This is a genomic window from Oerskovia enterophila (assembly GCF_044748475.1).
GTDB classification, from domain to species: Bacteria; Actinomycetota; Actinomycetes; order Actinomycetales; family Cellulomonadaceae; genus Oerskovia; species Oerskovia enterophila.
This window is the reverse complement of sequence record NZ_JBIVFZ010000004.1, coordinates 636,790-692,838: the sequence shown is the minus strand read 5'-3', so window position 1 is coordinate 692,838 and position 56,049 is coordinate 636,790. Positions and strand designations below refer to the sequence as shown.

Sequence of the window (56,049 nt, the reverse complement as noted above, 5' to 3'; positions counted from 1 at the left end):
AGACAACTGTTCAGTTCTTGCATCAACTCAGCAAGAACGCTACTGAGGGGTGGGTGAAACGTCAACAAGTGTCGGAAAACTGGCGCAGAGGGGGTTCATGTCCCAACATGTCCCCGCGCGCCAGGGCGGGCGGCCGCGCGGCCGCGCCCGCACTGGCCGAGAAGGGGGAAGTCGGTGCGCTCAGGCGAGGGGGGCGAGGGCCTCGCGGACCGCGGCCTCGGCGTGCAGGCGCGTGGTCGGGAAGGTCGGGAGCGCGCTGTCCGCGGGCCCGACGAGCAGCTCGATCTCGGTGCACCCGAGGATCACACCCTCGGCCCCGCGCGAGGCGAGCTCGTCGATGATGCGACGGAAGGCGTCGCGCGACGCGTCGCGCACCTCGCCGAGCACGAGCTCCTGGTAGATCACGCGGTCGACCGTCGACCGGTCGTCGGCGCCGGGGACCAGGACCTGGAGGCCGTGGCCCGCGAGCCGGTCGCGGTAGAAGGCCTCCTCCATGGTGAAGCGCGTCCCGAGGAGGGCGACCGTCCTGAGCCCCGCAGCGAGCACGGCCTGAGCCGTCACGTCGGCGAGGTGGAGCAGCGGGATGCCGACCGCGCGCTCGATCGCGTCGGCGACCTTGTGCATGGTGTTGGTGCACAGGACGAGGAGCTCGGCACCTGCGCGCTCCAGCGCCACGGCCTCGGTGGCGAGCAGCGTGCCCGCGGCCTCCCAGTCGCCCGTCGACTGCATCTTCTCGACCTCGGCGAAGTCGACCGACCCCAGCACGCAGCGCGCCGAGTGCAGCCCGCCGAGGCGACCCTTCACGCCCTCGTTGATGACGGCGTAGTAGAGGGCAGAGCTCTCCCAGCTCATGCCACCCAGCAGCCCGATCTTGCGCACCGACCGATGCTAGCGCGGCGCTCGCGGCCGGACGAGGCCCCGCGCTCCGCCACCCGGCCGCCCCGGCGGATGGGCGTTCGCCCCGCCCGGGCCATACCCTGGCGGACATGGACACCGAAGAACGTCTGGCCGTCTTCCTCGACTACGACAACCTCGCGCTGGGTGCGCGCGACCATCTGGGCGGGATGACCTTCGACTTCAAGCCGATCGCCGACGCGCTCGCCGCGCGCGGTCGGGTCGTGGTCCGCCGCGCCTATGCCGACTGGTCCTACTTCGACGAGGACCGACGCTCCCTGACCCGCCACCAGGTCGAGCTCATCGAGATGCCCCAGCGCATGGGGGCCTCGCGCAAGAACGCCGCCGACATCAAGATGGTCGTCGACGCGATCGAGATGGCGTTCGAGCGCGAGTACATCTCGACGTTCGTCATGTGCACAGGGGACAGCGACTTCTCGCCCCTCGTGCACAAGCTGCGCGAGCTCAACAAGCGCGTGATCGGGATCGGCGTCGAGAACTCGACGTCCAAGCTGCTGCCGCCCGCGTGCGACGAGTTCCTCTTCTACGACCGCCTCGAGGGCGTCGAGATCCCCGACGAGCCCGTCGAGCGCAAGCGGTCCTCGGGCAGCTCGAACCGCAGCACGGCGCGCAAGTCCTCGGGAAGGTCGTCGGGTTCGTCGAGCTCCTCGAGCAAGGCCTCGGCCGCTCCCTCGGGCGGGTCCGCGACGCCGCCCGCATCGGCCACGGAGACGGCCACCGAGCCTGTACCTTCGCTGCCCGAGCCCACGCCCGCCCCGCTGGACGTCGAGGCCGAGCTCGAGTCCGCCGTCGGGCACGGCGCGTCCTCCGCCTCGGAGGACGAGGACCTCGCGGTCCTCGTCGCGCAGACCCTCGCGGACCTGTCGAGCTCGTCGAGCGGGGCCGTCGTGGCCTCGACGCTCAAGCGCACCCTGCTGCGCAAGGACCCCACGTTCAGCGAGGCCGACTACGGCTTCCGCAACTTCGGGGAGTTCCTGCGCTACCTCGAGGAGCGCGGAGTGGTGCAGCTCAGCGCGGGCCCCGCGACGGGAGACCCCGAGGTCTCGCTGCCCGAGCGCGGGCACGCGGGCGACGACTTCGCGCTGCTGCGCACGGTCGTGGGGGAGCAGGGCGACTCGGCGCCGCTGTCGGGCCTCAAGAACCAGCTCCGCAAGAAGCGTCCGGACTTCAGCGAGAAGGCGCTCGGCTACCGCAGCTTCCTCCAGTTCTGCAAGGCCGCGCAGACCGCGGGCGCGATCGAGCTGCGCTGGGACGACGACGCCGACGACTACCTGGTGACCGTCGCGTCGCGCTGAGCGGACCCGTCACGAGGGCACGCCCGGGAGCTAGGCTCCGGGCGTGCCCTTTCGACGCCGAGAGCAACCTCGCCCGATCACCTTCGAGGTGGTCGACGACCTGGACGACGGTGACGACCTCTTCGCGCCGCAGCCCGGGGGGTGGGGCGCGCCCGGTGGCGTGCCAGGTGTCCACGGCACGCCCCTGCCCGACGGCGCCGCGCGCCCGGGCGCGGACGTCGCCGCGGGTTCGCCGGGCGAGGGAGGTGAGACCGGCGCCGTGTCGGACCCGTCGGGGTCCGACGGGTCCGCCCATGAGGACGCGCCGGCCGACCTGCGGGCCAGGAAGCGCCGACGCGTGCTGCTCGCTGGGGTCGCGGCCGCGCTCGTCCTGGTGCTCGGCGGCCTGACCTTCGTGGACGTGGTGCGTGCCCGGCAGGCCGAGGCGCTGCTGCGGGCGGTGCCCGGTGGCGTCGTCGGGCTCGAGCGACCACCGCGCGAGCTGTGGACCGTCGACGTCGGTGAGGCCTGGCCGCTCGCGGCGGGCGAGCTCTTCGTCGTCGCCGCCGAGGGCGCGCTCGTCGCGTACGACCGCGCGACGGGCGCAGAGGCGTGGCGGCGCGACGGCCTGGGGTCCGTGCAGTGCGGCGCCTCCGGTGGTCCGTCGGCCGACGCCCTCGACGCGCGGTCGGTCACGTGCCTGGGCTGGGCCGAGGCAGAGGAGGCCGCCCCGGCCTTCACGCTCCCCCCGAGCACGGTCACGGTCCTCGGGCTGGACGGGAGGACCATGGCCGAGCGTGCTCTGGACCCCGCCCGAGGAAACGCCACGGTGCTCTCGACCGGTGACCTGGCGCGGGTGGTACGGGACGGACGTGACGTCGTCGTGCTCGTCGAGGACGCCCGCACGGGCGAGGTGCGCTGGACGCAGACCGTGCCCACGCGCACGTCCGACAGCTCGTGCATGGCCTACCAGGAGGACGGCGCGACGGTCGGCGGCTGGGACGAGGTGCAGCTCTACGGCATGGACGGAGTCCTCATGCTCCTCGGGTGCGACGTGAACGCCAGCCTCTCGAGCGACGGGACGGTCCTCTCCACGGCTCTGACCCGCCTGGAGCAGCTCCGCGACGGGCGGCTCGTCCGGGGCGGGCTCACCGAGTCCGAGCTCCTGGACACCGACGGGACGGTGCTCTGGAGCGCCCAGGGGGAGCTCATGGAGCCCCTCGCGACGGATGGCACGGGGCCGCCCCTGCTGTTCTCGAGGAGAGGGCCCGGGTTCGTGGCTCTCGACGAGGCGGGTGGCGAGCGGTGGACCTTCTCCGGCTACGCCACCCAGGTGCTCCTCGTCACCCGCGACGTGACCGTCATCTCGTCCTACCCGGGCGCGGTGGCCGTGGACTCGGCCACGGGCGAGGAGGTGTGGGCGTGGAAGGACCCCGCGGTCGGAAGGACGAACGGCCAGGTCGCGGCGGCCTTCGCGAGCCGCGGCGGGCTGACGATCGCCTACAGCGAGGACAACGGCGCGCAGTCCCGCTGGGTGTCGATCGACGTGGCCGACGGGAGCACGCGATGGGAGGAGCAGGTGGCCGTCGACGCGTGGAGCCTCTTCGCGGTCGGTGGCGGCGTGTTCGGCACGAGGAACGGGACGGTCGTCGCGTTCGGTTGACGAGACCCTGAGCAGTCGCGGGGTGCGCGCCGAACCAGGCGCCGTGAACATCTGTGCAATCCCGGGCGTTCTCCCCGGTGGTCCGCCGCGCGACCACCGCGCACCACGCCCGGGTGGGCGGTCGTCGTCGGGCAGCCCTGCACGTCGGTGCACAATGTACGGATGACTTACCGGGTGCTGAAGCTGATCCTGTCGCTCCTGGCCTACGCGTTCCTGAGGCCACGCGTGACCGGTCTGAACAACATCCCCCGGCGCGGACCCGTGATCCTCGCGAGCAACCACCTCTCGTTCGTGGACTCGCTGCTCATCCCGATCGTCGCCCCGCGCCACGTCACGTTCCTCGCCAAGGCCGAGTACTTCACGGGCACCGGGCTCAAGGGGCGCGTCTCGCGCTGGTTCTTCACGACCCTCGGCCACATCCCCGTGCAGCGCGACGACCCGCGTGCCGGGCAGCGCTCGCTCGAGGACGCGCTCGAGGTGCTCAACAACGGGGGTGCCTTCGGGATCTACCCCGAGGGCACGCGCTCGCGCGACGGCAAGCTCCACAAGGGGCACACCGGTGTCGCCTGGCTCGCGCTCGCGGGCCACGCGCCGATCGTCCCCGTCGCGATCAAGGGCACCGACAAGGTCCAGCCCGTCGGCGCGCGCCTCCCGCGCATCCACCGCGTGACGGTCGAGTTCGGCAAGCCCATCGAGCCCGCGCGCCAGATCACCTCGGGCAAGCCCGCGCAGGCGCGGCGCGAGCTCACCGACCAGGTCATGGAGTCGATCCACGCGATGAGCGGCCAGCAGCGCGCGAGCTGAGTCTCGCCCCCTGACGTACCGCGGTCTGCCACCGGGACACGCCCGTTCCTGAGAAGGACGTGCAGGTCGCGCCCGGTCATGATGTGCTCGGGGCAGGGCCACGTGCCCCAGGGATCGTGCCGAGCGGGTCCGTCCGCCGCGGCCGCGACCCGGGGCGTCCGACTTGACCTCAACCCAGGTTGAGGTCCTAGCGTGGCCGACACCGAACGAGAGGACTCACCATGGCTGTCTACACCCTTCCCGAGCTGTCGTACGACTACGGCGCACTCGAGCCCCACATCTCCGGCCGCATCATGGAGCTGCACCACTCCAAGCACCACCAGGCCTACGTGACCGGCGCCAACACCGCCCTCGACAAGCTCGCCGAGGCCCGCGACTCGGGCGACCTGGCCGCGGTCAACCTCCACGAGAAGAACCTCGCGTTCAACCTCGGCGGCCACGTCAACCACTCCGCGTTCTGGACCAACCTCTCCCCCGAGGGCGGCGGCGAGCCCACGGGCGACATCGCCGCAGCCATCGACGAGGACTTCGGCTCGTTCGAGAAGTTCAAGAAGCACTTCGCCGCGGTCGCCGCAGGCGTCCAGGGCTCGGGCTGGGCCATCCTCGCCTGGGACACCCTCGGCAAGAAGCTCATCATCGTCCAGCTCTACGACCAGCAGGGCAACATCGCCCTGGGCCTGGTCCCCATCGTCCTGCTCGACGTCTGGGAGCACGCCTACTACCTCGACTACCAGAACGTGCGCGCCGACTACGTCACCGCCTGGTGGAACCTCGTCAACTGGGCCGACGCCGACGCACGCCTCGCACGCGCCCGCACCCAGGGCGAAGGCCTCATCATCCCCGCCTGATCTCCCTCACCGTGGCGGCCCACAGGGGCCGCCGCGACGAGACCCGCGTGAACGGGAATGGCCCCGGCACCGCGGCGCGCACCACGCGCGACGCTGCCGGGGCCTTCCTGCGGGCAGCCAGAACCCTCCAGAAAGGTGGTCCGCCGTGACCTACGTGATTGCTCAGCCTTGTGTGGACGTGAAGGACAAGGCGTGCATCGAGGAGTGTCCGGTGGACTGCATCTACGAGGGCAAGCGGTCGTTGTACATCCATCCTGACGAGTGCGTGGACTGTGGTGCGTGCGAGCCGGTGTGTCCGGTGGAGGCGATCTACTACGAGGACGACGTACCTTCGGAGTGGAGCGACTACTACCGGGCGAACGTGGAGTTCTTCGACGACCTGGGGTCGCCGGGTGGTGCGGCGAAGATGGGCATGATCGAGAAGGACGACCCGATGATCGCTGCCCTGGCCCCCCAGGCCTGAGCGCAGCCTCTCCCGAACGCCGAGGGGCCCGTCATCCTGTGGATGACGGGCCCCTCGGCGTTCTCGATGCTCAGCCCTGCGGTTCGACCGGGCCCCCGGGGTCGGCGCCGCCCGCGACGAGGTCGCCGCAGCTCGTCTCCTGTGCCGTCACGACGACCGGGTCGCTCGCCGGGACCCCCTCGGCGACGGTCTCCGTCTGACCGTTCGTGGCTCGGCGAGCGGACTCGTCGAGGTCGACGAACGTCCGCGCGACGGTGTAGGTCGAGCCGTCGTTCGACATCGCGTTGAGCCCGGCCAGGTGCAGCACGCCGTCCACGGCCGTGCACCCGACTCCTGTACCGAACCCGCTGAAGCCCTTGTCGAACGTGTACGGCTCGTCCTGCGCGTTCTGCGTGACGTTCACGGCGCAGTTCGCGACCGAGTACAGGAGGACCTCGCGGCCGACGTCGACCAGCGCGATCGGCGCTTCGCCGTCGCCCGCCGCGACGAGGTTGACGACCGCGCTCGCCGGGACGGGGCTCGCGGTCGTCACGGGAGCGGAGAACGTCGCCCCGGAGGCGGTCGTGATCCCGAAGCGCCGGTCCGCACCCGTGGTCAGCCAGGCGGTGTCGGGGCGCCCGTCGAAGTCGACGTCGATGATCTCGTGCGTGCTCGCGCCGGCGGGCGTGCCGCCCTCGGTGGGCGTGCAGCCCGTGGCGGGGGGAGTGGTCACCTCGGTCGTGGGCTCGGGGCTGGGCTCCTCCGAGGGTGCCTCGGAGGTCACGGTGCCCGACGGCGTCGCGCCGGGGGAGGCGCCGTCGTCGCCCCCCGCGTCGCCCCGGGTCGCGAGCCAGACAGTGACGGCGACGATCGCGAGGAGGACCAGCCCTCCGAGCGCCCACCACCATGCACGGTTCCCCGAGGGGGTCTCGCCCGGGCCTCCGGGCGGCGGCTCACCCGGACCGCCGGGGGGCGGAGTGGTCGGTGCGCCGGTCGGGGAGAACGGGTCGGGTGCGTTCGGGATGGGCTCGGCCGGCGGGACGCTGCCCCCGGTGAGACCGCCCGGCGCCGGGAAGCCGGGTCTGATCGGTTCGGTGGGGTCCTGGCTACCTGCGGGGCCTCGTCGCTCCTGGTCGTCCGTCATGTGTCCAGGGAATCATCCCGTGACGAACGGGGCCAACCGGTCAGGTGCCCGGCATCCTGTGCGCCGCGCGGCCGAACCCGTGGCCCGGCCGCTCGGCGCGGTCCGCAGGAGGCGGTGCGGCACGCGTCGAGCGCGGGCCGACCTCAGCGCAGGGCGCGCCCGAGCGCCCGGGCGAGCGCTGCGCCGTCGGGCCCTCCTGCCGTGGGGACGCCGTGCGCGGGGCGCCGGGTGCGGCGCGAGCCGGGCGTGCCCGTCCCGCCACGGCTCGCCGCACCGTTCCTGCCCGACGGCGCGGGCGGCTCGTGCGCGAGCAGCCTCTGGGTGGGGCTGAGCTGCCGGATGCCGATCGCTGCCACGTGCTCAGGGTGCCGGCGCGCCGCGGCAGCGTAGATCTCGGGGTCGTGCTGGCCGTCGTCGCCGAGGAGGAGCCAGCCGACGTCGGGCAGCTCGCGCACGAGCCGGTCGATCGCGTTGCCCTTGTGCTCCTGGCCGCTGCGGAACCAGCCCGTGGCCGTAGGGCCCCAGTCGGTGAGGAGCAGGGTCCCGGGCGGGAAGCCGTTGCGGTCGAGGAAGCGTTCGAGGTTTCCCGCGGTGTTCCACGCCCCGTTCGACAAGTACACGAAGGGAGCCTCCGGATGTACAGAGGCGATGCCGTGGTACAGGTCGGCCATGCCGGGCACGGGGCGCCGCTCGCTCGCATGCAGCCCGAACGTGTTCCATACCGCGCGCAACAGGCTCGGGACCATGGTGATCATGACCGTGTCGTCGATGTCGCTGATGACCCCCAGGCGCCGGCCGGGGCCGACCACGAAGACCCGCGACGTCGCGACGGCCCCGCTCGCGGTCGCGAGCTGCACGTCGTGCCAGCCGGGCTCGAGCGCGACGTCGAGCATCCCGTCGACGTAGCCGTCCCGGTCGGCCACGAGGTCCACGACGAGACGCTCGTCGACCCCCGAGGCCCCCGTGCGCGTCACGGACGCACGCACCACCTCTCCGGGAGCCGAGACCGTGAGGTAGTTGCGCCACCCGCGCCGGTTCCAGACCAGGTCCGCGCGGCGGTGCGGACGACTCAGCAGCACGCGCGCCAGCACGCGCACCGAGCCCTCGGTGCCGTAGCCGACGTACGGCTCGATCCGCGGGGTCCACCCCCGCGACCGGAGGAATCGCACAGCAGCCGCACGGATCCGGTCCTCGAGACGCGCCGAGAGGTGCAGGTGCTGGACCGGAGGGGTCGGGGACGGCAGGTGCTCCTGGTGCATGAGGTCCGATCGTCGAAGGTGCTGGTCTCCCACCTTGGCACACGGGGGCCCGGTTCATCGGGCGACGCGGGGCGTGATCGTCGAGGGCGAACGACCGCACAGCCGGCAGGTGCCACGGCGTCGGGTCGCGTACGCGGCCGTCGCGACACCGAGCGCGACGCTCCACAGAGGCCAGAGCACGCCAGGACCGAACGCCGCCCAGTTGGCCAGGAGCTCGGGCGTCGACATCTCCAGCAGACCCTTGATCATCGAGAGCCCGGCCGGGAGGATCGCGACCGCGACCACCGAGGCGGGGACGACCGCGAGCGCGACGGGGACCCGTCGCCCGGCCAGGCCCGGGATCCAGCGAGGGAAGACCTCTCCCCACCGTTGCACGAGGCCGAGGGTCAGCACGGCACCGACCACGGCGAACAGCCCGAGACCCACCGCGGGGGCGACCAGCCTGCCGGCGTCCTGCTCGTACATCTCGGGGTCGAGCCCGAGCGGGTACCCCAGGACCCAGATCAGCCGCGTGAGGGCGTACAGGCACGGGATGGTCGCCGCGACGATCGCGGCGGGCAGTCCCCAGGCCACGATGCCCGACGGTGTCGCGGAGGTCTTCCCGGCGGGTGCCGGTGCGTGGTGGTCGGCCGGGGCGTCCAGTCGGCCGCAGACCGCGCACGCCCCGCTGCTGCGCCGGACGAACAGGACGGTCGTGACCGCGAGGAGGACCAGGGCGGCCAGCACGCCGAGCTGGAGCAGGAACGCGGGCGCGACGTACTGGTCGAAGGCACCCGCGAGCTCCGGGTCGAACGGGGCCCGGACGAGCACGACCGGGAGATACCCCATGCGGGCGAGAAGGCTGGTGTCGGCGAACACGACGCCGAGGGCCACGACGAGCCCGGAGACCGTGACCGCCGCGGCGCGCACCCGGCGCGTCGCCGGGCGTCCGGCACGCGACGTCATCCAGGCGGCGTGCGCCGCCCCGACCAGTCCCAGGGTGGCGAGAACCGCGGTCAGGCCGTCGCTCGGGACGGAGTCGACGATCGTCCCTGCTGCGTCGGGCGTCGAGGCCCCGACGGGCAGGTGACGGCCGGTGAGAACGGCAGCGAGGGCCGTGATCGCTCCTGCGAGCCACCACGCGACCGTGAGCCCCGGGACCCACCGCGGCCAGCGCGGGGCGCCCCGCGATGGGGGTGGTGTGCGGTTCGGCTGTGAGCCGGTGTGACCGGGGGCGTTGCGCCCGGGTGGTGCTGACGTCGTGGTCGTGCCGGTCGTGCCGGTCGTGCCGGTCGTGAGGTCGGTGTCGTCCATGGTGTCTCCCGAGGTGACGGCCGCCGGACGGTCCGGCGCGCTGTCTCTCCAGGCTCCCGGCGCGCGGCCAGGAGGAGATCACCCGCACCGGTGAGCGGGATCCCCCGTACGGGTGAACGATCGGGACGTCGTCGAGGAGTCGTCGGGCGGACGACCCCTCAGCTGGCGGGGTCGTAGTGGAAGGCGCGCACCTCCTGCGCGCACCGGCAGGCGACCGCGAACTTCGCGGCCCACTCCAGCGCTGCCTCGCGCGAGGGCACCTCCAGGAGGGTGAAGCCACCGTCGAGCTGCTTCGTCTGCGGGTACGTGCCCTCGGTCACCGTGCCGTCCCCGGCGACCAGGACGGGGGGAACGCCCTCGTCGATCGCGGCGCCGAACACCCAGACCCCCGCTTGCTTCGCCTCCTCGACCACCGCGCGTGACGCGTCGGAGACAGCCGGTAGCTCGTCGTCGGGAACGACCATCGCAGCGCTCGGGAAGGTGATCAGGTACTTCGTCATGGTGTCGCCTCCTGGAATCGTGTCGTGGGGCTCTGAACCATCCTCGCCGACGTACGGGTGCTCTGCACAGGGATCTGCGGGCCGCCCTAACCCGTCCTAGGGGCTCGGTCGCACGAAGCCCGACTCGAAGGCCGCGACGACGGCCTGCGTGCGGTCGCGGACGCCGAGCTTGGCGAGCAGGTTGCCCACGTGGGTGCGCACGGTCTCGACCCCGAGGAACAGCTCGCCGGCGATCTCCTGGTTGGACCTCCCAGTCGCCATGAGGCGCAGCACGTCGCCCTCGCGCTCGGTGAGCCGGGCCGAGCGCAGGGCATCGCCCCGCGCCGGGTGAGCGGTCGCGATCCGTCGCACCGCGTCGGGGAAGAGGAGCGACTCCCCGTGGGCCACGACCCGCACGGCCTGGGCCAGGTCCTCGGGGCGGGTCCGCTTGAGGAGAAAGCCGTGCGCTCCCGCGCGCAGCGCGTCGAGCACGTGGTCGTCGTTCTCGAACGTCGTCATGACGAGGACCCGGGGCGCGGGGGCACGGGCCACGATCGCGCGGGTCGCGGCGATCCCGTCGACCCGCGGCATGCGGACGTCGAGCAGCACGACGTCGGGCCGGGTCGCCTCGACGGCACCTGGCACGTCCGCGCCGTCCGCAGCCTCCCCGACGACCTCGATGTCGGGCTCGGCGTCGAGGATCACGCGGAGGCCCACCCGGACGAGCGGCTCGTCGTCGACGACGAGGACGCGCAGGACCCTCGCGGGTCCGGCCGGCACGTCACCGGCCCCTGCCCGCCCGGGCACGTCGGGGTCCGCCGGCCTCACGGGGTCACCTCGTCCGACGCGGCCTCGGGAAGAGGCAGCGATGCGCGCACGACCCACGCTCCGCCGTCGGGCCCCGCGAAGAGCGTGCCGCCGAGGGCGGTCACGCGCTCCTGCATGCCCGGCAGCCCGCGGCCCCGTCGCACCGATGCCCCGCCCGGCGGGGGCGACCACGGGTGCCGGACCTCGATCCGGAGGTCGTCCGCGCGGACCACCCGGACGTGGATCGGCGCGCCCGGCGCGTGCCGCAGGGCGTTGGTGAGCGACTCCTGGGCGATCCGGTAGATCTCGCGGGTCACGGTGAGCGGCGCCCGGCCCACCTCGCCCACGAGACGCAGCGTGACGTGGGCTCCCGCGGCGCGCGCGTGGCGGACGAGCATCGCGACGTCGTCGTGCTCGGCGGACGCCTCGCTCGCTGGGTCGCGCAGGCGGCGCAGCAGGTCGTCGAGCTCGGCCAGGGCGTGGCGGCCCGTCTCCTCGATGGCCTCGAGCGCGCGACGTGAGGCCCGCGGGTCGGTCTCCAGGGTGCGGGTCGCCGCCGCGGCCTGGAGCACGGTGATCGTCAGGGCGTGACCGACGCCGTCGTGCACGTCGCGAGCGAGGCGGTTGCGCGCGGTCAGGCGCGCGGCCTGCGCCTCGAGCTCGGCGATCCGCTCGCTCTGGTCGGGGCCCAGCAGCAGGGGTGCCGCGGACCGCAGCACCGCGCGCGCCCCGACGACCGCGTACGGCAGGGCGAGGATCACGAGCAGCGCGAGCGCGATGCGCGCCGCCTCACCCTCCAGCACACTCGGTAGCCACCCGGGGTCGACGAACGGCGCGCCGAGCACCGAGAGCACGAGGTCGAGCACGAGCGGGACCACGGCCAGCAGCACGACGACCGCGACGAGACCGAGCAGCAGGTGGAGCGCGAACCAGGCCGCACCGCGCCACCTGGCTGCCGGGCCGGGCCGGCCCGACGGGACCGGGACGTCGACGTCGAGCAGGGTGCGTACCGCGAGGACCTCGACCGCACGGACCGGGGCGAGGAAAGGGGGCACGGCGGCAAGGGTGGTCGCGACGATCGCGAGCACGACGGTCGTGGGGGTCGCGGTGCGTGGCTCGGCGAACATCTGCACGAACCCCGCGCCGAGCAGCCCGTACGCTCCGGCGACCACGCCGCCCACGACCAGGAAGACCCCCGCCCGGACCGTCGCGCCGGAGGTCAGGGGCGCGACCAGAGCGCGCGGCGAGAAGCGCGGCCGCGGCGCGGGGCGCGCTCGATCGGGGGACGAGCCGGACATCTCGCCATCATGTCAGGCGGGCGTGCTCGGCGCGCTGGGACGCCGGCGCGGGTGCTGCGGGGCCGGCGGCCGGACCGCTCTCTGCGCTCGATGAACCGGACCGCTCTCAGCACTCGATCACACGGACCGCTTTCAGCACTCGATGACGTTGACCGCGAGGCCACCCGTCGACGTCTCCTTGTACTTGGTCGACATGTCGAGCCCCGTCTGGCGCATGGTCTCGATGACCGTGTCGAGCGAGACGACGTGCGCGCCGTCTCCCTGGAGGGCCAGCTTGGCGGCCGAGACCGCGGTGCAGGCCGCGATCGCGTTGCGCTCGATGCACGGGACCTGGACGAGTCCGCCGACCGGGTCGCACGTGAGACCGAGGTTGTGCTCCATCGCGATCTCCGCGGCGTTCTCCACCTGCGCCGGGGTGCCACCGAGCACCGCACAGAAGGCGCCCGCTGCCATGGAGCAGGCCGAGCCGACCTCGCCCTGGCAGCCGGCCTCCGCCCCCGAGATCGAGGCGTTGCGCTTGTAGAGCGCGCCGATCGCGCCTGCCGTGAGCAGGAACGTGCGCATGGCCTGGCGCGTGGCGTCCTCGTCGGCGGCGAGGTCCGGGTGGATCCGCAGGAAGTGGCGGCCGACGGCGGGCAGGATGCCCGCGGCCCCGTTGGTGGGGGCCGTGACGACGCGGCGGGCGTCTGCGTTCTCCTCGTTGACGGCCATCGCGTAGGCCTGGAGCCACTCGATCGAGTGGTCGTTGTGTGCGGCCGCCCCGCTCGCGGCTTCAGCAGCCTCCAGCTTCTCGCGCTGCGCCCGGGCCCGACGGCGGACCTTGAGTCTCCCCGGAAGCATCCCTCGGCGGTCCAGGCCCGCGTCGACGCACTCGCTCATGGTCCGCCAGATCCGGTCGAGTCCTGCCCCGACCTCCGACGCGGGACGCAGGGAGACCTCGTTCTCCCACGCGGTCTCGGCGATCGACCGGCCCTCGAGCGTGCAGGACGCCAGGAGCTCGGCGGCGTTGGCGAACGGGTGCGGGACGTCCGAGGGCTCGGTGGCCGGGTCGATCGGGGCGCCCGCGAGCTCGGCTGCGTGCTGGGCCTCCTCGTTCGCGGCGGCGGCCTCGAGCTCCTGCTCGGTGAGCACGAACCCGCCCCCGACCGAGTAGTACACCTGCTCGGCCACGACGTCGCCGGCCGCGTCCAGTGCCGTGAACCGCATCCCGTTGGGGTGGCCGGGCAGGCGGGTGAGCGGGGCCAGCCGGACGTCGGTGCTCGACATGGTCACGGCCCGGCGACCGAGGATGCGGACCTCGTGGCCGTCGCCCAGGCGCTCCCAGCTCCCGGGCACCTCGTCGGGGTCGCACGTCTCCGGGTCGAGCCCGCGCAGGCCGGCGACCACGGCGTCCGGTGTTCCGTGGCCGATCCCCGTCGCGCCGAGCGACCCGCACAGCACGACCTTGACCGCGGCGACATGGTCCAGCACGGCGCGTTGCTCGAGCTCGCGCGCGAACGTGGTGCCCGCCCGCATGGGGCCGACGGTGTGCGAGCTCGAGGGTCCGATGCCGACCGAGAAGAGGTCGAGGACGCTGACGTACGAGGACATGGTCCTCATGATCGCACCTCATCTCACGGAGTGGAACTCTTCTGCTATAGCAAGCGGTCCCGGACCGTGTCTCGGCGCGAGGTGACGACCGGGCACGTGGCCAGGTGGTCGTCGACGAGCCCGCACGCCTGCATGGCTGCGTAGGCGGTCGTGGGGCCGATGAACTTGAAGCCCTCCTTCTTGAGAGCCTTGGCCAGGGCGACCGACTCGGGGGTGCTGGCCGCGAGGTCCGCGAACGTCGCGGGGCGAGGGCGGTCGAGGGGGGTGCCGCCCTCGGGTGCGCGCGAACCGCCCGGGGCGAACGACCAGACGAGCTCGTCGAGCGTCCGGCCCTGGTCGTGCAGCGCGAGCAGGGCGCGCGCGTTGGAGATGGTCGCCTCGATCTTCATCCGGTTGCGGATGATCGACGCGTCCTGGAGCAGCCGCTCGACGTCCGCGTCGGTGAAGCGCGCGACGACCTCGGGGTCGAAGCCCGCGAACGCCGCGCGGAATGCCGGGCGCTTGCGCAGGACCGTGATCCAGGCGAGCCCCGACTGGAAGGCTTCGAGGGCCAGCCGCTCGAACAGGGCCTCGTCCCCGTGGACCGGGGCGCCCCACTCGGTGTCGTGGTACTCCTCGTAGAGCGGGTCGCCGTCCCCGAAGCAGCGGGCGCCCTGCGCGGGGCCGGGCGCGTCGGCGGGCGCCGCGAGCGGAGCGGGCGAGGGGGCTTCGGGGGACGTGGCCTCGGTCGTGGTCATGGCCCCACTCTTGCGCACGGCACCCACGCGCGGCGCGTGAGGGGCGTGGTCCTGTGGAGCGCGCTCCGGTCGAGGGGCCTGTGCACGGCTCCTGTCCACAGGTCCTGTGGATCAGGCGTCGGCGACCGGAGGGAGCTGCTGCTCGGCGATCGCGCGCAGCGCCTGGAGGTGGCTGGTCAACGCGGCCCGGCCCGCAGCGGTGAGGGCCGCCCAGGTCCGCGGTCGACGGCCGACGCGGTCCTTGCTGATCTCGACGTAGCCGGCCTCCTCGAGCACCGTGAGCTGCTTGGAGAGAGCCGAGTCGGACACCTCGATCGCGTCGCGCAGGGACTTGAAGTCGGCCTTCTCGACCCCGGCGAGCGCCGCGACGACCGAGAGGCGGACGGGCGAGTGGATGACGTCGTCGAGCCGGTGGCGGGGGTGAGCCTCGGTCATGCTGCCTGCTCCTCGCGGCGCGGCCAGAGGGCGACGACGACCATCGGTACGGCGGAGACCAGTGCCGCGGGCAGCCAGTAGGCGAGGTTGCCCGCCTGGCCGGGGAGGCCGATGACGAGCGTCGCGCCGTAGACGACGGCCCATGCCGCCGGGGCCACGGCGAGGCGCCGGCGCGACCCCCGTGCCAGGAAGCCCTGACGCGACGCCCAGGTCACGCCGATCGTGACCAGCGCTGCCCAGGCCGCCATGCCGACGAAGAACCCGACCCGCCCGCCCATGCCGATCGCGAGCACGAGGCCGACGCTGCCCAGCCCCCATCCCAGGAGGTAGGTCCGGACCCAGCGGGCGCCGCGCAGCCGGGTCAGGCGGGTGCTGGACTCCGCGTGGGCGAGCACCGCGGCGGCTTCCTGGGGGGTCGGGGCGGCGGAAGCGAGTGCGTCGTGGCTCATGGATCCATCGAAGCATCTACTTTCCCACTTGGCAAGTACACGTCCGTTCGGCAACCTGTTGTGCCGCCCCCGTCCGGTGACGTAGAGCGAGGGCGGCGGGAGCCGCGTCCAGGTCATGGACACGGCCCCGCCACCCTCGAGATGCGCGGCGTCACCGTCGACTGTGAAGGCGCCGCGCGGGATCGCGCTGGTCAGCCGGTACTCAGATGGTGAGCCGGCGGCGCAGTCCCAGTCCGACGCCGAACACTCCGGCGAGCAGGCCGCCGCCCACGACAGCCGAGGCGCCCAGCGAGAGCTTGCCCGCGGGGCTGTTCTCGACGTCCGACTTCATCTTGGCCGTGCCGTCCGAGATCTCGACGGTCCCGTCGGCGAGCGTTCCGGCGCCGTCCGCGAGCGTCGAGCTGCCCTCGGCGAGGTCGCCCGCACCGTCGGCCAGCGTCGTGGTCCCGGCGTGCAGCGTGCCCGCGCCCTCGGCGAGCGCGGCGTTGCCCGCGGCGAGCGTCGTGGCGCCGTTCGACAGCGTCGTGATGCCGGTGTGCAGCGAGAGCGAGCCGTCCTCGAGCTTGGTCGTGCCCGCGAAGAGGTCACGGGCGCCCGTGGCGAGCTTGGCGTTGCCCGCGGCGAGCGTCGTGGCGCCGGTCGCGAGCTTCTGCGATCCCTTTGCCGCGTCGGTCGCACCGACCGAGACCTCAGCCGCACCCGGGGCGAGGGCGCCGAGTCCGGTGTTGATCTCGGTCGCGCCTCCCGCGGCCTTGACGATGCCCGGGGCGAGCTCGTCGAGACCGACCTTGATCTTCGTCGCGCCGGTGGCAGCATCCTGGGCGCCGGTGGCGACACGCTGTGAGCCGGCCTGGACTCGTGCGGCCCCGGTCGAGAGATCGCCCAGGCCGGTGGACAGCTGTGCGGCCCCATCGGCGACCTTCTTGGCCCCGATGCTCAGCGAGCTGACGCCCTGATCGAGCTGGGCGCTCCCGGACCTGACGTCAGCGGAACCCGCCACCAGGGCACGGGCTCCGTTCACGAGCCCCTTCTCGGCCGCGAGGCCACCGTGGAGCTGGGCTGTCCCGGTGGCGACCGCCGCTGCCCCGTCCTCGACCGACGACGCTGCTGTCGAGAGCCCCCCGGCAGTGCCCGCAAGGCGATCGAGCTCTGCCTTGAAGGGCGAGTCCGACGGCACCGAAGCGGCCAGTGCGGCGATGTCGCCCGCGAGGTCAGCGGCACCAGCCTCCACGGAAGCGGCCCCTGCGGCTGTCCCTGCTGCCCCCTCCTTGAGTGCCTTCGCAGAACCCGCGGCCTGGTCCAGCCCTGTGGAGAGGGTGCTCGCGCCGTCGTGAAGGCGTGAGGCGCCGGCAGCAAGGGAGGAAGTTCCCCCGGCAAGAGCATTCACGCCGTCGGAGACGTCGCGGGCCCCGGAGGCCAGCGTGCCGCTCTTCGTGGCCGCTCCCGCGGCGCCGGTCGAGAGATCCGACGCCCCGAGTGCGAGTTCTGCCGCTCCGGGGGCGAGCTCGCTCGTCAGCTTGCTGCTCAGGACTCCGGACCCGGAGTGCAGCTGGGCTGCGCCGGGGGCGAGCCTGGTGGTGAGGCCTGTGCTGAGGTCGGTCGACCCCGCGTACAGCCGCGCTGCACCGTCCGCCACCTTGGCGGCGCCGGGGGCGAGTCGCCCGGTGAGGCCTGCGTCGAGCTCCTTGGCGCCCGCGGCCAGCTTGTTCGCTCCGGTGGACGCGTCGGCCGCTCCGGGGGCGAGCTTCGCCGCGCCGGCGTTGAGCTCATCGGCGCCCGCAGCGAGCTGTGCGGCACCGTCGAGCGCGGTGACCCCGCCGGCCGCGAGCTGCTCGGCGCCGCTCGAGGCCTGGGTCGCACCCGCGGAGAGGGTCTTCGCCCCGTCCTCGAGTGCCTTCGAGCCGTCGGCGACCTTGCCCGCGCCGCCCTCGGCGCGGGTCGCGCCGTCGGCCAGCTCGGCTGCGCCCGCTTCGAGACGTGAGGCTCCGTCGTCGAGGCGCGTGGCGCCGTCGGCCACCTTGCCGTTGAAGACGAGGAGATAGGCGACGAGCACGACGACGGCGAGCGCCAACGCGACCAGGGCGCCGATGGTCAGGGCTGAGTGCGCGCGCGAAGGGCGCGGGAGAGCGTGGGTTGTCATGTGCGAGGGTCCTCTCGTGGCCGGCCTCGTTGCCGGTCTGATCACGGAGCGCCCATCACCTTGGTGCGACTCCGAGTATCAGGTAAATCACCGTCGACGCTAGCAACGGCGGAGAGGAGGAGGAAAGCAAGTATCTGATACTTCGAAAATCACAAGTTGGTAAAGGTCACGCAGGTGCGGCGAGCGCGTCCTCGAACGCACCGAGCAGTCGCTGGGTGAACAGCACGAACCGCACGGCCTCGATGCCCCGGTCTCCCTCGGCTTCCCACGCGCGCACCGCGTGCACCGCGACCCGCGCGACCTCGTGCGCGTCCCACCCGTAGACGCCCGCGCTCACGGCCGGGAACGCGACCGTGCGGGCCCCGAGCCCTGCGGCCACGTCGAGGGACGTCGTGAAGCACGAGGCGAGGAGGGCCGGATCGGTCTGGCCGCGGTGCCGGTCCGGGCCGACCGTGTGAACGACCCACCGTGCCGGCAGGTCGAAGCCCGGCGTCGCGACGGCCCCGCCCACGGGCAGGCCGTCGGGCAGGGTCGTCCGTCGCAGCTCGCGGCACGCGGCGAGCAACCGGGGGCCCGCCGCGGCGTGGATCGCGCCGTCGACCCCTCCTCCGCCCAGCAGCGACGAGTTCGCAGCGTTGACGATCACGTCGACGTCGACCGTCGTGATGTCTCCGAGCTCTGCGGTGAGGCGCATGCCTTCCATGCTCGCGCACGTCGCGCGCGCCCGCCCTCGCCCGGACGTGCAGGAGGCGGCCCGACGGCGGTACGCACGTTCCGCCGTCGGACCGCCTCCTCGAGGTGAGCCGGTCAGGTCACCAGACCTTGTCGCTCCGGAAGACCACGTCCGAACCGCCGTCGACGAAGACGACCTGTCCGCACATGTGGCTGTTCTCCGGGGAGACGAGGAAGCGCAGGAGGTAGGCCGGGACCTCGGGGCCCATGATGCCGCCGAGCGGCATGGGGACGACGGCCTCGACGGCCTTGGTCGACTCGTCGGTCGAGAGCATCTCGCGGGTCATGCCCGTCTGGACGATCCCGGGGCCGATCGCGTTGAGCGGGATGCCTGCCCCGGCCCAGTCGGCGGTCGGCGCGGCGCGGCGCAGCCAGTGCGCGACCGCGGCCTTGCTGCTGCCGTAGATGATGTCGCCCGTCCCGGCCTCGGTGAGCTCGGCGGCTCGGGCCAGGGCCGCGGCCTCGTCGCCCTCGAGGGTCAGGTCGACGAGCCGGTCGTCGACGGGCAGGAGGCTCGCCATCGAGCACGTGACCGCGGCGCGGGGTGCGTCCGACCCGGCGAGGAGCGGGCGCAGGCCGTCGAGGGTCGCGACCGCACCGAAGTAGTTGACCGCGAGCGTCGCGGGGCTGCCGTTCGACAGCCCGGCGTTCGCCACGACCGCGTCGATCGTGCCGCCGCTGAGCGCGGTGACCTTCTCGACGAGCTCGGCCCGGCCCGCGTCGGTCGTCAGGTCGACCGTGACGTCGGCGTCGCGCAGGTCGACCCCGATGACGCGATGGCCGTCGGCCTCCAGCAGACCCTTCAGAGCCCTGCCGATGCCCGAGGCGGAGCCGGTGACGACGACGGTGCGCATGATGCCCTCCAGAGCAGCTGGTGCGGCCAGTCCCATGTCCTGGCCGTCTCCTTCAGGCTAGGCCGCGAAACTGTGGAGAACGGGCGTTCGGGACCTCCGACCGAGGGGTCGTGACGAAGGTCCCGAACACCTGCGGCCGCCGTCTACCACCCGCCCGGCGCGAGCACCTTCCGGATGCGCTTCTCGCTCACGGGGCCGTCGGTCCCGAGCTGCTGCGCGAACAGCGAGACCCGGAACTCCTCGATGAGCCAGCGGGCCTCGTCGAGCTCGGCCAGGCGAGCCGGGTCGGCGGGCCCGGCGGCGTAGGCCGCGCGTGCCTTGCTGTACGCCTCCTCGACGTCGTGCACGCGCCAGGCGAGCTCGGCGTCGCGGTGCGGGTTGGTCGCGGCCTTCTCGATCCGGTACGACGCCGCACGCAGGTAGCGGGTCAGGTGCGGCAGGCGGTGGGCCGGGGTCTGCGACACGAAGCCCGCGTGGACGAGCCCTGCGACCTGGTCGCGCACGTCCTGGAGCGTGTTGAGCAGCGCGAGGCTGTTGGCCGACCGGATCTCGCCGTCCAGGTTCCGTGCTGCCGTGAGCGCCGCGACGACGTGCCCGACGATCTGGTGCACCTCGTTCTCGAGGTGCCGCTTCACGAGCTCGCGCGCAGCGGTGTACGAGTCAGCACTCCGAATCTGTACGGCATCGGGCAGCGGCCCGTACTGCGAAGCCTTGGTTCCGGAGGTCAGCGCCATGACGGCCGCGAGCTGCAGGTCGGCGACGAGCGCCTCGGTGTTCCGGTACGGGCTCGCGGCCATGGTCAGCGACTGCGTCCCGGTCCAGCGGCTCGTGATGCGAGGGGTCTGGAGCGCGGTCTCCCCGAGCAGCAGGCGCCGGACGCCGCGCGCGTGCGCACGGTCCTGGGTCGAGCGGTCGGCGAGCACGCGGAGCGCGACGCTGGGCTTGCCCTTGGGGTCGACCTCTTCGACGAGCGCGGGGTACCCCCGCACGACCATGCCGCCCCCGGCGGGCGTCGACACGACCTCGGGCAGCACGCCGTCGGGAAGCCCCGTGGGCCACGTGGTGAGCCCGGTCGCCTCGTCGACGACCACGGAGGCCACGCCGCTGTCGGGCCCGGCGTCCGAAGCACCGTCACCCCTTGAGCCCCCTCCAGGGCGGCCCGCGGAAGGCGACCCGGAAACGGAGGAGGGTGAGGCGGGATCGATGGCGAAGGTCGTGGTGGGCCTGGCAGGGGTCTGCGAGGAACGAGCAGACCCGGGAAGACCGAGCGTCGATCCCGCCTCGCCCTCCGCCCCCCTCCCCGCGTCCGCCCCAGCAGCAGCCTCACGCAACGCCGCTCCGACGGCCCCCTTGACCGCCGCCCGCACCGCCGCCTGCGCCTGGGGTGCGAGGCGCCGCTGGAGCGAGACGAGGTCGTTGGACTCGTCGAGCACGACCTCGCCGCCGCGGCGCTCCTCGATGACGCGGAACGTCATGCGCAGGTGTGCGGGCAGGCGTTCGGTGCGGGCGTCGTCCCAGGCGTCGTCGGGGATGACGACGTCGCGCAGGGCGCGGACCGCGCGCGTGAACGCGACGTGGAAGGGCTCGGCCATGTCGCCCGCGCGGGTGATGTCCTCCCAGGCCGGGGTGTTCTCGCGGAGCCAGGCGACGACGTCGCGCGCGACGTCGGGGGCGGGGACGAGCTGGACGCGCACGGGCTTGGGCAGCGAGCGGATGGTCGCGGTCGCGAGCTCGTCGAGGAGGCCCGGGACCATCCAGTCGAAGCCGTCGGGGACGACGCGGTTCAGGACGCTGATGGGGATGTGCACGGTCACGCCGTCGGCGTCCGTGCCGGGCTGGAACTGGTAGGTGAGGGGCAGCGTGAGGTCGCCCTGGGCCCAGGTCTCGGGGAAGAGGGAGGTGTCGACGGACTCGGCGTCGGGCACGAGCTGTTCGAGCGTGAACGTGAGCAGGTCGGGGTCGCGGCGCCGGGCAGACTTCCACCAGGTGTCGAAGTGGCGCGCGGAGACGACGTCCTCGGGGATGCGCTCGTCGTAGAACGCGAAGAGCACGTCGTCGTCGACCACGAGGCCGCGCTGGCGCGAGCGCGCCTCGAGCTCCTCGGCCTCCTCGAGCAGGCGACGGTTCTCGTGGAAGAACTGGTGGTGCGTGGTCCACTCGCCCTGGACCAGGGCGTGGCGGATGAACATCTCGCGCGCGGCCTCGGGGTCGACCTTGCCGTAGAGGACGGTGCGGTCGGCCACGATGGGCACGCCGTAGAGCAGGACCTTCTCCTTGGCCTGCGCGGCGCCCTGCTTGGTGGACCAGTGCGGCTCGGAGTAGGTGCGCTTGACGAGGTGCGCGGCGAGCTCCTCGGCCCACTCGGGCTGGATCTTGGCGACGTCGCGGCCCCACAGGCGGCTGGTCTCGACGAGCTCGCCGGCCATGACCCATACGGGCGGCTTCTTGGACAGGGGCGAGCCGGGGAAGATCGCGAAGCGTGCGCCGCGCGCGCCGAGGTACTCGTTGCGGGCCTGCTTCTTGGCCCGCTTCATGGCGAGCTCCTTCTGCGGGCCGCGCAGGTGCGCGACGGACGAGGCCTTGACCTCGGTGGCCTCCTGCATGCCGATCTGGGAGAGGAGCCCGGCGAGGAGCGCCTGGTGGATGGTGTCGTCGTCCCAGGTCAGGCGGTGCTCGACGGGCTGGTCGGTCGCCTCGGCGATCGTGGTGCCCGACGACGCCGCTCCCCTCCCGGAGGTCGCGTCGCCCCGGGTGCGTGGTGTGTAGGACATGTCGATGCCGAGCGGCTTGCTCATCTCGCGCAGCTGCGCGACGACGTCCTGCCACTCGCGCACGCGCAGGAAGTTGATGTACTCGGCCTTGCACAGGCGCCGGAACGCCGACGACGAGAGCTCGCGCTGCTGCTCGCGCACGTACTCCCACAGGTTGAGGTAGGTGAGGAAGTCGGAGCGGGGGTCCGCGAAGCGGGCGTGGAGCTGGTCGGCCTGGGCGCGGAACTCGGCGGGGCGTTCGCGCGGGTCCTGGATGGACATCACGGCCGCGATGATCGCGACGTCGCGCGCCACGCCGCGGCGCGAGCCCTCCCAGATCATGCGGGCCAGGCGCGGGTCCATGGGGAGCTGGGCGAGGACGCGGCCGACCTCGGTGAGGCGCGTGACGGCGCGGCCGGGCTGTGCGTCCTTGGCGGCTTCGCTGCGACCGGCAGGCTCCGCCACGGTCTCGAGGGCGCCGAGCTCGGTCAGGAGCTGCACGCCGTCGCGGATCGAGCGCGTGTCCGGGGGCTCGACGAACGGGAAGCGCGCGACGTCGTCGGGCGAGGAGACGACGCCCACCGAGATCATCTGCAGCAGGACCGACGCGAGCGAGGTGCGCAGGATCTCCGGCTCGGTGAACTCGGGGCGGGAGAGGAAGTCCTCCTCGGAGTACAGGCGGATCGCGATGCCGTCCGCGACACGGCCCGAGCGCCCCGAGCGCTGGTTGGCGCTGGCCTGCGCGACGGGCTCGATCGGCAGGCGCTGCACCTTGGTCGCCTTGGAGTAGCGCGAGATGCGGGCCGTGCCGGGGTCGACGACGTAGTGGATGCCGGGGACCGTCAGCGACGTCTCGGCGACGTTGGTCGCGAGCACGACGCGGCGCGAGGAGTGCGCCTGGAACACGCGGTGCTGCTCGGCCGAGGACAGGCGCGCGTAGAGCGGCAGGATCTCGACGAAGTCGGGGCGCTTGGCGTCGCGCGTGCGCTCGCCCAGGCGGGACTCGAGGGCGTCGGCCGTGTCGTGGATCTCGCGCTCGCCGGACAGGAAGACCAGGACGTCGCCCGGCCCCTCGGCCATGAGCTCCTCGACCGCGTCGACGATGCCCGTGACGAGGTCCTTCTCCTGCCCGGCGGCCCCCTTGGCGGCGCCCCGCTTGGTCTTGCCCGTCTCGGGGTCGACGTCGGGGCTCAGCGGCCGGTACCGGATCTCGACGGGGTAGGTGCGACCCGTGACCTCGATGACGGGGGCCGTCGCGGGGAGGTGAGCGGCGCCGTCGGGCCCGTCGTCCATGGACCCGTTGTCAGAGGTGCCCAGGTCCCCCGCCCGGTCTGCTTCTGACAGCTCGTCGGCCGTGAGCGGCGGGAGCGGGCCGCCCGGCGCGAAGTGCCGCGCGAACCGCTGCGAGTCGATCGTCGCCGACGTGATGATGACCTTGAGGTCGGGGCGCTGCGGGAGGAGCCGCGTGAGGTACCCGAGCAGGAAGTCGATGTTGAGCGAGCGCTCGTGCGCCTCGTCGATGATGAGCGTGTCGTACGCCAGGAGCTGCGGGTCCCGCTGGATCTGCGCGAGCAGGATCCCGTCGGTCATGACCTTGACGAGCGTCTGGTCGCTCGACTGGTCGGTGAACCGGACCTGGTAGCCGACGATCTCGCCGAGCGGCGTGCCGATCTCCTCGGCGATCCTCTCCGCGACCGTGCGCGCCGCGATCCGTCGGGGCTGCGTGTGCCCGATCTGGCCCTTCCGGCCTCGGCCGAGCTCGAGCGCGATCTTGGGGAGCTGCGTCGTCTTGCCCGAGCCCGTCTCGCCCGCAACGATCACGACCTGGTTCTCCGCGATGGCCTTCGCGATGTCCTCGCGCCGCGCGGAGACGGGCAGCTGCTCGGGATAGGTGATGGGCGGCACGACGACCTGTGCGCGCCGCTCGGCGGCCCGCGCGAGCTGGGCGGGGCTCACCTGCTGGCGGCGGGTCCCGCGCTGGTTGCCGCGCGTCGAGGTGCCCGACGTCGGACGCTCGCCCCGTGCGTTCCTGTCGCCCTCGGGCGTCTTCTCGGCGCGGGCGCGGCCGGCGTCCCGGCGGGGGGCGGAGCCCGTGCGACCGGCGGCCTCGTCGGCTTGCTCGGGGGCGGGGTTCTGCTCGCTGACCTGGGGCTTCGCCCGTCCGCGTCCTCCGCGTCGGCGGCGTGGGCTCGAGCCCGTGCGCGGCTCGCGTCCCGCCTCGCCCGTGGGGGCGCTCGCAGGGCTGTCCACGGCGGGCCGTGCGGGGCCGTGCGGTTCGGTGCTCACGACCAACCATTCTCTCAAGCGGTCGCAACTTCAATTGCCCCGGACGCCGTCGGGCACGTGCCGTGGCGAGGAGGACCGGCCCGGCGCGCCCGCTCGTGGGAAGGCGTGGCGCTACGGTGACGACGTGAACTCCATGGCCGAGGTCGTCGGCGCCGCACTTCCCCTCGCAGTGGCCGTCGCGCTCAGCCCGCTGCCGATCATCGCCCTCGCGCTGCTCCTGACGTCGGACCGGGGGCGCGCCTCGGGCGTGACCTTCGTCGTGGGCCGGCTGCTCACGCTCGCGGCCCTGCTCGGCGTGGTCGTCGCGGCGTCGGACGTCGTCGAGCACCTCCTGGGGTCGAGCGAGCTCCCGGCGTGGGTGCGGATCGTCCTGGGGGCCGCGCTCATGGTGCTCGGCCTCACGCAGTGGCGCCCCAAGCCCGAGGGCGAGGTGGCGAGCCTCCCCGGCTGGCTGGCATCGATCGCGGACGCCACCCCCGCGCGTGGCTTCGGCGTCGGTGCGCTGGTCACGGTCGCCAACCCCAAGGAGCTCGCGTTCGTGCTCGCCGCGGGCGTCTCGGTGGGCGGAGCGGCGCTCGGGTTCGTGCAGGAGGTCGTGGTCGTGCTGGCGTTCGTCCTGGTGGGCGGGCTGTCGGTCGTGGTGCCGCTCGTCGCGACGCTCGTGGCCCCCGCCCGCGTCGTGCCGTGGCTCGACCGCCTGCGGGAGTGGCTGACCGCCAACACGTCGCTCGTCATGGGGGTGCTGCTGCTCGTGATCGGGGCGACGGTCCTGGGGAACGCGATCGGGGAGCTGTAGGGGCTCGGTCGGACGGCCCCGTCCCGGGGGCCATTGCAGCCGGCAGGCCCGGGGATGGCAGCCGCTCGGCCTCCCGGGGGATTGCAGCCGCTCGGCGTCGGGCGCACGCTGGGGGCATGGCCACGTCCTGGGTCGACAGGTGGCAGCTCGATCTCGATCGGCTGCGCTGGTACCCCGCGGCCCAGGAGATCCGCGCGGTGCGCCGGGAGGACCCGACCACGCTCGTGCTCCGCTCGATCACCGCGCGCCTGGTCTGGGAGCCGTGGCGCCTGCTCCCGGTCTACGCGGTCCCCGCAGCTGACCTCCGCGTACCCCTCGTCGAGGGCGAGCACCAGGAGGGGCAGGTGAGGCACGGGCTGATCCCGCACCCGCTGCACTTCGAACGGCACACGTGCGCAGGCACCGAGCTGTGGTTCGCAGGACCGGACGGCGTCCCCGAGCCCAGCACGTCGGCGACGTTCTTCCGTCCCGACGACGAGGACCTCGCGGGCCACGTCCTGGTCGACTTCCAGGCGTACGACTGGTTCGCCGAGGACCAGCCCCTCGCGGCCCACCCGCGCGACCCCTTCAAGCGGGTCGACGTCGTGCCCAGCTCGCGCCACGTCGTCGTGTCGCTCGGCGGCCTGCTGCTCGCGGACAGCTCGCGGGCCATGGCGCTCACCGAGACCTACCTGCCGCTGCGGTGGTACGTCCCGCGCGAGGACGTGCAGTGGGACGCGCTGACGCCGAGCACGACGACGAGCGACTGCGCCTACAAGGGGCACGCCCGCTACTGGTCGCTCGCGTCGGGCGACCCCGACGGCGCGGACATCGGCTGGAGCTACGAGGCCCCGCTCTCCGACGGCGAGAAGGTGCGCGGGTACGTCGCCTTCTGGTGCGAGCGCACCGACCTCACGCTCGACGGCACCCAGATGCCGCGCCCCGAGAGCCTGTTCTTCCCCCGCGGGAGACGCTGAGCGCAGTGCGACGCGCGTCGACCGGGACGCTCAGCCGACCCGGACGCTCAGGACGAGCTGCTCGCCGACGTCGAGCCGCACGTCCGAGAGCGTGACGCCCGGCGGCAGCGAGGACGCGAGGTCGATGCGCTTGCCGTCGACCTGCTCGAGCTTCCCGCGGACGGCCAGCAGGAGCGCCGCGACGACCGGGTTGCGGCTCGTCGCCCCGATGTTGCTCAGCGTGAGGACCATGGCCTGGTCGATCTCGGCGGTCGCGGTGATCTGGGCGCTCGCGGACAGGAAGCCCTTGCGGATCTTCGCGGACGCCACGATCGACGCCGCGCGGGGCCCACGGGACGCGAGGTCCACGTCGAGGGCCGTGAGCGTGAAGCCCTGGTCCGCGAGGGCCTTGGTCGCAAGCTCGCGGACCGTGGTGACGAGCGCGTCGCGGCTCGCTGCGGCACGCAGGTGACCGCTCACGGGGTGCTCGGTGCTCTGGCCGGACTCCTCGATCGAGAGCGAGCCGTCGGCACCCTCGACCCAGGAGAAGCGCAGGTCGCGGATCTCGGCGTCGAGGTCGACCGCGACGCCGGCGACCGTGACGGGATGCCCCTGGGCGCGGATCGTCCGCGCGACGGCCTTCTCGCGCCCGACGACGTGCTCGACGTTCTCGGCCGGGTCAGGAGCGTCGGCGGCACCCATCGCGCGGACGACGAGGCCCGTCACGTCGACGTCGAGGCTCTGGACGTCCGGGCTGCCGGGGACGGTCGCGGCGTCGATGCGGACGCGGTCCAGGCCGGAGGCGTGGGGCCCGAGGTTCCTGGTCATGACCTCGCGCAGGCGCTCGGCGAGCGCAGGGCCCGTGTCCGGGCGCGGGGCGCGACCGAAGGGGAGGACGTCGTGGGCGGGGCTCAGGTCGTCGGACATGCCCCGAGCCTATGACGAGGGTGACGCGGGCAGACGGATCGGCGTGCAGGGCGCCCGGAGTCCCAGGGTCCTCACTTTCGTCGGTACCGCACCTCACGAGGCCCGACGACGATGGAGCCATGATCACCTTCGCCCACGCGATGAAGCGCTACGGCCCCACCACGGCCCTCGACGACCTCACCGTCACGGTCCTACCCGGTCGGGTCACGGGCCTCCTCGGTCCCAACGGCGCGGGCAAGTCCACAGCCCTCCGCCTGGCCCTGGGCCTCGACCACGCGACGGCCGGGGACGTCACCGTCCACGGCACCCCGTACCGTGCCCTGCGGCAGCCGCTGCACACCGTCGGCGCGCACGTCGATGCGCGGGCCTTCCACCCCGGGCGCTCCGCCCGGGCCCACCTGACGGCCCTCGCCCGCTACAACAGGATCCCGGCACGCAGGGTCGACGAGGTCCTTGGCCTCGTCGGGCTGAGCGACGTCGCGGGCAAGCGCGCGGGCGGGTTCTCCCTCGGCATGGCCCAGCGGCTCGGCCTCGCGGGTGCGCTGCTGGGCGACCCGGAGGTCGTCCTGCTCGACGAACCCGTCAACGGCCTCGACACGGACGGCGTCCTGTGGCTGCGCGGCCTCCTGCGTGACCTCGCCGACCAGGGTCGCACCGTCCTGCTGTCGAGCCACCTCTTGTCCGAGCTGGAGGTCACCGCCGACCACGTCGTCGTCCTCGGACGCGGTCGCCTCCTGGCAGACGTCCCGATCGCCGACCTCGTGGGACGGGACGCCCCCGTCGTCGTCCGGACCCCGGACGACCCGGCACCTCTGGCGCACGCGCTCGTGGCGAGCGGTCATCACCCGCAGGTCGACGGGCACGCGCTGACCGTGGAGGGCGTCGACGTCGAGCTGGTCGGCGACCTCGCCCACGCGCTCGGCCTCCGCGTGCACCACCTCGCCGCCGCCCCCGTCACGCTCGAGGCCCGCTACCTGGACCTCGTCGCCGACGACGTCCAGTACCGCGCACGTCCCGAGGAGCGCATCGCATGATGGCCGCAGTCCGTGCCGAGTGGGGTCGTACGTGGTCGGTGCGCGCCCCGTGGGTCACCCTGGCCGCTGTCCTGGTCACCGTGCCGCTCGTGGCGACCGTCCTGGCGAACGACGTCGTCCACGCGGTCTCCACCGGTGAGCTCCCGCCCGGCACCTCCACCGCTCCGGCGGAGGCTCTCGGGCCGGCCGTCCAGCTCGGTCTCGTCGTCCTCGCTGCCCTGGCCATGCATCCGGTGACGACCGAGTACGCCACGGGTACCGCCCGGCTCACGTTCCAGGCCGAGCCCCGCCGATGGCTGGTCCTCGCTGCCAAGACGGCGGTCGTCACCCTGACCGCCCTGCTCGCAGGGGTGGCCACGGGCACCGCCGCCACCCTCGCCGTGCGCGCCTACCTCGGGGAGCACGCCGCCCCCGCCCCGGACGGCGCCGTCGCCGAAGCCCTCCGAGCCGGGCTGCGCACCGGCGTCGTCCTCGCGCTCGCCGCCATCCTCACCGCGGCGCTCGCGGCGGTCGTCCGGCATGCGGTCGGTACGCTGGCACTGGCCGCCGCGCTGCTCGCGGGTGTGCTCGTCCTGCCCGACCCGGTCGCACGCTGGACCCCCGCCGGAGCCGCCGCAACGTTCGTCGCGGGAGAGGGCGCGCCCTGGGTCCTGGCCGCGTGGGCGGCCGTCGGGTTCGCCGTCGCTGTGGGGGTGCTCGAACGCCGCGACGCCTGACGGAAGGATCCCCATGCCCTCGCCCCTCGCGCTGCTCGCCACGGCGGTGCTCGTTCTCACCGTCGCGGGCGCGGTCGCGGCAGTCCGCCGCTATCGTTCGCTGGCCCGTGAGCTGCACGCCCGTTCCGTCGCGCAGGCGGCGGCAGCCGAAAGGGCACGCCTCGCGGACGACCTGCACGACGCGCTCGGTCACCGGCTCGCTCGCCTGGCGCTGCGTGCCTCGGCGCTCGCGGTGACGGGCGTCCCGGACGCGGCGGACCTGCGGCGTGAGGCCGACGACGCGGTGCAGGACCTCCACCGTGTCGTCGACGTGCTGCGCGACGACACCCTGGAGCCCGTCGAGGACCTGGTCCGCGCGGCACGCGCGGTGGGGCTCGACGTCACTCTCACCGGCGCCGAGGGTGACGGTGCGGGTGCACCGCTCCTGCGGACCGTCGTGCGGGAGGGCCTCACCAACGCTGTCCGCCACGCGCCCGCCGAGCCGGTCCAGATCGACATCACTCCCCGCGGCGTCACGGTCCTCAACCGTCTCGCAGCCGCCGGGGCGCGGCCGGACGACGGCCGGGAGCCGTTCGGGCTGGACTCTCTCGAGCGACGCGTGCGCGCCGCGGGCGGGATGCTCTCCCACGGTGAGCGCGACGGATCGTTCGTGCTCGTGGTGAGCCTCCCGGCCCGTCCCGTCGCGCCCGACGGTGATCTCCCGCTGCCGCCGTCGGCGCTGCGCGTCTTCGTGCGGCAGGCCCTGCTGCCCGCGGCGGTGGTGGTGACGGGCCTCGTGCTCGCGTACTCGTGGGCGGCGCACGACGCCGTGCTCGACGAGGACGTGTTCGCCGGGATCGTCGTCGGGCAGGAGCGCGCCGCCGTCGAGGCCGAGCTGCCCGAGCGGGAGGCGCCGCTGCGCCCGGTCCGCGCCCCCGCCGCGGAGCCTGGGTGGGACTGCGCGATCTATACGGACGGCAACTTCCCGCTCGCCATGGCCACCCTCCAGATCTGTTTCGACGGCGACGAGGTGGTCCGCACCGTCGACCTGCGGGAGCGCTCGTGGCTCTGAACGGGATCTCCGTCGTGGTGGCCGACGACGACCCGATCGTGCGGGCGAGCGTCTGCACGGTGCTGGCGGCCGACGGGCGGTTCGACGTCGTCGCGCAGGCGGACGACGGTCAGGACGCCGTCGCGGTGGCACGTCGGCATCGGCCGGACGTCGCCCTCCTCGACATCCGCATGGCATCCCGCGAGGACGGCCTCGATGCCGCCGAGGCCCTGCGGGCCCAGCTGCCGACTACTGCTGTCGTGCTGCTGACCACGTTCGGCGAGGACGCGTACGTCGACCGGGCGCTGCGCGTCGGCGTCGCCGGGTTCCTGCTGAAGTCGGGCGACCCCGCGGCGTTGACGGACGGGCTGGCCGCGGCCGCGGCCGGGGGAGCGTGCCTCTCGCCGATCGTCGCGGCGCGGCTCATCCGTCACCTTGCGGGGGGGCTCGGCGCGCGCCCTGTCGACCGTCCTGCCGTCCTCGACAGCCTCACGCCCCGTGAGCGGGACGTGCTCGTCGCGATCGCGCGCGGGCTCTCGAACGCGGAGGTGGCCGCCACGCTCCACCTCACCGAGGGCACGGTCAAGGGCTACGTCAGCGCACTGTTCGACCGGCTGGGCGTGCGCAACCGGGTCGAGGCAGCGGTCCTGGCGCACACCGCGGGGCTCGTCCCCCGGGGCTAGCTGTCCTGACCTGCCAGGTTGTCGACGTGGCGAGGGACCTCCGCGAACGCCCGCACCGGGAACGTCCCGAACCCCTCGACCTTGGGCGGCACGGCGGTGAACCGCGCACCGCGCGGCGGCACGGCACCCAGGTTCGTCAGGTGCTCGACGACGTGGATCCCCGCGCCGAGGAGCAGCGAGTGGGCGGGGCGCGCCCCGCCGGACGTCACGGGGTCCGTGTCGTCGATGTTCAACGAGTCGATCCCGACGAGCGTGACCCCCGCGTCGACGAGGTGCTGTGCGCCGGCCTCGGTGAGGAAGGGCGCGGGCTCCCCGTAGGCCGGTGTGCCGAAGTGCCGGTCCCAGCCGGTCTGGAGCAGCACCGCGGTCCCGGCCAGGTCGCGGTCGAAGAAGACCTCGGCGCCGATCCCGCGACGACCACCCCGCTCGGGGTCGACGACCTCGCTCAGCCGGAACACCTCCGCAGGCAGCCCGACGAGCGACTCCAGCTCGAGCCCGGAGAGGTCGGTCCCGCCCTCGTACCGGTGGAAGGGGCTGTCGAGGTAGGTGCCCGTGTTGCCGATCATGGTCAGGACGTCCATCGCGAACTGGGTCCCGGGCGCGTACTTCGTGATCGAGTCCGCCCGGGTCAGGAACGGCGTGATCGTCGGGGCGGGCAGGCCCGGGTAGGTCACGAGGCCCTCGCGCACGGTGTGGCTCAGGTCGACGAGCCGCGCCGCGCGGCCCGCTCCTTCGCGGGGTACGGCCCCTTCGCCGACCCCAGCGTCACCGACGGCGCGACCGACCCCACGGCTCCCCACGTGCGGTTCCTCGACGAACGTCAGCCCCGTGATCTCGACCGACCCGACCAGTGCGAGGCCCAGGTGGCGGACCAGGAGGCGAGCGACGTCGTCGGGCAGGAGATCGCCCGACGGGACGTCGAGGCGGAAGCCCTCCGTGCGGAGGCTGCCGCCGTTGGCGAAGGTCACGTGGGCGTCGAAGTGCGCGCGCTGCTCGGTCATCACCGGAGTCTCGCACCGCGGGCGGCCCACGGGAAGACGCAGCGAGGCCGCCGCCCCCGGAAGGGGACGACGGCCTCGTGGGCGACCGGGAAGGTCAGTACGTGCTGAGCTCGCCCGACGCGGCCAGCGCGGCGAAGGCGATGATGTAGACGACCCAGCCGATGGCTCCGAGCACCGTGAAGATGATGCTGAGGATCAGGCCCCACTTGGCGAGCTGGTTGTCGAAGCCGGCCTCGCGGGACTTCTTCTTGGCGATCGCGCTGACTACGATGCCCGCGATCGCGAAGACGAACGCCAGGACGAAGCCGACGATGCCGAGCGTCTTGCCCGGGTCCTCGACGGGGGCGCCGTAGTACTGCGGGGCCTGGTCGGACTGCGGGGCCTGCGGGGCGCCGTAGGGAGTGGTCACGGGGGTTTCTCGTTTCTCTCGCGCGCCCGAGCCTTGTCGGGAGCGTGGGGATCGTGGCAAGGAGTGCCACGGGAGTGCGGTGCTCATTGTGGAGGAAAACGGCGCGCCTGCACAGGGGTAATTCTCCCCATGGGGGTGAAAAACGACTCGCGGCTCTGCTCTCGGCAGAGCCGCGGCGGGCTCAGTGCTCGAGGTGGCCGCCGCGTCAGGTGCCGCGTCAGGCCGCTGCGCGGCTCGTCTCGCCCCGGAGGTGGTCGATCGTGTTCTGCACGTCGCGCAGCGTCGAACCGACGTCGGCGCCCTGTGCCACGGTCTTGTCGGCGACGTATCGGACCTGGGCCGAGGCGGCGTCCAGCGCGACCTGGGCGTCGGTGAGGGCGAGGACTGCGCGTCCGTCGCCGAACTCGTCGGTCGCAGCCTGCGCGAGCGCGGCGTTGGCCTCGTCCGTGGCGGCCTGGGCGTTCGCGACGGCGTCCTCCACCTCGAGGCGCAGGCCGGAGGGGAGCGTGGAGAGCTGGGTGCTGGCCTTCTCGAGGTCCTCGCCGATCGAGTCGACCTGACACTGCGTGTCCTCGATGAGCCGGGATACCTCGGCGGCCGATGCGGTCGCGCTCAGCGGCAGCATCATCGCGAGTGCGAGGAAGCTGGCGGCGGCGAGCCGGGCGGCAGGTCCTGATGTCTTCGGCGACGTCATGCCGAGAAGTCTGCCCGGTGAACCTGGGAAAAGACAGGGAGGACATGGAGGGCTCGTGGAGATTTCGCCCACGGCACACGCAGGGGCCGTCCTTCCGGCTCCGGTGAGGCGCCGGCGGGGTCCGCGCGCCCGGGTAGCGTTGCTGCCGTGTCCCACCCCGTAGCCCTCGAGGCAGCCCGATGATCCGCCGCGCGCTGGCGCGCGCCTACTGGGCGGTGAGCCGGTGGACCCTGCGCACCGAGCAGCCCCCGACCGACCGCCCCGGCATCCTCATCGGCGCCCCGCACACCTCGAACTGGGACTTCGTGCTCATGCTCGCGATCTCGGCGAGCGTCGGCGTCAAGGTCCGCTGGCTCGGCAAGCACACGCTGTTCAAGGGCGTCGTGGGACCGTTCGCGCGGGCCCTCGGCGGGATCCCCGTGGACCGGACGGACCCGAGCCGTGTGGTCGACGACATCGTCTCGCGGGTCCGCACGGGCGAGGTCTTCTCGCTCGTCATCACGCCCGAGGGCACACGCAGCAAGGGCGAGTACTGGAAGTCGGGCTTCTACCGGATCGCGCGCGAGACGGGCATGCCCGTGACCCTGGGCTACGTCGACCGCACGACCATGACCGCGGGCCTGGGCCCCACGCTCGACCTCACGGGCGACGTCCGTGCCGACATGGACCTGGTCCGCGCGTTCTACGCAGACAAGGCCGGGTTCGACCCGTCGCGCCGCACCGAGCCGCGCCTGCGCGAGGAGGACCGGCCCGCCCGCGGGGCGAGTGCCGCAGAGGGCGACCCGAGCGTCTGACGGGCGCGGCGCCGTCGGGCCTATCGCGGCTGCTCGCCGCCTCGCTGGTGGCCGACCATCGCCTGTCGGCCCTCGTTGTTACCCTCCCCGCATGAGCCTGCCGCCCACCGGTCCCCACGCCCCTGCCCGCGTCGTCGACTGGTCGGTTCTCCGGCACGCCTACGGGCCCGCCGACGACACGCCCGACCTGCTCGACGGGCTCCGTGGTGACGACTGGAGCGAGGTCGTCAGCGAGCTCTTCGGCTCGATCCTTCACCAGGGCAGCGTCTACCCGGCCACGGTCGCGGCGCTGCCATTCCTCGAGGACGTCGCACGCGACGCGGCGGCGCCGGGCCGGGTTGGCGCCCTCTGGCTCCTGTGCGCGTACGCCGAGTCGATCGCCGCTGGTGCCGGCCGCGTCGAGACCTACTTGCCCGAGGGCACCGATCCGGTCGCCTTCGACGCGGAGACCCGGGCTGCGCGCGACGCCTCGGTCGGCACGCTGATCGTGCTGCTCGACGACCCCGATCCCCAGGTGCGCGCGGAGGCCTACGGATGGGCCGTGCACCTGACAGGCAGCCCGCTCGCGGACACGGTCGCGGGGTCCCTGCGCGACCGGTTCGCGATCGAGGACGAGGCGGTGGTCGCGCTCATGGAGCCCCTGCTGCGGCACGGGGCGTTCGACGACACCGACCTCGCGGTGCTCGCGGCGCGCCACCTGGACGAGGCGGTCTTCGCAGCGGCGTGGTCTTCGGTCGCCTCGGGGCACCCGCTCGACGGAGCGGTCGACCTGCTGGTCCACCTGTGGCCCGATCATGCAGACGGCTACCCCGCGAGCCCCGACGGTACCTCGCTCGAGGTGCTCTCGACGCTCGCGGGTGTGCGCGCGGTCTCGGTCGTGGAAGGCCTCCAGGCGGCCGGAACCGCCATCCTCCCGGAGCTGGCCGACGCGTGGTTTGCGCTCGCCAAGTCCACTCGCGCAGGTGCGGCTCCGGCCCTCGCCGGGCTGCTCGCACTCGTCCCGTCTGCGACGTCTGCCGGGACGGCCGCTCGTCTCGTCGACGCGCTCGTGCAGGTGGTCGCGGCGGTCCCGGAGCGGGAGCGCGAGGTGGCGGACGTCGTCGCGCACCTGGGGGAGCTCGCGTCCCGCGAGGAGGGGGGCGCGGAGGGGGACGTGCTCGCGGCGACCGTTGCGGTCGCGTTGTTCGTCGCGCAGGACGCACGATGGGCCGCCTCGGCAGTGCGGGGGCTTCTCGCGGCCGACGAGCCGAGGGTCGCCACTGACTCTGCGCACATGCCGTTCTCCCGGGCACTGCAGGGCTTCCCTGCCCGACGTCACCCCGTCGTCTGGGCAGCAGACGACGTGCTGCGCGTCGCGCGCGGTGCGTTCGGCGCGTGGCCGGGCGGCGCTGCGGGCTGGGTCGGGCTCCTCGCGAGGCTGCCGGCGACCCAGGCGCTCGTGCACGCGGTCCTGCCCGTCGCTGCGCAGGCTCCACGCCAGGTCGCCGAGCTGCTGGCGCGGACGGCGGTTGCGCATCCTGGGGTGTTCACGGGCGACCTGCGTCCACAGGTGCTCGATGCCTTGGGGACGAGCGAGACCAGCGACGGAGCCTCAGCCGCGTGGCAGGTGACGGCCCGCGCGTTGCTCACCCCGGGTGACGAGCACCTGGCCGGGGCCTTCGCGCAGGCGTGGGAGCTGGGTGGTGGGGACGCGGGCCCCGACGCCGACCTGCTCGCCGTGTGGGCCTCGCGTTCCGCAGAGCTGGTCCACGCCACCTGCTCGAGGCTCCTCGACGGGGCTGCGCGGCGGTCGTTCCCGGGCCGTCGGGCTCAGCTCGTCGCGGCAGGGGTTGTCGCCGGTGCCGCCTCCGTCGGAACCGCCCACGAGGCTCTGCACGGGGCGGGCGCGGACGATGCGCCCTCCGCGGGGAGCGAGGGATCCGAGACCGAGGACCGGGGTGCGTGGCCGACCGTCCGGGCGATCGTGGACGCAGCCGGCCCGCCGCTCGTCGAGGCGATCGAGGTCGGGAACAGGCTCGTGGGCTGTGACCCGCGGCTCCGCGACGAGTGGTCCGCGCTTCTCCACGACATCGCGTGGTCGGGCCGGACGACGTGGTCCGGCCCCGATCCGTGGGCCGGTGCCGTCGCGCTCGACGCCCTCGTCACGGCGGGCTGGACCACGCCGGAGGAGGCGGTGGAGCGCGGGCTCGCGCTCCTGGTCGGGGCCGCAGGCAAGGCCGACCTGCCGCGGGTGGCTCCGTTCGTCGCGCCCGTGCTGCGGGCGGGGATCGCAGCACGGGCGGACCTGGTCGTATCTGTCGCGCAGGTCCTGCTGCCGCTCGTCGAGTCAGACGACCGTTTCGCGACCGACAGCATCGTCGAGGACGAGCGAGCGCTCGCGGCCCTGCGAGGCGTGCTCGCCTGACGTCCCGCCCGGGGCGGCAGGTATCGGTTCAGGCCGAGTCGTCGTCCAGGAGACGGGCCGTCCCCGGACCCGCTCGGCCTCAGCCCGCCGTCGGATCGGTGGGTGCGTAGATCCGGAGACCGCCGCGCACCATGGTGAGCGTCGCGTCGACGACGCGGTCGCCGTCGATCTCGAGCGTCTCGCCGTCGTGCGCGAGGATCACCGGGTCGTGCGGTGTCCCGTCCCCGAAGCGCAGCGCGAGGTCGGGCGTCGTCCACGAGTCGACCGCGAGGTGGCGTTCGAGAGGCTGGACGCGCTGCGCGAGCGAGGACGCGCCACCGCCCGCGACGGTCTCGAGGAACAGCCGGACCCGGCTGTAACGCTTCTCGGCGCGGCCCGTGCGGACGTCGAGCACGCCGTCGTCGAGCCGGACGCGCTCGACAGGGGCGAGGTTCTGCGGGACGTACTTGTTGACCCCCGCGAAGAACGACCAGTAGGAGCCGACCACGCCGTCCACGGACAGCCGCAGCGGGGCGGCCGAGCGCAGGACGCGCGAGGTGGCCCACACGGTCGCGGGCCACTTCCCGAGCCGCTTCTCGGCGCGCTCGCGCTGCGAGACGAGCTCGGGGTAGATGCCGAGCGAGAACGTGTTGAGCACCGTGAGCGGGTCCTTGCCGTCGACGCGCAGCTCGGCGACGTCGACGCTCACGCCCGAACCGGTCCGGACCGCGTCGACCGTCGCGGACATCGACGTGAGGTCGGCCGCCTTGGCGAAGTGGTTGAGCGTCCCGCCGGGCAGGACCACGAGCGGGAGCCCGTGCTCCCGGGCGGCCGCAGCCGCTGTCGAGACGGTCCCGTCGCCCCCGCTGATCCCGAGCGCGACGGCGGGGCGGACGTCGTCGGACTCCGTGCCGGGGCCCGCCGCCCCACCGGACCCCACGGGCACGCCGCGGGCCGCGCGGTCGTACAGCTCGCGCAGGTCGTCGCCCTCGGCGAGGACGTGCACCCGGGCCCTGGGGAGGTCACGGCGGAGGACCTCGAGCGGGTCCTCCTTGAGGAGGCGCCCGGACCCGGCAGACGTGTTGACGACGACGAACAGGCCCTCGCCGTCGGCCAGCGCGGGCACGTCGGTGGGCGGCCCGGCGGGCACGTCGGGTGCGGGGCCCGGGGGAGAGGGCACGAGCCACCTGCCGAGCACGGCGAGCCCGACCCCGAGCGCAGCACCCCCGACGACGTCCGAGAACCAGTGCGCCCCCACGTGCAGCCGCGAGTACATGACCGCGCCGGCGACGGGCGCGACGACCAGCCCGGCGGCGGGCCACTCGAGGGCCACGCCCGTCGCGAACGCGGCAGCCGACGCCGAGTGACCGGACGGGAACGAGGGGGTGGTCGGGTAGCGGCGCAGCCGTCGCACGAGCGGCAGCACGTCCGCGGCGGGACGATCGCCACCGAACAGGCCCTTGCCGAGCAGGTTGGCGGCCGCGCTCGCGACGGCGAGCGTCCCCAGGCCCCGTACCGCCGCCCGGCGCCCTCGGGCACCCGTCGCGGCCAGCCCGGCGCCGAGCCCCATCCACAGGACGCTGTGGTTCGCCGCCGTCGAGAGCCGCACGAGCGCGGCATCGGCCTGCGGGCCGAGCCGTCGCCCGAAGGTCCGTTCGTTCATGCGGCGGTCGAGCCGGCCGATCGCGGGGAAGGCCTCGTGGGGCTTGATGAGGCCCGTGAAGCGGGGCTTCCGCCGACGGTTCCGGACGGGGACGGAGGAGGACGACGGCATCCTTCCACCGTAGGGCCGCCCCGCCGGCCCTGCCCGCCCGCGCGCTGTGACGTCGAGCCCGCGCTCCTGCGGGAGCGGCGCCGTCGGGCCTCCTGCTCGTCCGGCACCCTCGTTCTGACACAACTCCGATAAGTTCTCCCTATGGGCACCACCCCCGACCCCATCCGGGTCTTCCTCCTCGACGACCACGAGGTCGTCCGCCGTGGCGTCGCCGCCCTCCTCGAGGCCGAGGACGACATCCAGGTCGTCGGCGAGGCCGGCACGGCCGCGTCGGCGCTGCCGCGCATCCGTGCGGTGCGACCGGACGTCGCCGTGCTCGACGTGCGCCTGCCCGACGGCTCGGGCGTCGAGGTCTGCCGCGACGTGCGCTCCGAGATGCCGGAGATCGGCTGCCTCATGCTCACGTCCTTCGCGGACGACGAGGCGCTGTTCCAGGCCGTCCTCGCGGGGGCCTCGGGCTACGTCCTCAAGCAGATCCACGGGTCCGACCTCGTGGGCGCCGTGCGGACCATCGCGGGCGGCGGCTCGCTGCTCGACCCGGTGAGCACCGCGCGCATCCTCGACCGGCTGCGGACGCCGCAGGCCCAGGAGGTCGACCGCCTCGAGGGGCTCTCGCCCCAGGAGCGGCAGATCGTCGACCTGATCGGCGAGGGCATGACGAACCGCCAGATCGGTGAGCGCCTGTTCCTCGCGGAGAAGACCGTCAAGAACTACGTGTCGCACATCCTGTCGACGCTCGGGCTGCAGCGCCGCACGCAGGTCGCGGTCCTCGCGACCGAGATGCGCACCGAGGACCGCCCGCGCGGCTGAGCCGCACCGGCGCAGGGCATCGCCCGACGACGGAGCGTGGGTCGGGTGCGCGGGTCGCCCTGGCCAGCAGGTCCGGACCCCGCCCGAGGAACGACTCAGGCGTTCGGGATCCTCCACACGAGCGCGGTCCCGCGGCCCGTCGGGACCGCGGTCGACGGGGCGGCCTCGGTAGCCCTTGCGCCTACGACCTCCCGTGCCACGGCCTCGGCGGGCCCCACCGCGAGCTTCCCGCGCAGGGCCTCGGCGCGCGTCGCGAGGTTGTGCAGCCCGCCGCGGTGGTCGCCCGCGTCGACCCCTTCGCAGCCGATCCCGTCGTCGACCACCGAGAGCGTGATGGCGTCGTCCGTGACCTTGAGCCGCACGTCGACGCGCGAGGCCCGTGCGTGCCGGGCCACGTTCGTGAGCGCCTCGCCGACCACGACCACGAGCTGGTCCGCGACCTCGGCGGGCACGAGCGACGAGTCGTCGCTCTCGATGATGACCGACGGGGCGAACCCGAGCGCGGGGGTCACGGCGTCGGCCGCCGCGGTCAGCCTCTCCTGGAGGCTCGCCTCGGGGGGAGTCGTGGCCTGGAGCGCGAAGATCGTCGAGCGGATCTCCCGGATGGTGTCGTCGAGGTCGTTCACGGCCTCCTCGACGCGCGAGCGCACGATCTCGTTCTCGATGTGCTTGGTCGTGCTCATGAGCGTCATCGCGGACGCGAAGATCCGCTGGATGACGACGTCGTGCAGGTCCCGGGCGATGCGCTCGCGGTCCTCGAGCACCGCGACGCGGCGGCCGTCCTCGTAGAGACGGGCGTTGTCGACCGCGACGCCCGCGGCGGCGGCCAGGGCGCGGACCGCGGCCTCGTCGTCCTGCGTGAACGGGGAGCCGTCGCGCTTGTCCGTGAGGTAGAGGTTGCCGTAGACCGAGTCGCGGACCTGGATCGGCACGCCGAGGAACGAGTGCATGGGCGGGTGGCCCGCGGGATAGCCCGACGCCGCGGGGTAGCCCTCGATCTTGTCGACCCGCAGGGGGTGCGGGTGCCGGATGACCTCGCCCAGCAGGCCGTGGCCGTGGGGCCAGTGGCTGATCGCCTCGACCTCGGAGTCCTCCATGCCGACGGGGACGAACCGGCCCAGCCGGTCGCCGTCGCGGACCCCGAGCGCGCCGTAGCGGGCTCCGGTGAGGTCCATGGCGGCCTCGACGATGCGGCGGAGCACGGTGTCGAGGTCGAGGTTGCTCGTGATGGCGACGACGGCGTCGAGCACGCGGTGCGCGACGGCGGACGGGAGGGACTCGGTCACCCACGTGAGTCTGTCAGATGTACGGACCGGAGCTGGCCTCGGGAGGACCGGGACGGTGCTCTCCCACTGGTGGTGGGTCTTCAGGTATTCCATGACGAACCCCCTCGATCTGGACAGTCCCGGCACCCGCCGCGGGTTCCGACGGGTGTGCCCCCGGCCGGTCGGCGGGTGGCCGACCGGCCGGGGAAAGAGCGACGGCCCTCCGGGAGGTGACCGGGAGGGCCGTCGGGCGGGCCGGGGTCTCGCGTTCCCCGTGATTCCCGCGTCTACCTGGGTGTATCGCCGTGGCGAGCGGATCGCGTCGCCGAACCGGGGATCAGACCAACCAGGAGTTCTTGCGGACGAGCGGCAGGCTCTTCCACTGTCGGCCGAGGCCGAGGGTGTCGCCGGCGCCGATCATGGCCAGCGAGATGATCGCGAGGGCCTCGACGACGTGGCTGTCGATGATGGGGTTGGTGGTCAGGGGCAGCGACGCGAGGTACATGAAGCCGAGGAGGACGGTCCCGGCGATCGCCGCGATCCGCATCCCGATCCCGATCATCAGGGCGAGCCCGATCCCGAGGAGGCCCGCCATGAAGAGCCAGTCGGCCCAGGCCGCGCCGGCCATCCCGTTGAAGAAGCTCGCGAACGGTCCCTGGACCCCGCCGAGGAAGCCGGCCGTGGGGCTGCCCCCGTTGATCCAGGCCCGCTCCGAGGGGGTCGAGAACCCGAGCCCGAAGGTCTTGTCGAGGAAGGCCCACACGAAGTAGAAGCCCATGACGATCCGGAAGATCCCCAGGACGATCTGGGTCGGGAGGGTGCCGCGGACCGCGAGGCTCGCGGTCGTGGTCGCCCCGGTGACCTCGTGAGGGACGGCACGTACTGCTCGGGCCGAGCGGGCCGAGCCGGCCGGGCGTTCGATCGTTGCACTCATGTCGTCTGTCTTCCTCGTCTCCAGGACCGGATCCCCTTCCGGTTCGTTGACTCCATTCCACCGGAGCGCGAGGGGCGTGACCTGGGGCGAAGGTCGAGGATCTCGGGGGACCTAGGTCCCGTCGTGAGGCTCGGCGCGGACGCAGCGGCAGGTTCAGGAGAACGCGGGATACCCGCCCGACGGCGAAGGTCCCCACTCGCGCTCGGCCCACGCGACGCCGTCGGACAGGAGGGACGCGATGCCCGGGGTGACGTCCCGCAGGTGCTCGGCGCCCCAGCGCCACCGGGACAGCACGAGCTGGCGGTACGACGGCGAGCGCCCCTCGGGCCCCACGCGCGGGCGGTCCTCGACCGCTCCGTCGAGCAGCCAGCCCGTCATCGCGAGGATCCAGCCTGCGCAGGCGACCAGCACGTCGTGGGTCCAGGCGGGCTCGACGACGGCGTCGGGAAGGTGTCGGCCGAGCCCCGCGGTGAACGCCGCGAGGAGCTCGTCGGTCAGGCCGGGCGGCGGGTCGAACACGCACCAGCACGTCGAGAACGGCATGAGCGTGTAGGCGGCGTCGAGCGCGGGGTGGTGGGCCGTGGTGTCCTCGAGGTCGAGGAAGACCCAGCCGGCGGGTGTGAGGACGGCGTTGTCGGGACACGTGTCGCCCGGGGAGACGACGACGGCGCTCCCCGGCGCACGCAGGCTCGCGAGGGCCTCGAGGTCGTCGTGCAAGAACGTGAGGGTCGCGTCGAGCGGGTCGCGCGCGAGGTCCGTGGGCGTCGGCAGGGCCGCGACGAGCCGGTGCACCCCGGCGCGCGCGTCCGCGTCGAGGTCCCACCCGCGCACGACGCCGCGGGCCGCGAGCTCGGCCGAGAACCGCTCGACGTGCGGCCCCGAGGCGCCCGCGAGCTCGCCGAGCGCGGTCGCCCACGAGAGGGCTCCGTGCCAGGCCGCGTCGCGGTCGGTGCCGAGCAGCAGGTCGGCGAGCGTCGGCCCGTCGCCGACGTCGCTCATGACGAGCAGGCGGTGCGCCTCGTCCACCGCCAGGAGCACGGGCGTGCGGTCGAGCGCCAGGAGCCCTGCGACCTCGTGCTCGAACGGCAGGCCGTGCGTCCCGGGGCCGTCGAGGAAACGCTTGACGACGACCGTGCTGCCCGCGGCGTGCGCGGCGGCGCGGGTCGTGTCGAGGCGGTCGGTCGTGAGCCCCGCGACGACGCGGGCACGGACGACGAGGGATCTCGTCGACCCGCCGAGGGTCTCGGGCTCGGCGAGCGCAGCCCCCAGCGCGGCGCCTGCGAGCGCGAGGGTCTCGTCGAGGTCGAGGTCGAGGTCGAGGTCGGGCACGGGCGTGCGGGCGAGCGCTGGCTCGGGCGGGGGAGCGGCGGACGGCATGCCTCAGTCTGCCCCGCGGGCTCCTCGCCCGGCGGGGTGCGACACGGCCGTCAGGACGTGGCGTCCTCGACGTCGGCCGAGAGCTTGTCGACCTCCGTGCGGAGCTCGTCGAGCTTCGAGCTCACGGCCTGGTCGGCGGACTCGACCGCGTCGGACGCGGACTGGAGCCGCGCCGAGGCCTCGTCGAGCCGGGTGCGTGCCTCGGCGACACGTTGCTCCGCCTCCGCCTTGGCGTCCTCGCTCGCGGTCGCGGCCTCGTCGATCGCGGCCTGGAGGTCCTGCGACGCGGTCTGCGCCGAGGTCACGGCCTCCTCGACCTGGGCGCGCTTGTCCTCGGGCAGGGAGCCGAGCCCGTCGACGAGGGACTGCACGTCGGCACCGATGGTCTCGGCCTGGGCCTTGGCGTCGTTCAGGAGCTGGTCGAGCTGGTCGCTCGTGATGGTGAACTCGGGCAGGGTGATGCTCCCGTCGTCGCCGCAGGCGCCGAGCAGGGACGTGGACAGCACGAGCGCGAGCCCGACGGCGGCACTCCGGCGGGTGCGTCGGGTGCGCTGCGCGGGGGGCGCCTGGAACGGGTTCGAGGTGTCCATGCGCCCATTGTGCTCGCGCAACCTGAGAAGTCACCCTCAGTGTTCATCCAGGAGGGGTGGCGTACACGCCGTTCGTCGTCCAGGCTTGAGTTTGGCCTTTCTCGCGATAGCCTCGCTACGTCGAAAGACGCAAGACCGGACAATTGGAGTCTCGTGGTGACCTTGCCGACGCACCGTGTGCGTTCACGCCGCCCTGCGGGAGCAGCAGTGAGCCCGCACGACGAGGCAGGTCCCGTCACCGGCTCGTCCGTCCGCGTCGACCCCGTGGTGGCGACCGACGCTCCGGTTGTTCCTCCTTCTGCCACGACGCCTCCGTGCCGCGTGGCGAGCGCCCGCCCGCGTCCCGCGTCCCGTGCCGTCCCGTGGATCCTGTCGACCACTCTCGTGCTCGGGTCGGTCATGACCGTCGGGTTCGTGGGGTCGTCGATCACGCACCGTGAGTCCTGGTCGGTCGAGTACGCCGCGCCGGAGACCCCGACCCCGGGTGCGGCGTTCGGCGTGCTCCCCGCCGCCTACGAACCGCCCCACGAGGACGTCCAGCTCGAACGGGTCGTCGCTGCGGTCGACCGCTCCGACGAGTACATCGCGACCGAGGCGGAGGTCCCGGACGGCGTGCTCCAGGCCCGCTCGGAGCTCGGGATGCTGCTCGCCACCTACCAGGCGCAGCAGGCTGCCGCCGGTGGGAGCGCTCCAGGGACGAGCGGCGGGACAGGCACGAGCGGGGCGGGGAGCTTCTTCCCGGACGGCCTGGCCACCCCGCCTGCCCCTGCACCGTTGTCTCCGCTGGCTCCGGTCGTTCCCGACGACCCTGCGGCTCCGGGCTCCTCCGGTGTGATCGAGGGGCCGGCTCCCGCACAGGCACCCGCCGAGGTCGTGGACGCCGCCGCGGCAGCGCACAGCCTGTCGTCCGGCCTGCCCGCGGGGGACGTGCCAGCCGGCGCGGCGGACGCCCTGGCGACCGACCTCGCTCCCGTCCCGCCCGAGCCCGAGCCCACGGCCCCGGCCGCGCCGGACGCGGCAGGCGGGGACGCGCCGTCGGGCACGGTCCCGGACGGCGCCGCGGCGCCCGACGACACGATCCTTCCCGACGGGACGGTCGAGGACGGGCAGCCGCTCCCCGGCGACCTCACGGACGACCCGACCGACGAGGACGCCCCCGACCACGACGACCTGGTGACGCTCGACGACGTCGTCGTCGCCGCGACCCGGCTCGCAGAGCTCATGGGACCGTCCTACGCGCTGGCGCCCGGCGACGTCCTGCCGGCAGCAGGCATCACGGCCGCAACCGGTGGCACGCTCGCCGACCAGCTCGCGGCCGTGGTGGCCAAGTACGCCGACAGCACCGCGCAGTACGGCAACGGACTCCTGCCGGACTCGGTGCTCTGCGGTCTCGACTTCGCCTCCGGGCACAGCCTGCGCTGCGACGCCGCCGAGCAGCTCAACGCGCTCGCGGTCGAGTACCAGAAGGAGTTCGGCAAGCCGCTCCGCATCACCGACTCGTACCGCAGCTACGACGCGCAGGTCGCGGTCAAGGCCGCCAAGCCGTACCTCGCCGCCGTGCCGGGCACCTCGCAGCACGGCTGGGGCCTGGCGATCGACGTCGGGCAGCCCGTCTCGACGGGCCGCAGCGCCGAGTACCTGTGGATGCGGCTGCACGCACCGGACTACGGGTGGGACAACCCGTCGTGGGCGCGGCTCGACGGTCGCAAGCCCGAGCCCTGGCACTTCGAGTTCTACGCGGCGGGTGCCATGCCGGACCGCTACACCGGGGGAGACCCCGCGACGCCGTCGACTCCTCCCGTGAAGCCGACGACCCCGCCCACGACGCCGCCGAGCCCGGCCCCCACGCCGAACCCGACGCCCACGACACCCGCGCCGACGGACCCGCCGACCCCGACGAACCCGCCGACCCCGACGAACCCGCCGACGACGGCGCCGCCGACCGAGAAGCCGACGGACCCGCCGACGACGGCGCCGCCGACCGAAAAGCCGACGGACCCGCCGACGACGGCACCGCCGACCGAGAAGCCGACGGACCCGCCGACGACGGACCCGCCGACGACGGCACCGCCGACCGAGACGCCGGACCCGACCCCCACTGCGACACCGACCTCCGACCCGACGTCGACGGCCTTCGCGACCCAGGAGCCCACGGCGACCCCGTGACGACCGCACGACGAGCGGCGCGCGTCCCTGCGAGGGGACGCGCGCCGCTCGCGTCCCACCTGCCTGTGCCTTCCAGGGGCGCCGGGGACGAGAGGGTGGGAGTGGACGCAGGCGGCGGGAGCAGCCCGACAATGCGGTCGCGGGGCGCCGAGGCGACCGCGTAGGGTGGGGGCCATGTGGATCTGAGCCTGCCCGCGAGACCCCCTTCCTCTCGCGCCCCGACGTCGCCCCGCGACGTGACGACCTCGTCGCGTCCCGGCAGCGCTCGACGTCGGCAGGCAGCCTCCTGTGCCGCCGTGGCGCCCTTCCAGTCAGGTGACCCCATGCCCCATGCCTCTCCGTCCCTCCTCACTGCCACGGACCTCACCAAGTCCTACGGCGACCGCACTGTCCTGGCGGGGGTGAGCCTCGCCGTCGACCCCGGCCACCGGACCGGCCTGGTCGGTGAGAACGGCGTCGGCAAGTCGACGCTGCTGCGGCTCCTCGCGGGGGTCGAGGACCCCGACTCCGGAGTCGTCACCCGACCGGCCGACCTCGGCTACCTGCACCAGGAGTTCCCCTACGGTCCGACGACGACCGTCGGCGAGGTCGTCGAGGACGCCCTCGCGGGGGTCCGGGAGATCGAGCGTGAGCTCGAGGCGGCGGCTGCGGCCCTCGCTGAGCTGTCAGAACCTGGCCGGAGTGCAGCCCGGCCCAGCTCTGACGACGGGTCCGCCGACGTCGATGCCCTCACCGCGGCCTACGACCTGGCCCTCGCGCGCGCCGAGCAGTCGGACGTGTGGGGGGCAGACGCCCGCGCGTCCCGCGCGCTGGCCGGCCTGGGCCTCGACCTGATCCACCGCGGCCGCCTGGTCGCGCGGCTCTCGGGCGGTCAGCGCACGCGCCTCGGCCTCGCTGCGCTCCTCATCCGCCAGCCCGGCGCGCTCCTGCTCGACGAGCCGACCAACCACCTGGACGACGAGGCCGCCGAGTTCCTCGCGACAGCGCTTCGCGCGCTGCCCGGGGCCGTCCTCCTCGCGAGCCACGACCGGGTGTTCCTCGACGAGGTCTGCACCGAGATCCTCGACCTCGACCCCTCGCAGGAGGCCAGCTCCGCGGGCCGCACGGGCGGCACGCTGTACGCGGGGACCTACCGCGACTACCTGCGGGCCAAGCGCGTCGAGCGTGCCCGCTGGGAGCAGCAGTTCGCGGCCGAGCAGGACGAGCTCAAGGCGCTGCGGCGGTCGGTCGCGACCACGGCCCGCAACGTCTCGCACAACCGTGAGCGCGGCAACCAGTCCAAGCTGCTCTACGACGCCAAGGGCGAGCGCGTGCAGTCGCAGGTCTCCCGGCGCGTGCGCAACGCCCAGCAGCGCCTCGACACGCTCGAGGCGGAGCAGGTGCGCAAGCCCCCGGAGCCGCTGCGGTTCGCGCCGCCGCACCTCGTGCGCGAGCGTGCGACGAGCTCGTCGCCCGGGCGGTCGGGCGGTCGGCGCGGCTCCCAGGGGGCGTCGAACGGCACCGACGGCCTGGCGCTCTGGGCGCGTGACGTCGTCGTGCAGGGAGGGGCGACCGAGCCCGACCCCGCGACGCCCGGCCGTCCCCGCCTCGACCTGCGAGCCGCGGGGGTGCCGTCGATCGACCTCGCGCCGGGCGCCAAGCTCCTCGTGACCGGGGCCAACGGCTCGGGCAAGTCGACGCTGCTCCACGTGCTGGCGGGCGACCTCGTGCCGACGTCGGGCACCGTGGGGCGTGCGCGAGGCGTCGAGGTCGCCCTGCTGGAGCAGGACGTCCGCCTGCACGACGACGAACGCACCCCGCGCGACCTGCTCGCCCTCATCACGGGTCAGGACCCCGCCGACCGCCCGCTCGTGAACGCGCACGGCCTCGTCGCACCACGCGACCTGGACCGACCGCTCGGGATGCTGAGCGTGGGCCAGCGGCGTCGCGTGGTCCTCGCGATGCTCGTGACGCAGGCCCCCGACGTGCTGCTGCTCGACGAGCCGACCAACCACATCTCGCTCGCGCTCGCCGAGGAGCTCATGGCCGCGGTCGAGACGTGGCCGGGGGCCGTGGTGGTCGCCTCGCACGACCGGTGGCTGCGGCGGACCTGGAAGGGCGACGTGGTGCACCTCGGCTGACGGCTGCGCGCAGGGAGCTCGGGGGGACCCGGCGGCTCCCCGGCTCGGGCGCTCGACCGAGCCGCGCGGAGGCTAGGCCGGCACCTCGACGGGCACGGTCAGCCGCGAGCGGATCTCGTGGACGACCTGCTTCTGGACCTCGACCGGCGGCGACCCGTCAGGGTAGATGCCCAGCAGGGTCGCGAGCCGGAGCTGGGCCTCCTGCAGGTCGGCGAGCCGGCGGCTCTCGGCCGCGCCGCCCGCGCGTCGGGCTGCCTTGCGCACCGCCCGCCGCGCGTGGACGGACCGCAGCGCCTCCATCTCGCCCGGCGTCACGACGTCCGCGGGCTGGTCGGCGAGGACCGATTCGAACCAGCGGTGGTCGATGCTCCGGGCGTACCGGAAGACGAGGACGAACGCGAGGATCAGGACCACGTACTTGAGGAAGACCGACGCGAAGGCGCCGGTCTCGGACGACGAGAAGAAGATCTCGGGGGCGTTCCACGCGAAGTGCAGAGCCCAGGCGAGCAGGTACGCCCCGAGGGCCACGCCGATGCGCCGGGCCACGGAGATGCGGAACGCCGTGAGCGCGTAGGCCACGCCGAACCCGGCGATCGCGCTGAACATCACGTGCGCGCCGAACCCGATCAGGACCCTGCTCAGCCCGACCTGGAGCGCGCCCACGGCGTCGGAGTTCGGGTCCATGATCGCGCCCTGCACGATGTAGCTGATGTTCTCGCTGACCTCGAACCCCAGGCCCACCATGGCTCCGTAGATCAGCCCGTTGAGCGGTCGGGTCACGTGCGCTCGCCCCGCGTAGAGGACCAGGACCACACCGAGGACCTTGATGAGCTCCTCGTCGGTCGGCCCCGCGAGGGCAGCCGACCAAGAGGCCAGGCCGACGCGCTCGAGCGCGGAGATCAGGTGGTCGTTCGCGACCACGACGATGGTCGGTGCGGCCACGAAGCCCCACGCGTAGGCCGCGAGCAGCAGGGGGCCCGGCTCGTCCTCGAACAGGTCGAGTCGCCGGATGATCGCCGTGAGCAGCAGCGTGACGAGCGCGGCGAGCAGCACCCCGATCCCGAGGCCCTCCGGGGTGAGCAGCGCGTCCTGGCGGGCCGTCCGGAGCATCGAGAACCCCGTCACGACCAGACAGGCCCAGTAGAGCCAGGTCGCCCACTGGTAGTGGGGGAACAGGCCACGCCGCCGTCGTGCGGGAGCGCCCGTGGGCAGGACCACGGGAACGTTGCGGAGGTGGTCGGTCACGAGATCGTCACCGCCTTCACGAGCGCGGCCACGGCCTCGGCCTGCGCCTGCAGGTCCGACGAGGTCCCGTACGCGAGGATCGAGACGCCTCCCTGGGCGTACTGCCGGGTGACCTTGACCGTGAGCGCTGCCGCGGCGGGGCCGTCCGACCGGAAGACGCCCGAGACCTCGGCCGGGTCGCCCTCGGAGACGATCCGGGCGTCGTACAGGCTCGTGCCGGTCGAGAGCTCGGCGAGCCGGGCCCGTCGCGTGAAGAAGACGTTCGCGTTCTCGACCCCCGAGGCGACCTCGATCTGGACGCCGACGCCGGCGCGGTCCACGGTGAGGCTCGCGCCCTCGAACGTCGACTCGCTCGCGTCGCCCGACGGGCTGATGTCGGCCGTCGTGGACCACCCCTCGGGGAACCGGATCGTCGCGGTCGAGGCGCCGTCGGACACCGTCACGATCCTCCCTGCGGGGATCTCGGTCTCGGTGGGCGGGGTGCCCTCGTCGACGGCGGTCGGGACGAGCCACAGGGCGACCATGGCCAGCAGCACGAGGGTCGTCGCGACCGACCCGACGCGATCCATCCCGAAGCGTCCGCGACGCTCGGGCCGCAGGAGCGGGGGAGGTTCCGGTTGCATCGTGCTCCTCGGGTCGGGGCGGCGGGACGTCCCTCCGATGCAAGCACCGTGCGTACGGGACCGCGACCGCTGGCCAGCGCGGACGACGAGGGGAGGAGACGTGGACGAACTGTGCGGGCCGTTCCCTCGGGCGGTGGGTGTCGGCGGCGGGGCCTAGGGTCTGAGGAATGAGCGAAGAGCGAGCACGCGCCGCACTCGAGGCGTCCGGGATCGACTTCACGATCACCCGGCACGGCCCGGTGGGCTCCCTCGAAGAGGCGGCGGAGGCGCGGGGGATCGACCCGGCGAACATCGTCAAGACGCTCGTGGTCCGCCGCGGTGACGACGACTACCTGTTCGTCCTGGTGCCCGGCGACCGGACCATCTCGTGGCCCAAGCTCAGGTCTCTCCTGGGGGTCTCGCGACTGTCCATGCCGGACAAGGACGTCGCCCGCGAGGTCACCGGGTACGAGCGCGGCACCATCACGCCGTTCGGTTCCACGACCGCGTGGCCGGTCGTCGCGGACTCGCGCGTCGTCTTCCGCGAGGCGGGGGACGTCGTCGGGCAGGACGAGGGAGGGGCGGACCTTCTCGGTGAGCCCGACGGCGCCTCGCCGCTCGTCTCGATCGGCGGGGGCGCGTTCGGCGTCGCGGCGACCGTCGACGGGGCGCGACTTGCCGCCGTCCTGGGCGCGCAGGTCGCGGACGTGACCGAGCCGGTCTAGCCTCACAGGGTTTGACCATCACGGCCCCGACCCCGGGAACACCGTTCATTGCCCGATCGTTGACCAGGAGGACGGTCCGCGAGGACCAGCCTCACCGACTGACGGAGCACGAGAAAGCATGACCATCCCCAGCACCTTGGACGCAGGCATCACCTACGAGGCGACCCCGGAGGGGTCTCTCATCACGCTGTGGGGAGAGATCGACGCAGCCTTGCGGGACCGCGCGAGCGACGCGATGGCGCAGGTCATCACGCACCCAGGTCCCGTGACGATCGACGTCGGTCGGGTGACCTTCATCGACTCCTCGGGCATCGCCTTCATCCTGCAGGTCTACATGCTGGGCTCCGAGGACGGACGCCCCGTGGTCCTGCAGGATCCGACGAGCACGCTCGAGGACCTGCTCGAGATGATCGGCATGGCCGGCACCATCCCCGTCGTGCGGACGGCTTCCGCGGGGTCCTAGGCGTCGTCGCGGCGGTCCTCGACCGCGGGTGGGGTGCCCCACGGGGCGCCCGCGTCGGCGGGCCGTGCGGGCTCGATCCGGTCACTGACGGGTGGCTCGATCCGCAGCGATTTGTCCGGGGCGGGGAGCTCGTGCGGCAGCTTCTGCCGGAACGCCGAGAAGTACAGGCCCACGAGCACGCCCCCGACCATCATGATCGGGAACTGTGCGGCGCTGAACCACATCGCCGAGGAGGCCACGAGCAGGCCGAACGTGACGGGGACGGCGACGTCCAGGGTCCTGCGGTCCACGGGGCCTCCGGTGCTGATCGGTGTGAACGAGGAGCGTAGCGCGCGGGTGGGTGCGGCCCGAGCGCGTGTCACGCCTCGGCACCTGCCGTGCTGTGGGTGGCTCGGGCTACGGTTCGGACCATGCGCATCCTGCACACCTCGGACTGGCACCTCGGCCGGACGCTGCACGGCGTCGACCTGCTGGGCCACCAGGCGGCGTACCTGGACCACCTGGTCGAGGTGGTGCGTTCGGAGGGCGTGGGAGCGGTCCTCGTCGCGGGGGACGTGTACGACCGGGCGATCCCGCCGGTCGACGCCGTGAACCTCCTGTCGGACACGGTCGCGCGGCTCGCGGAGCACGCGGACGTCGTGCTGACGCCGGGAAACCACGACTCGGCGATCCGGTTGGGGTTCGGGGCGTCGCTCATGCGTCCGGGGGTCCACTTCCGGACCCGTGTTCCCGACGTCGGCGCACCGGTGCTCCTGGACCCCGCCTCGCGCGGTGGTTCGGGTGGGCAGGTCGCGGTCTATGCCGTGCCCTACCTCGACCCGGACGCCGTCCGGTGGGAGCTCGCGGACGGCTGTGGCTGTGGGGAGCCGGACGCACCCGAGGCGCACGACGCGCCCCCGCCGACCGCACCCGCCGCCGAGAGGCGACCTCTGCCCCGCTCGCACGAGGCCGTGACGGCCGCGGCCATGCGGCGGATCGCAGCCGACGTGGCGGCTCGTCGGGCGGCCGGCCAGGGCGAACGCGTGCGGAACGTCGTGATGGCGCACGCGTTCGTGGTCGGCGGGCAGGCCTCGGAGTCTGAGCGGGACATCCGGGTCGGCGGCGTGGACTCGGTGCCCGCGGGGGTGTTCGGCGGCGTCGGGGTCGACTACGTGGCCCTGGGCCACCTGCACGGCCCCCAGAAGGTCAGCGTGCCGAGCGATGTTTCACGTGAAACCACAGGCCAGGGCGGTGCAGGCGCGACCATGGCCCGGTACTCGGGGTCGCCGCTCGCGTACTCGTTCTCGGAGATGCACCAGAACAAGTCGACGGTCCTGCTGGACCTCGACGCGACCGGCGAGGCCCGGGCGGAGCTCGTCCCCGCCCCCGTGCCGCGACGGCTCAGCGAGGTCAGCGGCACGCTCGACGAGCTGCTCGGTGCGCCCGGAGACGCGTACACCGACGACTGGCTGCGGGTGTTCGTGACGGACGAGTCCCGGCCCGCCGAGATGTACGCCCGCGTGCGTGGTCGCTTCCCGCACGCGCTCCAGGTCCAGCACCGCCCGCCGCGCACGGCCGAGCGCGAGGTGGTCTCCGTCGTCGGCTCGGGGCGTGACCCGCTCGAGGTGACCCACGAGTTCGTCCAGCACGTCACCGGATCGGGGCCGGGTCCCACCGAGGCCGCGGCGCTGCGCACGGCGCTCGAGCGGGCCCTCGCGAGCGAGCGGAGCGCCTGATGTACCTGCACTCCCTGACCCTCCAGGCCATCGGCCCCTTCGCGGGGACCCACCGCATCGACTTCGCCCAGCTCGCGACCTCAGGGATCTTCCTGCTCGAGGGACCGACGGGTGCGGGAAAGTCGACCATCATCGACGCCGTGGTCTTCGCGCTCTACGGCAAGGTCGCCTCCGAGGCCGCGAGCGAGGACCGGTTGCGGTCGGCCTACGCTCCGCCCGAGGTCGAGTCCTTCGTCGACCTCGTGTTCGAGACCGGATCGGGCGTGTACCGCGTGCGGCGCAGCCCCGAGTTCCAGCGCCCCAAGAAGCGCGGCACCGGGACCACGACCCAGCAGGCGGGCGTCAGGCTCTGGCGGCTCGCGGGGGCGGACCAGGCCGTCCTCGCGGCGGACGGGGCGCCCGGGGAGCGCGCTGACGCGGACGACGTCCCGGGCGAGCTCCTCTCGACGAGGCTCGACGAGGCCGGGCTCGAGATCCACCGGGCGATCGGGCTCGACCGCCGCCAGTTCGTCCAGACCATCGTGCTCCCGCAGGGAGAGTTCGCGAGCTTCCTCCGTGCCGACCCCGAGCACCGCCGCGACCTGCTGCAGAAGGTCTTCGGCACCGAGATCTACGACAGGGTGCAGAGCGAGCTCGCGGCCCTGAACCGCGAGGCGCAGAGCGCGGTCGCCGCGGCCAGGTCGGTCGCCACGGGGTCCGTCGAGAACTTCGTCGGCGCGGCAGGGCTCACGAGCGAGGACGCTGCAGCGTTGAGAGAGGCCGCGCGGGACGACGCACGACTCGCAGGGCCCGTCGACGAGACCCCGGTCCCGGACGACGACCTGTTCGCGATCGCGGGTCTCGCAGCAGACGAGATCCCGACGCTCGCGCCCGTCGAGCCCGGGGCCTCGGTCCGTACGCTCGTCCGCCGCCACGTCGTCGCGCTCGAGCGGGTCGCAGAAGAGCTCGGCGCGCAGGAGATCACGGCCAACACCGTGCTCGTCGCGGCCCGGGAGGCCTTCGAGGCCGCCCGGGCGGTGAGCGCAGCAGCGGCGCGCCGCGATGCACTGCTGGCTGAGCAGGCCGCCCTGGACGCAGCGGCCGAGCAGGTGGCGCTCGACCGGAAGGCCCTCGCGGCCGCGCGTCGCGCGGCCGTGGTGGAACCCGTGCTCGCCGGTGCGCGCCGGGCCGCGCAGGAGGAGACAGCCGCCCAGGAGCGCCTGCTCCTCGCGCGGACCGGCGTGCCCGCGTCGTTGGCGGCGTCCGACGTGTCCGCTCTCGAGGTGCTGCGGTCGAGCCTGTCCGCAGCCGAGGCACGACTGGTGCGGCTGCTGCCCCTGGGCGAGTCGCTCCCGCTTCGTGAGCGGGAGGTGGTCGACGGGCGCAAGGAGGCCGACCGCGACCGCGAGGAACGCAGCCGGACCCTCGCCGACCTCGAGGCCCGCCCCGCTGCTCGGGCCCTGCTCGAGGCGCGCCGCGACACCCTCGCCGACGCCGCCGGTCGTCTCGGCGAGCGTCAGGAGCGGGTGCTCGGGGCCGAGTCGGTGCTGCGTGCCGCCCGTCAGGCCGTCGCGACCGGCGCCGACCTCGAGGTCGCGCGCGGGCGTCAGGACTCGGCGGTCGCCGCCGCGCGCGCCGCATCGGACGCCGAGCACTCTCTGCGGACCGCCTGGCTCGGGGGGATCGCCGGAGACCTCGCAGCAGAGCTGCAGCCCGGCTGCCCCTGCCCGGTCTGCGGCGCCGAGGAGCACCCTGCTCCGGCCCGCACGGGAACCGAGCACGTCGGGCGGGACGTGGTGGAGGCGGCTGAGGCCGCTCGTCGCGCCGCGGAGCAGTCCGTGGCCGAGGCCTCGGCCGAGGCGGCCACGCTCGCCGAGCGGCTCGACGGGCTCCTGCGCACCGCGGGCGGCGTGCCGACCGACGACGCGCAGAGCTCGCTCGACGCGGCCAAGGAGCTGGTCGCGGAGTCCGCCGCCGCGGTCGCCGAGCGTGCCGAGGCCGCGACCGCGCTCACGGACTTCGATACCGCGACCGCAGCCCTGACCGGCCTCGCCGCGAGCCTCGCCGAGCGGATCGCGGGCGAGACCGCCCGCCTCGACGCCCTCGCGACGGGGATCGAGCGTGACCGCCAGGAGATCGCTGCCGAGCTCGACGCGACCGGTCCGCTCCTCGCGGACGCCGCCCTGCCGGACGCGCTGGCCGACGAGGGCTCTCCCGCCAACCCCGTCGCGGTCATCGAGGCCGCCCTCCGTGACCGTGGGATCGCGGTGAAGGCGCTCCTCGACGCCGAGTCCGCCGTGGCCCACGCAGGCGACGCCGTGGCTGCCCGGGCAACCGAGGTCGCGACGGTCGTGGCCGAGTCCGGGTTCGACGACGAGCAGCACGCGCTCGACGCGGCCCGTCCGCCCGCCGAGCGGGAAGCCCTCGAACGGCGGCTCCGCACCGTGGACGCCGACACGGAGCGCGTGCGCCAGGGGCTCGCCGAGGAGTCGATCGCGACCCTGCCCGCGGACGTGGAGGTCGACCTCGACGGGGCGCGCGACGTCGTCGGGCAGGCGGAGACCGCCGAACGGCGAGCCGCCCTCCAGGCCAACGGTGCCGCTCAGCGCGCCCGGCTCGCCGCACGCGCGGCGAGCGAGATCTCCTCGGCCGTGGAGGGGTGGGCTCGGGAGCGCGACGCCGCAGCCCCCGTCGCCCGCATGGCGAGCCTCGCGGCCGGGTCGGGCTCGGACAACGCCAAGGCCCTCTCGCTCGCGACGTACGTGCTGGTCAGGCGGTTCGAGGACGTCGTCGCGGCTGCCAACGAGCGGCTCCGTGAGATGTCCGACGGGCGCTACGAGCTCGAGCGCTCCGACGAGAAGGAGGACGTCCGCACGCGCCGGACCGGGCTCGCGATGAAGGTCCTCGACCACCGCACCGAGGCCGCCCGCGATCCGCGCACGCTCTCGGGCGGTGAGACCTTCTACGTGTCGCTGTGCCTCGCGCTCGGGATGGCCGACGTCGTGACCGCCGAGGCCGGCGGCGTGGACCTGGGCACCCTGTTCGTCGACGAGGGGTTCGGGACCCTCGACCCCGAGACCCTCGAGGCCGTGCTCGGCGAGCTGGGCAAGCTCCGCGCGGGTGGCCGCGTCGTCGGCGTGGTGTCGCACGTCGACGCGCTCAAGCAGTCCATCGCCGAGCGCATCGAGGTCAGACGGTTGCCGAACGGGGCCAGCACGCTCGCGGTGCGGGCGTAGCGCCGGTCAGCCGCCCAGCTCGCGCGCGCGCAGCAGCACCGCGTCGAGCATCTCGGGCGTCAGGCGACCCGTGAAGGTGTTCTGCTGGCTCACGTGGAAGCACCCCAGCAGCGTCAGGCCGCGCCCGTCGGGGTGCGTGATCCGTACCTCGGCCCCGTGCCCGAACCGCGGCCGCGGACGGGGCACCACCCACCCCTGGTCGTCGAGCGTCGCGAGCAGCGCCTGCCACCCGAACGCGCCGAGCACCACCGCGACGCGCGGCCCGACGAGCTCGAGCTCGCGCCCCAGGTACGGCGCGCACGTGTGACGTTCGAGCGGCGTCGGCTTGTTGGCCGGTGGCGCGCAGTGCACGGGCGAGGTGACACGGATGCCCGTGAGGACCAGCCCGTCGTCGGCACGCACCGACGTCGGTTGGTTCGCGAACCCCGTGCGGTGCATCGCCGCGAACAGGAAGTCGCCCGAGCGGTCGCCCGTGAACATGCGCCCCGTGCGGTTCGCGCCGTGCGCGGCAGGCGCCAGACCGACCACGAGGACCGTCGCTCGTTCGTCGCCGAACCCGGGCACGGGCCGGGCCCAGTAGACCTCGTCCCGGAACGAGGCCCGCTTCACGGTCGCGACCTGCTCGCGCCACGCGACCAGGCGGGGGCAGGCTCGGCACGCCACGAGCACCTCGTCGAGTGCCGCGACGCTCCCGGCCGGACGGGCCCGGAGAGGGTACGTGGCGTCGTCGGGCCCGACGGCGCCGCCCGCCTCACGGGGCGCGGCGCCTCGCGGAGGGCTCACTGGCCGGACCGTGCCGATGTCATGCCTGCGGCGTGACGAGCTGCTGCAGCGCCCAGGTGTTGCCGTCGGGGTCCGAGAAGTACGTGAACCGGCCCCACGGCAGGTCCTCGACGGGCGGGGCGTCGATGCCGTGGTCGAGCAGGTGCTGACGGGCCTCGTCGGCGTCGGGCACCACGATCTGCAGACCGCGCTGCCCGCCCGGGGGCATGTCGGTCATGTTGACGTCGAGCACGATCGAGCACGCCGACCCCGGCGGGGTGAGCTGGACGAACCGCAGGTCGTCGTTCACGGGGATGTCGTGGTCGGCGTTGAAGCCGACCTGGTCGACGTAGAAGGCCTTGGCCCGGTCGATGTCCGACACGGGCACGGGGACGAGCTCGAGCTTCCAGTCCATGGTCGTCGCTCCTGGGGTCTGCTGGTGGTCGCGGCCCGCGGGATGACGGGCACCTCTTCACGGTACGAAGAGAAGCGGTCACCCGCTGGCCGGGACCTGAGCTCCTGTCGGGACGAGCACCGGCGTCACGAGCGCGTAGTTGTCAGAAGTGGGGGGGGGGGGGGGCCCCCCCCCCCCCGGAAAAAAAACCGGGGGGGCCCCCGGGGGGCGGCGCCCGGGGGGGCGGGGCCCCCCCCGCGGGGGGGGGAGAGCGGCGGGGTGGGGAAAAAA

49 protein-coding genes are annotated in these 56,049 nt (G+C 73.5%); 20 read left to right on the top strand and 29 right to left on the bottom strand.

What is annotated here, in order from left to right:
• Positions 1-180: 180 nt before the first annotated feature.
• Entirely contained in the window at positions 181-879 is a 699-nt protein-coding gene (locus ACIPWA_RS15920) for an aspartate/glutamate racemase family protein (protein WP_400291547.1), read from the bottom strand.
• Between the two features lie 107 nt (positions 880-986).
• On the opposite strand from ACIPWA_RS15920, the gene ACIPWA_RS15915 reads away from it, so the two are divergent.
• From ACIPWA_RS15915 to fdxA, 5 genes are all read left to right on the top strand, one after another.
• Positions 987-2,210, top strand: a complete 1,224-nt coding sequence (locus ACIPWA_RS15915) for an NYN domain-containing protein (protein ID WP_400291545.1) — start codon at positions 987-989, stop codon at positions 2,208-2,210.
• A gap of 43 nt (positions 2,211-2,253) precedes the next feature.
• Entirely contained in the window at positions 2,254-3,852 is a 1,599-nt protein-coding gene (locus ACIPWA_RS15910) for an outer membrane protein assembly factor BamB family protein (RefSeq protein WP_400291544.1), read from the top strand.
• Positions 3,853-4,014: 162 nt separating this feature from the next.
• The gene (locus ACIPWA_RS15905) at positions 4,015-4,656 is read left to right on the top strand and encodes a lysophospholipid acyltransferase family protein (RefSeq protein WP_056648365.1); all 642 of its coding nucleotides are present in this window, start codon (positions 4,015-4,017) and stop codon (positions 4,654-4,656) included.
• Between the two features lie 221 nt (positions 4,657-4,877).
• Positions 4,878-5,504 carry a superoxide dismutase gene (locus ACIPWA_RS15900; protein ID WP_068706694.1) on the top strand — a complete coding sequence of 209 codons (627 nt, stop codon included), beginning with the start codon at positions 4,878-4,880 and terminating at the stop codon, positions 5,502-5,504.
• Positions 5,505-5,649: 145 nt separating this feature from the next.
• Entirely contained in the window at positions 5,650-5,967 is a 318-nt protein-coding gene (gene fdxA / locus ACIPWA_RS15895; RefSeq protein WP_056764260.1) for a ferredoxin, read from the top strand.
• 70 nt (positions 5,968-6,037) lie between these two features.
• On the opposite strand, the gene ACIPWA_RS15890 is transcribed toward fdxA, so the two are convergent.
• From ACIPWA_RS15890 to ACIPWA_RS15825, 14 genes are all read right to left on the bottom strand, one after another.
• Positions 6,038-7,090, bottom strand: coding sequence for a hypothetical protein (locus ACIPWA_RS15890; RefSeq protein WP_068627554.1), 1,053 nt, complete (start codon positions 7,088-7,090; stop codon positions 6,038-6,040).
• Positions 7,091-7,233: 143 nt separating this feature from the next.
• Positions 7,234-8,349 carry an App1 family protein gene (locus ACIPWA_RS15885; protein ID WP_400291542.1) on the bottom strand — a complete coding sequence of 372 codons (1,116 nt, stop codon included), beginning with the start codon at positions 8,347-8,349 and terminating at the stop codon, positions 7,234-7,236.
• Between the two features lie 54 nt (positions 8,350-8,403).
• Positions 8,404-9,642: a hypothetical protein gene (locus ACIPWA_RS15880; protein WP_400291541.1), complete on the bottom strand. Its 1,239-nt coding sequence runs from the start codon at positions 9,640-9,642 to the stop codon at positions 8,404-8,406.
• Between the two features lie 158 nt (positions 9,643-9,800).
• Positions 9,801-10,142, bottom strand: coding sequence for a YciI family protein (locus ACIPWA_RS15875; RefSeq protein WP_400291539.1), 342 nt, complete (start codon positions 10,140-10,142; stop codon positions 9,801-9,803).
• Positions 10,143-10,238: 96 nt separating this feature from the next.
• Entirely contained in the window at positions 10,239-10,949 is a 711-nt protein-coding gene (locus tag ACIPWA_RS15870; RefSeq protein WP_400291537.1) for a response regulator, read from the bottom strand.
• The gene (locus ACIPWA_RS15865) at positions 10,946-12,226 is read right to left on the bottom strand and encodes a sensor histidine kinase (RefSeq protein WP_400291535.1); all 1,281 of its coding nucleotides are present in this window, start codon (positions 12,224-12,226) and stop codon (positions 10,946-10,948) included. The genes ACIPWA_RS15870 and ACIPWA_RS15865 overlap by 4 nt, the downstream gene beginning before the upstream one ends.
• Positions 12,227-12,358: 132 nt before the next feature.
• Positions 12,359-13,816: an L-serine ammonia-lyase gene (locus ACIPWA_RS15860; protein WP_400291625.1), complete on the bottom strand. Its 1,458-nt coding sequence runs from the start codon at positions 13,814-13,816 to the stop codon at positions 12,359-12,361.
• 44 nt (positions 13,817-13,860) lie between these two features.
• Positions 13,861-14,553 (bottom strand): DNA-3-methyladenine glycosylase I, encoded by a 693-nt coding sequence (locus tag ACIPWA_RS15855; RefSeq protein WP_400291533.1) that lies wholly within the window; start codon positions 14,551-14,553, stop codon positions 13,861-13,863.
• A 111-nt stretch (positions 14,554-14,664) separates the two neighbouring features.
• Positions 14,665-14,988: a transcriptional regulator gene (locus ACIPWA_RS15850; RefSeq protein ID WP_400291532.1), complete on the bottom strand. Its 324-nt coding sequence runs from the start codon at positions 14,986-14,988 to the stop codon at positions 14,665-14,667.
• Positions 14,985-15,437, bottom strand: coding sequence for a hypothetical protein (locus ACIPWA_RS15845; RefSeq protein WP_157257689.1), 453 nt, complete (start codon positions 15,435-15,437; stop codon positions 14,985-14,987). The genes ACIPWA_RS15850 and ACIPWA_RS15845 overlap by 4 nt, the downstream gene beginning before the upstream one ends.
• A gap of 202 nt (positions 15,438-15,639) precedes the next feature.
• Positions 15,640-17,577 (bottom strand): hypothetical protein, encoded by a 1,938-nt coding sequence (locus ACIPWA_RS15840; RefSeq protein WP_400291530.1) that lies wholly within the window; start codon positions 17,575-17,577, stop codon positions 15,640-15,642.
• A 166-nt stretch (positions 17,578-17,743) separates the two neighbouring features.
• Positions 17,744-18,271, bottom strand: coding sequence for an O-acetyl-ADP-ribose deacetylase (locus ACIPWA_RS15835; protein WP_400291528.1), 528 nt, complete (start codon positions 18,269-18,271; stop codon positions 17,744-17,746).
• Positions 18,272-18,389: 118 nt separating this feature from the next.
• Positions 18,390-19,163 (bottom strand): SDR family oxidoreductase, encoded by a 774-nt coding sequence (locus ACIPWA_RS15830; RefSeq protein WP_400291526.1) that lies wholly within the window; start codon positions 19,161-19,163, stop codon positions 18,390-18,392.
• Positions 19,164-19,306: 143 nt separating this feature from the next.
• Complete coding sequence (locus tag ACIPWA_RS15825; protein WP_400291525.1) at positions 19,307-24,199, bottom strand: DUF3418 domain-containing protein; 4,893 nt, start codon at positions 24,197-24,199, stop codon at positions 19,307-19,309.
• A 133-nt stretch (positions 24,200-24,332) separates the two neighbouring features.
• Between ACIPWA_RS15825 and ACIPWA_RS15820 the strand changes: the two genes are divergently transcribed.
• Both ACIPWA_RS15820 and ACIPWA_RS15815 read left to right on the top strand, forming a co-directional pair.
• Positions 24,333-24,995, top strand: a complete 663-nt coding sequence (locus ACIPWA_RS15820) for a GAP family protein (protein ID WP_400291623.1) — start codon at positions 24,333-24,335, stop codon at positions 24,993-24,995.
• A gap of 116 nt (positions 24,996-25,111) precedes the next feature.
• Positions 25,112-25,951, top strand: coding sequence for a DUF427 domain-containing protein (locus ACIPWA_RS15815; protein ID WP_400291523.1), 840 nt, complete (start codon positions 25,112-25,114; stop codon positions 25,949-25,951).
• A gap of 30 nt (positions 25,952-25,981) precedes the next feature.
• Here ACIPWA_RS15815 and ACIPWA_RS15810 read toward each other — a convergent pair whose 3' ends face one another.
• Positions 25,982-26,857 carry a hypothetical protein gene (locus ACIPWA_RS15810; protein ID WP_400291522.1) on the bottom strand — a complete coding sequence of 292 codons (876 nt, stop codon included), beginning with the start codon at positions 26,855-26,857 and terminating at the stop codon, positions 25,982-25,984.
• A gap of 119 nt (positions 26,858-26,976) precedes the next feature.
• Between ACIPWA_RS15810 and ACIPWA_RS15805 the strand changes: the two genes are divergently transcribed.
• The 4 genes from ACIPWA_RS15805 to ACIPWA_RS15790 are packed head-to-tail and all read left to right on the top strand — an operon-like array spanning position 26,977 to position 30,320.
• Complete coding sequence (locus tag ACIPWA_RS15805; protein WP_400291520.1) at positions 26,977-27,891, top strand: ATP-binding cassette domain-containing protein; 915 nt, start codon at positions 26,977-26,979, stop codon at positions 27,889-27,891.
• The gene (locus ACIPWA_RS15800; protein ID WP_400291518.1) at positions 27,888-28,607 is read left to right on the top strand and encodes a hypothetical protein; all 720 of its coding nucleotides are present in this window, start codon (positions 27,888-27,890) and stop codon (positions 28,605-28,607) included. The genes ACIPWA_RS15805 and ACIPWA_RS15800 overlap by 4 nt, the downstream gene beginning before the upstream one ends.
• Positions 28,608-28,620: 13 nt before the next feature.
• Positions 28,621-29,658: a sensor histidine kinase gene (locus ACIPWA_RS15795; protein ID WP_400291516.1), complete on the top strand. Its 1,038-nt coding sequence runs from the start codon at positions 28,621-28,623 to the stop codon at positions 29,656-29,658.
• The gene (locus tag ACIPWA_RS15790; RefSeq protein ID WP_400291514.1) at positions 29,649-30,320 is read left to right on the top strand and encodes a response regulator; all 672 of its coding nucleotides are present in this window, start codon (positions 29,649-29,651) and stop codon (positions 30,318-30,320) included. The genes ACIPWA_RS15795 and ACIPWA_RS15790 overlap by 10 nt, the downstream gene beginning before the upstream one ends.
• Here ACIPWA_RS15790 and ACIPWA_RS15785 read toward each other — a convergent pair.
• The 3 genes from ACIPWA_RS15785 to ACIPWA_RS15775 form a co-directional block, all read right to left on the bottom strand.
• Complete coding sequence (locus ACIPWA_RS15785; protein ID WP_400291512.1) at positions 30,317-31,321, bottom strand: cyclase family protein; 1,005 nt, start codon at positions 31,319-31,321, stop codon at positions 30,317-30,319. The genes ACIPWA_RS15790 and ACIPWA_RS15785 overlap by 4 nt on opposite strands.
• Before the next feature lie 94 nt (positions 31,322-31,415).
• Positions 31,416-31,730, bottom strand: coding sequence for a DUF4190 domain-containing protein (locus ACIPWA_RS15780; protein ID WP_197487085.1), 315 nt, complete (start codon positions 31,728-31,730; stop codon positions 31,416-31,418).
• A 217-nt stretch (positions 31,731-31,947) separates the two neighbouring features.
• Entirely contained in the window at positions 31,948-32,424 is a 477-nt protein-coding gene (locus ACIPWA_RS15775; protein ID WP_056653341.1) for a hypothetical protein, read from the bottom strand.
• Positions 32,425-32,603: 179 nt separating this feature from the next.
• Here ACIPWA_RS15775 and ACIPWA_RS15770 point away from each other — a divergent pair, with 179 nt between their 5' ends.
• On the top strand, positions 32,604-33,218 hold the full coding sequence (locus ACIPWA_RS15770; RefSeq protein ID WP_400291510.1) for a 1-acyl-sn-glycerol-3-phosphate acyltransferase: 615 nt from the start codon (positions 32,604-32,606) through the stop codon (positions 33,216-33,218).
• 91 nt (positions 33,219-33,309) lie between these two features.
• On the top strand, positions 33,310-35,622 hold the full coding sequence (locus tag ACIPWA_RS15765) for a hypothetical protein (RefSeq protein WP_400291508.1): 2,313 nt from the start codon (positions 33,310-33,312) through the stop codon (positions 35,620-35,622).
• A gap of 79 nt (positions 35,623-35,701) precedes the next feature.
• On the opposite strand, the gene ACIPWA_RS15760 is transcribed toward ACIPWA_RS15765, so the two are convergent.
• Entirely contained in the window at positions 35,702-37,375 is a 1,674-nt protein-coding gene (locus tag ACIPWA_RS15760) for a bifunctional phosphatase PAP2/diacylglycerol kinase family protein (protein WP_400291507.1), read from the bottom strand.
• Between the two features lie 141 nt (positions 37,376-37,516).
• Here ACIPWA_RS15760 and ACIPWA_RS15755 point away from each other — a divergent pair, with 141 nt between their 5' ends.
• Positions 37,517-38,185, top strand: a complete 669-nt coding sequence (locus tag ACIPWA_RS15755; protein WP_056653332.1) for a response regulator — start codon at positions 37,517-37,519, stop codon at positions 38,183-38,185.
• Between the two features lie 95 nt (positions 38,186-38,280).
• Here ACIPWA_RS15755 and ACIPWA_RS15750 read toward each other — a convergent pair whose 3' ends face one another.
• The 4 genes from ACIPWA_RS15750 to ACIPWA_RS15735 form a co-directional block, all read right to left on the bottom strand.
• On the bottom strand, positions 38,281-39,471 hold the full coding sequence (locus ACIPWA_RS15750) for a GAF domain-containing sensor histidine kinase (protein WP_400291505.1): 1,191 nt from the start codon (positions 39,469-39,471) through the stop codon (positions 38,281-38,283).
• Between the two features lie 316 nt (positions 39,472-39,787).
• Complete coding sequence (locus ACIPWA_RS15745) at positions 39,788-40,384, bottom strand: hypothetical protein (protein ID WP_400291504.1); 597 nt, start codon at positions 40,382-40,384, stop codon at positions 39,788-39,790.
• Between the two features lie 153 nt (positions 40,385-40,537).
• Positions 40,538-41,761, bottom strand: a complete 1,224-nt coding sequence (locus tag ACIPWA_RS15740) for a hypothetical protein (RefSeq protein WP_400291502.1) — start codon at positions 41,759-41,761, stop codon at positions 40,538-40,540.
• Positions 41,762-41,811: 50 nt separating this feature from the next.
• A complete protein-coding gene (locus ACIPWA_RS15735) occupies positions 41,812-42,351 on the bottom strand; it encodes a hypothetical protein (protein WP_400291500.1) in 540 nt (179 codons plus the stop codon).
• Between the two features lie 321 nt (positions 42,352-42,672).
• Here ACIPWA_RS15735 and ACIPWA_RS15730 point away from each other — a divergent pair, with 321 nt between their 5' ends.
• Together ACIPWA_RS15730 and ACIPWA_RS15725 are read left to right on the top strand one after the other, a co-directional pair.
• Positions 42,673-44,517, top strand: a complete 1,845-nt coding sequence (locus ACIPWA_RS15730; protein WP_400291499.1) for a M15 family metallopeptidase — start codon at positions 42,673-42,675, stop codon at positions 44,515-44,517.
• A 323-nt stretch (positions 44,518-44,840) separates the two neighbouring features.
• Complete coding sequence (locus ACIPWA_RS15725) at positions 44,841-46,637, top strand: ABC-F family ATP-binding cassette domain-containing protein (protein ID WP_400291497.1); 1,797 nt, start codon at positions 44,841-44,843, stop codon at positions 46,635-46,637.
• Between the two features lie 72 nt (positions 46,638-46,709).
• On the opposite strand, the gene ACIPWA_RS15720 is transcribed toward ACIPWA_RS15725, so the two are convergent.
• Together ACIPWA_RS15720 and ACIPWA_RS15715 are read right to left on the bottom strand one after the other, a co-directional pair.
• Positions 46,710-47,882 carry a PrsW family intramembrane metalloprotease gene (locus ACIPWA_RS15720; RefSeq protein ID WP_400291496.1) on the bottom strand — a complete coding sequence of 391 codons (1,173 nt, stop codon included), beginning with the start codon at positions 47,880-47,882 and terminating at the stop codon, positions 46,710-46,712.
• Positions 47,879-48,505, bottom strand: coding sequence for a hypothetical protein (locus ACIPWA_RS15715; RefSeq protein ID WP_400291494.1), 627 nt, complete (start codon positions 48,503-48,505; stop codon positions 47,879-47,881). The genes ACIPWA_RS15720 and ACIPWA_RS15715 overlap by 4 nt, the downstream gene beginning before the upstream one ends.
• 167 nt (positions 48,506-48,672) lie before the next feature.
• Between ACIPWA_RS15715 and ACIPWA_RS15710 the strand changes: the two genes are divergently transcribed.
• Positions 48,673-49,209: an aminoacyl-tRNA deacylase gene (locus tag ACIPWA_RS15710; RefSeq protein ID WP_400291492.1), complete on the top strand. Its 537-nt coding sequence runs from the start codon at positions 48,673-48,675 to the stop codon at positions 49,207-49,209.
• Between the two features lie 118 nt (positions 49,210-49,327).
• Positions 49,328-49,672, top strand: a complete 345-nt coding sequence (locus tag ACIPWA_RS15705; RefSeq protein ID WP_068626372.1) for an STAS domain-containing protein — start codon at positions 49,328-49,330, stop codon at positions 49,670-49,672.
• On the opposite strand, the gene ACIPWA_RS15700 is transcribed toward ACIPWA_RS15705, so the two are convergent.
• The gene (locus tag ACIPWA_RS15700) at positions 49,669-49,962 is read right to left on the bottom strand and encodes a hypothetical protein (protein ID WP_400291490.1); all 294 of its coding nucleotides are present in this window, start codon (positions 49,960-49,962) and stop codon (positions 49,669-49,671) included. The two genes, ACIPWA_RS15705 and ACIPWA_RS15700, sit on opposite strands and share 4 nt — an antisense overlap.
• A gap of 120 nt (positions 49,963-50,082) precedes the next feature.
• Between ACIPWA_RS15700 and ACIPWA_RS15695 the strand changes: the two genes are divergently transcribed.
• Together ACIPWA_RS15695 and ACIPWA_RS15690 are read left to right on the top strand one after the other, a co-directional pair.
• Positions 50,083-51,387 (top strand): exonuclease SbcCD subunit D, encoded by a 1,305-nt coding sequence (locus ACIPWA_RS15695; RefSeq protein ID WP_400291488.1) that lies wholly within the window; start codon positions 50,083-50,085, stop codon positions 51,385-51,387.
• Positions 51,387-54,602, top strand: a complete 3,216-nt coding sequence (locus tag ACIPWA_RS15690) for an AAA family ATPase (protein WP_400291486.1) — start codon at positions 51,387-51,389, stop codon at positions 54,600-54,602. The genes ACIPWA_RS15695 and ACIPWA_RS15690 overlap by 1 nt, the downstream gene beginning before the upstream one ends.
• A gap of 6 nt (positions 54,603-54,608) precedes the next feature.
• Here the strand turns inward: ACIPWA_RS15690 and ACIPWA_RS15685 are convergent, their stop codons facing one another.
• Positions 54,609-55,385 carry a uracil-DNA glycosylase gene (locus tag ACIPWA_RS15685; RefSeq protein ID WP_400291484.1) on the bottom strand — a complete coding sequence of 259 codons (777 nt, stop codon included), beginning with the start codon at positions 55,383-55,385 and terminating at the stop codon, positions 54,609-54,611.
• 19 nt (positions 55,386-55,404) lie between these two features.
• Positions 55,405-55,779, bottom strand: a complete 375-nt coding sequence (locus ACIPWA_RS15680) for a VOC family protein (RefSeq protein ID WP_400291482.1) — start codon at positions 55,777-55,779, stop codon at positions 55,405-55,407.
• Positions 55,780-56,049: the final 270 nt, after the last annotated feature.

Excerpts from the sequence above, each read along its gene's own strand:
- ACIPWA_RS15835 (WP_400291528.1), bottom strand. The coding sequence starts at position 18,271 with ATGCGCCTCACCGCAGAGCTCGGAGACATCACGACGGTCGACGTCGAC.
- ACIPWA_RS15805 (WP_400291520.1), top strand. The coding sequence starts at position 26,977 with ATGATCACCTTCGCCCACGCGATGAAGCGCTACGGCCCCACCACGGCC.
- ACIPWA_RS15735 (WP_400291500.1), bottom strand. The coding sequence starts at position 42,351 with ATGGACACCTCGAACCCGTTCCAGGCGCCCCCCGCGCAGCGCACCCGA.
- ACIPWA_RS15905 (WP_056648365.1), top strand. The coding sequence starts at position 4,015 with ATGACTTACCGGGTGCTGAAGCTGATCCTGTCGCTCCTGGCCTACGCG.
- ACIPWA_RS15760 (WP_400291507.1), bottom strand. The coding sequence starts at position 37,375 with ATGCCGTCGTCCTCCTCCGTCCCCGTCCGGAACCGTCGGCGGAAGCCC.
- ACIPWA_RS15880 (WP_400291541.1), bottom strand. The coding sequence starts at position 9,642 with ATGGACGACACCGACCTCACGACCGGCACGACCGGCACGACCGGCACG.
- ACIPWA_RS15715 (WP_400291494.1), bottom strand. The coding sequence starts at position 48,505 with ATGCAACCGGAACCTCCCCCGCTCCTGCGGCCCGAGCGTCGCGGACGC.
- ACIPWA_RS15710 (WP_400291492.1), top strand. The coding sequence starts at position 48,673 with ATGAGCGAAGAGCGAGCACGCGCCGCACTCGAGGCGTCCGGGATCGAC.
- ACIPWA_RS15845 (WP_157257689.1), bottom strand. The coding sequence starts at position 15,437 with ATGAGCCACGACGCACTCGCTTCCGCCGCCCCGACCCCCCAGGAAGCC.
- ACIPWA_RS15680 (WP_400291482.1), bottom strand. The coding sequence starts at position 55,779 with ATGGACTGGAAGCTCGAGCTCGTCCCCGTGCCCGTGTCGGACATCGAC.
- ACIPWA_RS15890 (WP_068627554.1), bottom strand. The coding sequence starts at position 7,090 with ATGACGGACGACCAGGAGCGACGAGGCCCCGCAGGTAGCCAGGACCCC.
- ACIPWA_RS15725 (WP_400291497.1), top strand. The coding sequence starts at position 44,841 with ATGCCCCATGCCTCTCCGTCCCTCCTCACTGCCACGGACCTCACCAAG.
- ACIPWA_RS15785 (WP_400291512.1), bottom strand. The coding sequence starts at position 31,321 with ATGACCGAGCAGCGCGCGCACTTCGACGCCCACGTGACCTTCGCCAAC.
- ACIPWA_RS15840 (WP_400291530.1), bottom strand. The coding sequence starts at position 17,577 with ATGACAACCCACGCTCTCCCGCGCCCTTCGCGCGCGCACTCAGCCCTG.
- ACIPWA_RS15850 (WP_400291532.1), bottom strand. The coding sequence starts at position 14,988 with ATGACCGAGGCTCACCCCCGCCACCGGCTCGACGACGTCATCCACTCG.
- ACIPWA_RS15830 (WP_400291526.1), bottom strand. The coding sequence starts at position 19,163 with ATGCGCACCGTCGTCGTCACCGGCTCCGCCTCGGGCATCGGCAGGGCT.
- ACIPWA_RS15865 (WP_400291535.1), bottom strand. The coding sequence starts at position 12,226 with ATGTCCGGCTCGTCCCCCGATCGAGCGCGCCCCGCGCCGCGGCCGCGC.
- ACIPWA_RS15800 (WP_400291518.1), top strand. The coding sequence starts at position 27,888 with ATGATGGCCGCAGTCCGTGCCGAGTGGGGTCGTACGTGGTCGGTGCGC.
- ACIPWA_RS15860 (WP_400291625.1), bottom strand. The coding sequence starts at position 13,816 with ATGTCCTCGTACGTCAGCGTCCTCGACCTCTTCTCGGTCGGCATCGGA.
- ACIPWA_RS15900 (WP_068706694.1), top strand. The coding sequence starts at position 4,878 with ATGGCTGTCTACACCCTTCCCGAGCTGTCGTACGACTACGGCGCACTC.
- ACIPWA_RS15695 (WP_400291488.1), top strand. The coding sequence starts at position 50,083 with ATGCGCATCCTGCACACCTCGGACTGGCACCTCGGCCGGACGCTGCAC.
- ACIPWA_RS15740 (WP_400291502.1), bottom strand. The coding sequence starts at position 41,761 with ATGCCGTCCGCCGCTCCCCCGCCCGAGCCAGCGCTCGCCCGCACGCCC.
- ACIPWA_RS15745 (WP_400291504.1), bottom strand. The coding sequence starts at position 40,384 with ATGAGTGCAACGATCGAACGCCCGGCCGGCTCGGCCCGCTCGGCCCGA.
- ACIPWA_RS15755 (WP_056653332.1), top strand. The coding sequence starts at position 37,517 with ATGGGCACCACCCCCGACCCCATCCGGGTCTTCCTCCTCGACGACCAC.
- ACIPWA_RS15875 (WP_400291539.1), bottom strand. The coding sequence starts at position 10,142 with ATGACGAAGTACCTGATCACCTTCCCGAGCGCTGCGATGGTCGTTCCC.
- ACIPWA_RS15770 (WP_400291510.1), top strand. The coding sequence starts at position 32,604 with ATGATCCGCCGCGCGCTGGCGCGCGCCTACTGGGCGGTGAGCCGGTGG.
- ACIPWA_RS15810 (WP_400291522.1), bottom strand. The coding sequence starts at position 26,857 with ATGTCCGACGACCTGAGCCCCGCCCACGACGTCCTCCCCTTCGGTCGC.
- ACIPWA_RS15775 (WP_056653341.1), bottom strand. The coding sequence starts at position 32,424 with ATGACGTCGCCGAAGACATCAGGACCTGCCGCCCGGCTCGCCGCCGCC.
- ACIPWA_RS15705 (WP_068626372.1), top strand. The coding sequence starts at position 49,328 with ATGACCATCCCCAGCACCTTGGACGCAGGCATCACCTACGAGGCGACC.
- ACIPWA_RS15765 (WP_400291508.1), top strand. The coding sequence starts at position 33,310 with ATGAGCCTGCCGCCCACCGGTCCCCACGCCCCTGCCCGCGTCGTCGAC.
- ACIPWA_RS15795 (WP_400291516.1), top strand. The coding sequence starts at position 28,621 with ATGCCCTCGCCCCTCGCGCTGCTCGCCACGGCGGTGCTCGTTCTCACC.
- ACIPWA_RS15815 (WP_400291523.1), top strand. The coding sequence starts at position 25,112 with ATGGCCACGTCCTGGGTCGACAGGTGGCAGCTCGATCTCGATCGGCTG.
- ACIPWA_RS15820 (WP_400291623.1), top strand. The coding sequence starts at position 24,333 with ATGGCCGAGGTCGTCGGCGCCGCACTTCCCCTCGCAGTGGCCGTCGCG.
- ACIPWA_RS15885 (WP_400291542.1), bottom strand. The coding sequence starts at position 8,349 with ATGCACCAGGAGCACCTGCCGTCCCCGACCCCTCCGGTCCAGCACCTG.
- ACIPWA_RS15690 (WP_400291486.1), top strand. The coding sequence starts at position 51,387 with ATGTACCTGCACTCCCTGACCCTCCAGGCCATCGGCCCCTTCGCGGGG.
- ACIPWA_RS15915 (WP_400291545.1), top strand. The coding sequence starts at position 987 with ATGGACACCGAAGAACGTCTGGCCGTCTTCCTCGACTACGACAACCTC.
- ACIPWA_RS15855 (WP_400291533.1), bottom strand. The coding sequence starts at position 14,553 with ATGACCACGACCGAGGCCACGTCCCCCGAAGCCCCCTCGCCCGCTCCG.